The 42,774-nt window shown below is 63.2% G+C and carries 49 protein-coding genes and 1 pseudogene; 28 read left to right on the forward strand and 22 right to left on the reverse strand.

Features of this window, described 5'->3' with window-relative positions; translation table 11 throughout:
• Positions 1-179: 179 nt before the first annotated feature.
• The 7 genes from CV103_RS19880 (at position 180) to CV103_RS22235 (ending at position 3,834) form a co-directional block, all read left to right on the forward strand.
• Positions 180-563: a tyrosine-type recombinase/integrase gene (locus CV103_RS19880; protein ID WP_342749180.1), complete on the forward strand. Its 384-nt coding sequence runs from the start codon at positions 180-182 to the stop codon at positions 561-563.
• Between the two features lie 55 nt (positions 564-618).
• Positions 619-957 carry a type II toxin-antitoxin system RelE/ParE family toxin gene (locus tag CV103_RS19885; RefSeq protein WP_107395936.1) on the forward strand — a complete coding sequence of 113 codons (339 nt, stop codon included), beginning with the start codon at positions 619-621 and terminating at the stop codon, positions 955-957.
• A gap of 4 nt (positions 958-961) precedes the next feature.
• Positions 962-1,090: a hypothetical protein gene (locus CV103_RS23120; protein WP_281258515.1), complete on the forward strand. Its 129-nt coding sequence runs from the start codon at positions 962-964 to the stop codon at positions 1,088-1,090.
• Positions 1,078-1,284 (forward strand): helix-turn-helix domain-containing transcriptional regulator, encoded by a 207-nt coding sequence (locus CV103_RS22985; RefSeq protein ID WP_245896971.1) that lies wholly within the window; start codon positions 1,078-1,080, stop codon positions 1,282-1,284. The genes CV103_RS23120 and CV103_RS22985 overlap by 13 nt, the downstream gene beginning before the upstream one ends.
• Before the next feature lie 443 nt (positions 1,285-1,727).
• Positions 1,728-2,183, forward strand: a complete 456-nt coding sequence (locus CV103_RS19895) for a hypothetical protein (protein ID WP_146163458.1) — start codon at positions 1,728-1,730, stop codon at positions 2,181-2,183.
• 44 nt (positions 2,184-2,227) lie between these two features.
• A protein-coding gene (locus CV103_RS19900; RefSeq protein WP_107395938.1) for an IS5 family transposase occupies positions 2,228-2,988 on the forward strand; the annotation gives its coding sequence in 2 pieces (ribosomal slippage) (positions 2,228-2,564 and positions 2,564-2,988; 762 coding nt in all).
• Positions 2,989-3,132: 144 nt separating this feature from the next.
• A complete protein-coding gene (locus CV103_RS22235) occupies positions 3,133-3,834 on the forward strand; it encodes a hypothetical protein (protein WP_146163459.1) in 702 nt (233 codons plus the stop codon).
• Between the two features lie 515 nt (positions 3,835-4,349).
• On the opposite strand, the gene CV103_RS22240 is transcribed toward CV103_RS22235, so the two are convergent.
• A complete protein-coding gene (locus CV103_RS22240; protein WP_146163460.1) occupies positions 4,350-4,955 on the reverse strand; it encodes a hypothetical protein in 606 nt (201 codons plus the stop codon).
• A gap of 77 nt (positions 4,956-5,032) precedes the next feature.
• On the opposite strand from CV103_RS22240, the gene CV103_RS19910 reads away from it, so the two are divergent.
• The 6 genes from CV103_RS19910 to CV103_RS19935 all read left to right on the forward strand — a co-directional run bounded on the left by CV103_RS19910 (position 5,033) and on the right by CV103_RS19935 (position 10,213).
• Complete coding sequence (locus CV103_RS19910) at positions 5,033-5,659, forward strand: YceI family protein (protein ID WP_107395940.1); 627 nt, start codon at positions 5,033-5,035, stop codon at positions 5,657-5,659.
• 4 nt (positions 5,660-5,663) lie between these two features.
• Positions 5,664-6,272 carry a cytochrome b gene (locus CV103_RS19915; RefSeq protein ID WP_107395941.1) on the forward strand — a complete coding sequence of 203 codons (609 nt, stop codon included), beginning with the start codon at positions 5,664-5,666 and terminating at the stop codon, positions 6,270-6,272.
• A 234-nt stretch (positions 6,273-6,506) separates the two neighbouring features.
• Positions 6,507-7,577, forward strand: a complete 1,071-nt coding sequence (gene ribA, locus CV103_RS19920) for a GTP cyclohydrolase II (RefSeq protein WP_107395942.1) — start codon at positions 6,507-6,509, stop codon at positions 7,575-7,577.
• A 30-nt stretch (positions 7,578-7,607) separates the two neighbouring features.
• Positions 7,608-8,582, forward strand: coding sequence for a glutathione S-transferase family protein (locus tag CV103_RS19925; RefSeq protein WP_107395943.1), 975 nt, complete (start codon positions 7,608-7,610; stop codon positions 8,580-8,582).
• A 29-nt stretch (positions 8,583-8,611) separates the two neighbouring features.
• Positions 8,612-8,917 (forward strand): DUF2218 domain-containing protein, encoded by a 306-nt coding sequence (locus CV103_RS19930; RefSeq protein WP_107395944.1) that lies wholly within the window; start codon positions 8,612-8,614, stop codon positions 8,915-8,917.
• Between the two features lie 18 nt (positions 8,918-8,935).
• Complete coding sequence (locus CV103_RS19935; protein WP_107395945.1) at positions 8,936-10,213, forward strand: glycosyltransferase family 2 protein; 1,278 nt, start codon at positions 8,936-8,938, stop codon at positions 10,211-10,213.
• A 69-nt stretch (positions 10,214-10,282) separates the two neighbouring features.
• Here CV103_RS19935 and wrbA read toward each other — a convergent pair whose 3' ends face one another.
• A complete protein-coding gene (gene wrbA, locus CV103_RS19940) occupies positions 10,283-10,885 on the reverse strand; it encodes an NAD(P)H:quinone oxidoreductase (protein ID WP_107395946.1) in 603 nt (200 codons plus the stop codon).
• Positions 10,886-11,137: 252 nt separating this feature from the next.
• On the opposite strand from wrbA, the gene CV103_RS19945 reads away from it, so the two are divergent.
• Both CV103_RS19945 and CV103_RS19950 read left to right on the forward strand, forming a co-directional pair.
• Positions 11,138-12,076, forward strand: coding sequence for a LysR family transcriptional regulator (locus CV103_RS19945; RefSeq protein ID WP_107395947.1), 939 nt, complete (start codon positions 11,138-11,140; stop codon positions 12,074-12,076).
• A gap of 114 nt (positions 12,077-12,190) precedes the next feature.
• The gene (locus tag CV103_RS19950) at positions 12,191-13,000 is read left to right on the forward strand and encodes a DODA-type extradiol aromatic ring-opening family dioxygenase (protein ID WP_107395948.1); all 810 of its coding nucleotides are present in this window, start codon (positions 12,191-12,193) and stop codon (positions 12,998-13,000) included.
• Between the two features lie 10 nt (positions 13,001-13,010).
• Here the strand turns inward: CV103_RS19950 and CV103_RS19955 are convergent, their stop codons facing one another.
• The 3 genes from CV103_RS19955 to CV103_RS19965 form a co-directional block, all read right to left on the reverse strand.
• On the reverse strand, positions 13,011-13,595 hold the full coding sequence (locus CV103_RS19955) for a YceI family protein (RefSeq protein ID WP_211314431.1): 585 nt from the start codon (positions 13,593-13,595) through the stop codon (positions 13,011-13,013).
• Positions 13,596-13,800: 205 nt separating this feature from the next.
• Complete coding sequence (locus tag CV103_RS19960) at positions 13,801-14,463, reverse strand: peroxiredoxin-like family protein (RefSeq protein ID WP_107395950.1); 663 nt, start codon at positions 14,461-14,463, stop codon at positions 13,801-13,803.
• Positions 14,460-15,590: an alkene reductase gene (locus tag CV103_RS19965; protein WP_107395951.1), complete on the reverse strand. Its 1,131-nt coding sequence runs from the start codon at positions 15,588-15,590 to the stop codon at positions 14,460-14,462. The genes CV103_RS19960 and CV103_RS19965 overlap by 4 nt, the downstream gene beginning before the upstream one ends.
• 130 nt (positions 15,591-15,720) lie before the next feature.
• Between CV103_RS19965 and CV103_RS19970 the strand changes: the two genes are divergently transcribed.
• A complete protein-coding gene (locus CV103_RS19970; protein WP_107395952.1) occupies positions 15,721-16,611 on the forward strand; it encodes a LysR family transcriptional regulator in 891 nt (296 codons plus the stop codon).
• 201 nt (positions 16,612-16,812) lie between these two features.
• Here CV103_RS19970 and pcaF read toward each other — a convergent pair whose 3' ends face one another.
• From pcaF to CV103_RS20015, 10 genes and pseudogenes are all read right to left on the reverse strand, one after another.
• A complete protein-coding gene (gene pcaF / locus CV103_RS19975; protein WP_107395974.1) occupies positions 16,813-18,015 on the reverse strand; it encodes a 3-oxoadipyl-CoA thiolase in 1,203 nt (400 codons plus the stop codon).
• Positions 18,015-18,665 (reverse strand): 3-oxoacid CoA-transferase subunit B, encoded by a 651-nt coding sequence (locus CV103_RS19980; protein WP_107395953.1) that lies wholly within the window; start codon positions 18,663-18,665, stop codon positions 18,015-18,017. Before CV103_RS19980 ends, pcaF begins: the two co-directional genes overlap by 1 nt.
• The gene (locus CV103_RS19985; RefSeq protein ID WP_107395954.1) at positions 18,662-19,375 is read right to left on the reverse strand and encodes a CoA transferase subunit A; all 714 of its coding nucleotides are present in this window, start codon (positions 19,373-19,375) and stop codon (positions 18,662-18,664) included. The genes CV103_RS19980 and CV103_RS19985 overlap by 4 nt, the downstream gene beginning before the upstream one ends.
• 15 nt (positions 19,376-19,390) lie before the next feature.
• On the reverse strand, positions 19,391-20,311 hold the full coding sequence (gene catA, locus CV103_RS19990; RefSeq protein WP_245896975.1) for a catechol 1,2-dioxygenase: 921 nt from the start codon (positions 20,309-20,311) through the stop codon (positions 19,391-19,393).
• A gap of 31 nt (positions 20,312-20,342) precedes the next feature.
• Positions 20,343-20,633 carry a muconolactone Delta-isomerase gene (locus tag CV103_RS19995; protein WP_107395955.1) on the reverse strand — a complete coding sequence of 97 codons (291 nt, stop codon included), beginning with the start codon at positions 20,631-20,633 and terminating at the stop codon, positions 20,343-20,345.
• A 2-nt stretch (positions 20,634-20,635) separates the two neighbouring features.
• Positions 20,636-20,893, reverse strand: coding sequence for an enolase C-terminal domain-like protein (locus CV103_RS23175; protein ID WP_342749181.1), 258 nt, complete (start codon positions 20,891-20,893; stop codon positions 20,636-20,638).
• A 62-nt stretch (positions 20,894-20,955) separates the two neighbouring features.
• Positions 20,956-21,789: pseudogene (locus CV103_RS20000) on the reverse strand (muconate/chloromuconate family cycloisomerase); the annotation flags it as partial.
• On the reverse strand, positions 21,786-22,859 hold the full coding sequence (locus tag CV103_RS20005) for a maleylacetate reductase (RefSeq protein WP_107395956.1): 1,074 nt from the start codon (positions 22,857-22,859) through the stop codon (positions 21,786-21,788). The gene CV103_RS20005 and the pseudogene CV103_RS20000, both read right to left, overlap by 4 nt.
• A gap of 157 nt (positions 22,860-23,016) precedes the next feature.
• Positions 23,017-23,796, reverse strand: a complete 780-nt coding sequence (locus tag CV103_RS20010; protein WP_107395957.1) for a dioxygenase family protein — start codon at positions 23,794-23,796, stop codon at positions 23,017-23,019.
• Positions 23,797-24,203: 407 nt separating this feature from the next.
• Positions 24,204-24,824: a TetR/AcrR family transcriptional regulator gene (locus CV103_RS20015; RefSeq protein ID WP_107395958.1), complete on the reverse strand. Its 621-nt coding sequence runs from the start codon at positions 24,822-24,824 to the stop codon at positions 24,204-24,206.
• Between the two features lie 219 nt (positions 24,825-25,043).
• On the opposite strand from CV103_RS20015, the gene CV103_RS20020 reads away from it, so the two are divergent.
• Genes CV103_RS20020 through CV103_RS20030 form a run of 3 tightly spaced genes read left to right on the forward strand, consistent with a single transcriptional unit; the run spans position 25,044 to position 29,167 of the window.
• Entirely contained in the window at positions 25,044-26,429 is a 1,386-nt protein-coding gene (locus tag CV103_RS20020; protein WP_170112680.1) for an efflux transporter outer membrane subunit, read from the forward strand.
• Positions 26,426-27,631 (forward strand): HlyD family secretion protein, encoded by a 1,206-nt coding sequence (locus CV103_RS20025; RefSeq protein WP_245896977.1) that lies wholly within the window; start codon positions 26,426-26,428, stop codon positions 27,629-27,631. Before CV103_RS20020 ends, CV103_RS20025 begins: the two co-directional genes overlap by 4 nt.
• A 3-nt stretch (positions 27,632-27,634) precedes the next feature.
• Positions 27,635-29,167, forward strand: coding sequence for a DHA2 family efflux MFS transporter permease subunit (locus CV103_RS20030; RefSeq protein WP_107395961.1), 1,533 nt, complete (start codon positions 27,635-27,637; stop codon positions 29,165-29,167).
• 237 nt (positions 29,168-29,404) lie between these two features.
• Here CV103_RS20030 and CV103_RS22245 read toward each other — a convergent pair whose 3' ends face one another.
• Genes CV103_RS22245 through CV103_RS20050 form a run of 5 tightly spaced genes read right to left on the reverse strand, consistent with a single transcriptional unit; the run spans position 29,405 to position 32,877 of the window.
• Positions 29,405-29,773: a hypothetical protein gene (locus CV103_RS22245; protein WP_146163461.1), complete on the reverse strand. Its 369-nt coding sequence runs from the start codon at positions 29,771-29,773 to the stop codon at positions 29,405-29,407.
• Between the two features lie 23 nt (positions 29,774-29,796).
• On the reverse strand, positions 29,797-30,450 hold the full coding sequence (locus CV103_RS20035) for a glutathione S-transferase N-terminal domain-containing protein (protein ID WP_107395976.1): 654 nt from the start codon (positions 30,448-30,450) through the stop codon (positions 29,797-29,799).
• A gap of 42 nt (positions 30,451-30,492) precedes the next feature.
• A complete protein-coding gene (locus CV103_RS20040) occupies positions 30,493-31,377 on the reverse strand; it encodes an MBL fold metallo-hydrolase (RefSeq protein WP_107395962.1) in 885 nt (294 codons plus the stop codon).
• Positions 31,378-31,399: 22 nt separating this feature from the next.
• Positions 31,400-32,566 carry a muconate/chloromuconate family cycloisomerase gene (locus tag CV103_RS20045; protein ID WP_107395963.1) on the reverse strand — a complete coding sequence of 389 codons (1,167 nt, stop codon included), beginning with the start codon at positions 32,564-32,566 and terminating at the stop codon, positions 31,400-31,402.
• A complete protein-coding gene (locus CV103_RS20050; RefSeq protein WP_107395964.1) occupies positions 32,563-32,877 on the reverse strand; it encodes a muconolactone Delta-isomerase in 315 nt (104 codons plus the stop codon). Before CV103_RS20050 ends, CV103_RS20045 begins: the two co-directional genes overlap by 4 nt.
• Before the next feature lie 171 nt (positions 32,878-33,048).
• Between CV103_RS20050 and CV103_RS20055 the strand changes: the two genes are divergently transcribed.
• The 9 genes from CV103_RS20055 to CV103_RS20090 all read left to right on the forward strand — a co-directional run bounded on the left by CV103_RS20055 (position 33,049) and on the right by CV103_RS20090 (position 41,754).
• Positions 33,049-33,918, forward strand: coding sequence for a LysR family transcriptional regulator (locus CV103_RS20055; protein ID WP_170112681.1), 870 nt, complete (start codon positions 33,049-33,051; stop codon positions 33,916-33,918).
• Positions 33,919-34,237: 319 nt separating this feature from the next.
• A complete protein-coding gene (locus CV103_RS20060) occupies positions 34,238-35,176 on the forward strand; it encodes a SphA family protein (protein ID WP_107395966.1) in 939 nt (312 codons plus the stop codon).
• A 208-nt stretch (positions 35,177-35,384) separates the two neighbouring features.
• The gene (locus CV103_RS23265) at positions 35,385-35,600 is read left to right on the forward strand and encodes a transcriptional regulator domain-containing protein (RefSeq protein ID WP_425443919.1); all 216 of its coding nucleotides are present in this window, start codon (positions 35,385-35,387) and stop codon (positions 35,598-35,600) included.
• A gap of 29 nt (positions 35,601-35,629) precedes the next feature.
• A protein-coding gene (locus tag CV103_RS20065) for an IS3 family transposase (RefSeq protein ID WP_425443920.1) occupies positions 35,630-36,780 on the forward strand; the annotation gives its coding sequence in 2 pieces (ribosomal slippage) (positions 35,630-35,882 and positions 35,882-36,780; 1,152 coding nt in all).
• Between the two features lie 158 nt (positions 36,781-36,938).
• A complete protein-coding gene (locus CV103_RS20070) occupies positions 36,939-37,352 on the forward strand; it encodes a DNA -binding domain-containing protein (RefSeq protein ID WP_170112682.1) in 414 nt (137 codons plus the stop codon).
• A 573-nt stretch (positions 37,353-37,925) separates the two neighbouring features.
• A complete protein-coding gene (locus tag CV103_RS20075; RefSeq protein ID WP_107395968.1) occupies positions 37,926-38,894 on the forward strand; it encodes an ArdC family protein in 969 nt (322 codons plus the stop codon).
• Positions 38,891-39,313: a DUF2958 domain-containing protein gene (locus CV103_RS20080; RefSeq protein ID WP_107395969.1), complete on the forward strand. Its 423-nt coding sequence runs from the start codon at positions 38,891-38,893 to the stop codon at positions 39,311-39,313. Before CV103_RS20075 ends, CV103_RS20080 begins: the two co-directional genes overlap by 4 nt.
• A gap of 85 nt (positions 39,314-39,398) precedes the next feature.
• Positions 39,399-41,207: a ParB/RepB/Spo0J family partition protein gene (locus CV103_RS20085; RefSeq protein WP_107395970.1), complete on the forward strand. Its 1,809-nt coding sequence runs from the start codon at positions 39,399-39,401 to the stop codon at positions 41,205-41,207.
• Positions 41,208-41,313: 106 nt separating this feature from the next.
• Positions 41,314-41,754 (forward strand): hypothetical protein, encoded by a 441-nt coding sequence (locus CV103_RS20090; RefSeq protein ID WP_107395971.1) that lies wholly within the window; start codon positions 41,314-41,316, stop codon positions 41,752-41,754.
• Positions 41,755-41,812: 58 nt separating this feature from the next.
• Here the strand turns inward: CV103_RS20090 and CV103_RS20095 are convergent, their stop codons facing one another.
• Entirely contained in the window at positions 41,813-42,025 is a 213-nt protein-coding gene (locus CV103_RS20095; protein WP_107395972.1) for a hypothetical protein, read from the reverse strand.
• A gap of 77 nt (positions 42,026-42,102) precedes the next feature.
• Positions 42,103-42,510 (reverse strand): thermonuclease family protein, encoded by a 408-nt coding sequence (locus CV103_RS20100; RefSeq protein ID WP_170112683.1) that lies wholly within the window; start codon positions 42,508-42,510, stop codon positions 42,103-42,105.
• Positions 42,511-42,774: the final 264 nt, after the last annotated feature.

Below are 42,774 nucleotides of genomic sequence, written 5' to 3' on the forward strand. Positions count from 1 at the left end.
CCCGGCACCATGAACCCGCCGCGACAATCTGTTCTCATCCTGATAGTCGCTGACCTCTCACCCAGATCGTCGCGCTATAGCCTCTGACGCCGCAGGCGATTGCGGTGCTCAAGGCCCTATGGCCACTGACCGGGGAAGGTCCGCTGCTGTTTCCGAGTAACCGGCACACGCACCGGCCGATGAGCGAGAACGCCATCGGCTACCTACTGAACCGCGCCGGCTATCATGGCCATCATGTGCCGCACGGGTTCCGCGCGGCATTCTCGACCATCATGAACGAATGGGCTGAGCGTGAGGGCAAGGATCATGACCGAAAAGTGATCGACCTGATGCTCGCCCACGTTCCCAAGGAGAAGGTAGAAGGCGCCTACAACCGCGCGGCCTATATGCCGCGCCGCCGTGAGCTGGCACAGGTCTGGGCGGACAAGCTGAGCGAAGGCCTCCCCGATCCTGGCTCGCTGATCGAGCTGCCGGTCAAGGCGATCGGCGGGCGCTCGCGCCGGAGTTTCGCGCCGCCGGTAGGCGAGGACTTCCGGTTCCCGGTTCGGCGTCGTGCGGCCTGATCGATAGGCCTCTCTGGACAATTGGTAACGTATATGTTACCAAAATGGGCGTGAGTTGATTGTTCAGGAGTACATCCGCGAGGACGGCTCAAGCCCGTTCCGATCATGGTTCGACGATCTTGATTCCCAGGCTTCGGCCAAGGTGGCGACAGCCATTGTCCGGCTGGAGCTGGGCAATTTGTCGAACGTCAAATGGATCGGCGGCGGGCCCGGGGAATACCGGATCGATTGGGGACCGGGCTACCGGCTCTATCTCGCCCGGGATGGGGATGAACTCATCATCCTGTTCGTGGGCGGGACGAAGAAGCGGCAGCAGTCCGACATCGAACGGGCGGGTGTGCTGCTGAGCGAATACAAGGCCCGCAAGGCAGCGATCAGGAAAGACAGGAAGTGACAAGATGGTTCTGACCCGCGATTTCAAGGAATCGGTGAAGGAGCGCGCCGCGCGCGATCCCGCCTTCGCCAAGGCCATGCTAGATGAAGCGGCGCTGCGTTCCTCAATGGGGAACCGCATGTGGCGCGGCTGATCCTGCGCAATCTCGTCAATGCCTCGGTCGGTTTCGAGGAGTTGGCAACCGAGTCCAATCGTCCCAGCAAGAGCCTGCACCGGATGTTGTCGGCGAAAGGCAACCCGAGCATGGACAATCTTGCCGCAATCTTCGGGGCGATACGCAAACGATTAGGCGTTTCCTTCGAGGCCCATGCAGTTGAGGCGGCATAGCCTTTGGCGACAACGCCTTAGGGTGGTCAAGGGACACCCATCGGGCACCCAAGAGGCTGACTTTTCCTGTAAATCAGCAAAAGAAAATCAGCAGTACTATCAATATTACCAACATATCTTTCAAAATTAGGGTGGATCACCTCGGACGGTAGAAAATTTTGTCGTTCGACGAGCACTGTCTCAAAAAATAGCTTACGCTGCAAGTATAACCTGCGCTGCGGGGAATAGTGCCGATCTGTCGGGTACTGCCTGCGGTCAGCGCCAACCCCCAAGTTCCGACCACCTATTCCTTGTTGTGATAAGCTATATTCCTCGCAGCCTACTGCTGATACGCGCAAGTCTGGCTATCTATGCTCTTGCCCTGCTGGGTTTGCAGCAGCCCGTGCCAGGTCGGTCCCGTGGCCCGTAAGTCGTATCACTGCCAACAAAACGAAAGATCAGACATGATCAAGTCATCTCTCCTTGCAGCGGCAAGTGCTCTGCTAGTCGTGGTGCCGAATTTTGCTCCCGTGGCGGCCCGAGCCACCCCTGTGCCGGGCATGTCATCACCAACCGTAAAAACGCTACAGTACGCTGGGACCCTCGCGTTTAGTCCCGATGGAGTGCTGTTCGTCGGCGATAACATCAACGGCGCAGTGTTCGCTTTCCCGATGGACGAAGGGGCCGCACCTGCAACGGCGGCGCCGTTGGATATCGACGGTATCGACAGTCGAATCGCCGTGCTGCTCAAGACGCCCAAGTCTGGCCTCCGTATCAACGGCATGGCGGTCCACCCCATTACCCACGAGGTCTATTTATCAGCTTCTTTCGGCGCTGGAAGACCAGCTTTGGTAAAGGTGTCGCCAACCGGAGTTCTGTCCCGGGTAGACATGGCGCACGCTAGGGTCAGGACCCATTGATCTGCGGGCTCCGATCTGATTCAGTCTCTGTGAGGAGACTGGATTTGAGCGACCTATATTGGCTGACGGATGAGCAGATGGCGCGGCTTGAGCCTTATTTTCCCAAGAGCCACGGCAAGCCTCGGGTTGATGATCGCCGGGTGTTGAGCGGTATTATCTTTGTGAACCGCAATGGGCTGCGCTGGCGCGATGCACCGAAAGACTATGGGCCGCACAAGACGTTGTACAATCGTTGGAAGCGGTGGGGCGACAAGGGCGTATTCCTGCGGATAATGGAAGGCCTGGCTGCGCCCCAGGCATCCGAACGCAAGACGGTGATGATCGACGCGACCTATCTCAAGGCGCACCGCACGGCATCGAGCCTTGCGGTAAAAAAGGGGATGGGGGCCGCCTGATTGGCCGCACGAAAGGCGGCATGAACACCAAGCTTCATGCTGTGACGGATACCAATGGTCGGCCGATCAGCTTCTTCATGACCGCAGGTCAGGTCAGCGATTATATCGGCGCGGCGGCCTTGCTGGACGAACTTCCCAAAGCCCAATGGCTGCTGGCGGATCGTGGTTACGACGCCGACTGGTTCCGCGATGCCTTGCAGGAAAAAGGCATCACCCCCTGCATCCCGGGTCGGAAATCCCGGAACAAGGCCGTAAAATACGACAAACGTCGCTACAAGCGCCGCAACCGGATCGAGATCATGTTCGGTCGCCTGAAAGACTGGCGGCGTGTCGCCACACGCTACGACAGGTGTCCAACCGCCTTCCTCTCGGCCATCGTCCTCGCAGCAACCGTCATCTTCTGGCTCTGATCAACGAGTCCTGACCCTAAACATACCACATGGTTCGTCCCCGACACACCAACGTTGGACCAACACTTCCGTGACCGAACTGGCGATCTGCCCTTGCCGACGGCCACCCGAGATCGCCTCAAAGCGACGACGCCTATGCGGTCTATGACCATCGTCGACATGAAATTCCACAATGGAGAGCTGTTCGTCGCAGGCATCTCTAATGAGGAATTTGCGTCGACGCTGCGACGGGTGCCCTATCCATTTGAAGGCCGATCTTCATCGACCGCCGTTAGAATCTACCACGTCGCCCACGAGCGCTATGAGACCCGAGCTCCCGTCCGAGCCATGGCGTTCGCCACTATCGATGGTCAGGACACGCTCATCGCCGCCTACACCTGCAGCCCAATCGTCCTAATACCTACCGCGGACTTGAAGGATGGTGCCAAAGTGACAGGTCGGACGGTTGGCGACATGGGCAATGGCCAACCGCTCAGCCTGGTTTCGATATCGTTCCACGGCGAACCCAGCCTGTTTGTGACGAATGCCGGGCACGACCCGCGCATAATCCCGATTGCCGGTTTGCAGAAAGCGGTCGCCTATTCGCCCGATAATTCGCCCCATGGCGGCGTTGGCGACTGGCGACCAGAATACCCGCTGGGCCCAGTGGGCAAGTCGCTGATGTTTATTGGGTCATCCCTGTTTGCTGACAAGCTGGACGACAACTATCTGATATCCGTGACCCGTGATGCGCCTTCCGGCTCGCTCAATCTTCAAGCGACACTGACATTTCCTTTGCCGATCAACAATCTCAGCGAAATCTGGTCCGAATATGACTTTAAGGGTGGCGGGCCCGGCGACAAATGATTGCCGACCTCCTAGCCTTGATGGTACTGGCGTCGAGCAGTGCCGCGCCTCAGGTAGTATCGATTTCGCCAGCGGCGAAGTCGATACCTGCAAATACGCTCCGCCTCTATGTCACCTTCGACCGTCCGGCCCGTGGGACAGTGACCACACGGGACATTCGGCTGCTCGACGCTGACGGTCGGCAGATCGACAATGCGTTCATGGACTTCGGTCAGGATATCTGGAGTCCCGACGGACGGCGCCTTACAGTCTTGTTTGACCCAGGTCGTGTCAAACGGGATGTCGAAGGCGCCGACGCCAGCGCTGCCCCTCTTCAACCGGGCCTCAGCTATACAGTTGAGATCAAAACTAAGCGATTTAGATTCCAGGTCACGCGGGCGCTCCGCGAGCCTATTGACCTGCATGCCTGGGGTCTCGCTTCGCCCCGTGCCGGGTCCAGGGGAACTCTTCGGGTCACATTCGACCGAGTGATGGACGTAGCGCTGCTTCAAGATCAGTTGGATGTCGTGGATGGCCTAGGACGATCCCAATTGGGGCAAATGAAAGTCTCCGCTAGTGGAAGCTCCTGGTGCTGGCGTCCCAACCGGAACTGGCGCCCAGGGGTCTACAGACTCGTCATCGGGAGTAGTCTCGAAGACGTCAGCGGCAATCGGGTCGGCGAGGCGCTTGACCACGATGTCGGCGCGCCGGATGCGCCACGCGACCGCAGTGACTTGATCTTCAAAGTTGGGCCGCGAGGCCACCATCGTAAACCCGGTCCTTGTTAGCTCGATCAGCAAACCTTGCGGTGCATAGTCTGAACCCGAGGTTTTTGGCAGATCCTCGGTCCATTCTGGTGCTCGCTTCTGGGTGTGACAGGTACAATCATAGTCATTGGCATTCCCACAATACTGACTCCTTTCGTGGCAAAGCTTGACGACGGTTTTGGCCAGCGGCCGGCCAGCTTTCCAGCCGTGGGTGATCTTGTTCGCTGGCGCACTGCTAGTGGCCGTAATTATGACCGCCGCTATTGACGATCTGCCGTCACCAGCATGATCGAACACCCCCTCTGCAGGAAGGTCGTATGCGGGTTTTCCATCCCCGAAGCTCCACTCCTTCCACACCGCGAGTGCGAGCTGCATTTTGCGACGGCGGTATTCCCGTTTTTCGGCTGCGAGCTAATTTTGGTCGCAGCGAAAACCTTGCACAGGGGAAAATCATGATCACGCTTCGTCGACACATATTCATCGCCGCATCGGTCCTCGCTCTGGGGGCCGCCTCCGCTGTAGTCCTGGCGCAAGGCGTGTCCTCGCCCAATCCTCATGCGATCAAGGCCGGAACCTACGCAATCGATCCCAACCATTCGCAGGTGATCTTCTCGGTCTCGCATTTCGGATTTACCGATTTCTCGGGCTTCGTGTCGGGGGCGTCGGGCACGCTCAGCATCGATCCGGCCAAACCCGCTGCCGCCAAGCTCGATGTCGCGATTCCGATTGCCTCGCTCACCACCACCGTTTCCCAGTTATCCGAGGAGCTGAAGGGCGACAAGTGGCTCGACGCGGCCAAATTCGACACCGCATCCTTTGCCTCGAGCAGCGTCAGGGTCACTGGCCCCGGTCAGGCCGATGTCGCCGGCAGCCTGACGCTCCATGGCGTGACGCGGCCGCTGACCCTCAAGGCGCGGTTCATCGGCACCGGCACAAATCCGATTAACAAGGCTACTACCGTCGGCTTTTCGGCGACGGGCCATTTCAAGCGCACGGATTTCGGTGTGAGCACATTTGCGCCCGTGATCGGCGATGACGTGAAGCTTACGATCGCCGGTGCTTTCGAGCTCAAGTCGTAACGTCGTGAACGAGGGAAACCCGCCGTCGCGCTACACGCTGGTCGCCATTGTCCTTCATTGGGCATTGGCGGCAGGAATCGTGGCCCTCATCGTTATGGGAATGGCGATGACGAAGCTGGACTTGCCCATATTGTTCAAGTTCAAAGTCTACCAGCTCCACAAGTCGATCGGCATCACCGTGTTGTTGCTGGCTGTATTGCGCCTGGGATGGCGGATCTGGCATCCTGCACCCGCTCTACCTGCGACTATGTCGCGCAATGAGCGGCTGCTGGCGCACGCGGGGCATTGGGTGCTCTATCTATTGCAGTTCGCAGTGCCGCTGCTGGGCTGGGCGGTCGTGTCGGCGGCAGTGCTCAATATCCCGACCTTGCTTTATGGCGTCGTGCCCTGGCCGCACCTGCCGCTGCTTTCGACGATCGCGAACCGAGCACAAGTCGAGCCGGCACTCGCGACCACGCATGCCCTCATGGCCTATGGGCTCGTACTGATCGTCGTCGGGCATGTGGCAGCGGCGCTGCGCCATCACCTTGTACTGAAGGACGATGTTCTTGCGCGCATGATCCCCGGTTTGCGCCAACGACCTGGCAAAGATGAGCCGGCCGCAAGTGGCTGATGGGCGATCGTCTCGTATCATGAGTACGAAATGATCGCCCAATGATCTGTATTAAAGCCGCTTAAGCGTTGAATTATAACAACAACCGACAAGCGCCATTACGCCTGCAGTTTGTACTGCATCGGACGATGTTTCTCTGCGAAGCGAAAGAGTGAATCCCAAATGTACGCTCTTGCCCATCTGCACCTTGCCCATTTTCAGCCGATGCCGGCATCACCGCCGTCAGCCAATGAAATGCGTGAGACTTCAGCCGCTCGGCGCGCAGCGCGTGCCTTGGACGCGCTGCGGCGCGGTTGGCCAGTCGCCGTCTTCAACGAAGAGGGCGGTTTGGCGCTGTTGCCGATCGAGACCGCCGATCCGGTTCGGTTCGCGGAATTTACCCCCGATAACAATGCCGCGTTGCTTGTCTCGGCAGGGCGCGTGGTCACGCTCGACTTAGGGCAAAGTGTGGGCTTGCGCGAGCCAGACGAACCGATCCTGTTGAGGCGCAACGGCGGGTTCGACTTTCAGATGGCAACGGCCATTGCCGATCCGACATTCGGCACTGCAACGGGTTTTACGGACGGTTTCGCCGCTGCCGAGCTTTCCAGCGCCCCGCTAGCGGCTGCGGCACTTCGATTGGCAATGCGCGCCGGGATCCTTCCGGCGTTTGTCGCGACGACTTCGGGACAAGTCGCAGTCGAGGTAACGGCCGAAGATATTGCCGCCTATGATGACGCTGACCGTTTGACAATCGCGGCGCGCGCGCGGTTGCCGGTGGCGGCGATCGACGATGCCGAAATCGTCGCTTTCCGCACGCCTGAAATGCCTGGCGAACATATCGCGCTGGTGATCGGCAGGCCCAATGGCCAGCCACCGCTGGTGCGGCTTCACAGCGAATGCCTGACCGGCGATATGCTGGGCAGCCTCAAATGCGATTGCGGCCCGCAGCTTCACGCCGCGATCGAGGCGATTGCCGCCAACGGCTGGGGCATCCTGCTTTACCTCCGGCAGGAGGGGCGCGGCATCGGCCTCGTCAACAAGCTGCGCGCCTATGCCTTGCAGGACCGGGGATTCGATACGGTCGATGCCAACACACGGCTGGGCTTCGCGGTCGACGCGCGCGACTTCCGCATCGCGGCGCGGATGCTGCGCTTGCTGGGCGAGGCGCGCATTCGCCTGCTCACCAACAATCCGGCGAAGGTGCGCGTGCTTGAAGCGGCGGGCATCACCATCGCCGAACGCGTGCCACACCGCCTGCCCGCCAATCCGCACAATGCCCGGTATCTGGAAACCAAGCGCGAGCGGACCGGCCACGCGCTTTGACGCTTGTGTCATGCAACGAAGGAATGATCGATGCTCATCGACGGTAAATGGTCGGCGGAGTGGCAACCCTTTCAGGGCGCCGACGCCAAGGGGCGCTTTGTGCGCAAGGATTCGAGCTTCCGCAATTGGGTGACGCGCGACGGCGCGCCCGGACCCACGGGCGAAGGCGGGTTCAAGGCCGAGCCAGGCCGATATCATCTCACGGTGGCACTCATCTGCCCCTGGGCATCGCGCACTTTGATGGCGCGCGCGCTGAAAGGGCTCGAGGATGTGATCGGCGTGTCGGTGGCCAATCCGCATCTCGGCGCGTTCGGCTGGTCGTTCGATCCGTTCCCTGGCGCTGATGCCGACCCGCTGCTCGGCGCGGCTCATGTCCACGAACTCTACACCGCCGCCGACCCGCGCTACACCGGCCGCGCGACGGTGCCGATCCTGTGGGACAAGCAGCGTGCGACGATCGTCAACAACGAATCGGCCGATATCTTGCGGATGATGACCACCGGCTTTGGCCATCTGGCAACGCGCGATGCCGATCTTTACCCCGCCGACCTCGCAAGCGACATCGACGCGCTGTCGGAGGCGATCTATGCGCCGCTCAACAACGGTGTTTACCGCGCGGGCTTCGCCCAGTCGCAGGAGGCCTATGACGAGGCGGTCGCAGGCGTCTTTGCGATGCTCGACACGCTCGAGGCGCGGCTTGCAACGGGCGGCCCCTATCTTCTCGGCGAGCGGCTGACCGAGAGCGATATTCGCCTGTTCGTGACTCTGATCCGTTTCGACGTTGCCTATCACGGGCTCTTCAAGTGCAACATCCGCCGCATCGCCGACTATCCGGCGCTGTCGCGCTATATGGCGCGGGTGCGCGATCTTCCCGGGATCGAAGGCACGGTGAATATCGATCACATCAAGCACGGCTATTATTCGATCAAGGCGATCAACCCGTCGCAGATCGTCCCCGCCGGCCCGCTCGTTCCCGCCTCGCGCGCGCTGCGCACCGCTGCCTGAGCACGCCTTTACCCGCAAAGGTCCCGCCCATGTTCGTCACCACAGGCTCAGTCGCCACACCCAATGCCGAGCGCTATGTACGCCAGCTCGTCAAACATTGGGGCCACAGGCTTGCGATCATCGAGGCCGAGGGCGTCACCACCATCGCCTTCGGCCCCGAAATCATTCTAACGCTCGAGCCCGACAGGACGCGCATCGTAATGCGGCTGACCACGCCGGCGGAGGGCGAGGCGGTGCGCTTCCGGCGTGTGTTCGAGGAGCATCTGGATCGCTTCGCCTTTCGCGAGGCGCCGCTCGCCTATCAATGGGTGAGCGCGGCGAACTGGGCCGGTTAAATCGCGCGGTTGGTAACAATGCCAGGTTCTTTCGCTCCGGCGCAGGCGGCGTTCGCAGGGACGCTCGCGCTGTTCGCCTACGACGCGGCTGTTGCAGGCCATGTCGTCCGCCAGCTTCGCCGCGCAAGGGGCGAGCGGGCGCGCGCACGTGCGAAGCCGCCGTCGATCACGGTCATCCTTGCCGCCTATAATGAGGCGGCGAACCTGCCCGCCGCGATCGCGCGGCTGCTCAATCAGTCCGATCCTCCGGACGCGATCCTGATCGCCGACGATGGTTCGATAGATGCGACCGCCGACATTCTGGCCACGCAGTTCGGGTTGAATCCCGCCACGGCCGATCCGTACCCTGCCAATGCGCCGATGACGGGCCTTTGCTGGCTGCGGTTGCAGCATGGCGGCAAGGCACGCGCGATGAACCTCGCGGTGGCGCGCGCGCGGAGCGAGGTGGTGATGCTGCTCGACGCGGATACGCTGATTGGCCGTGGCGCAGTGGGCGCGATGCGCGACGCCTTCGCCCATGATGCCGATCTGGCGGTCGCGACCGGGATCCTTGAGCCGATGACCCAGAATGCCGTCGGTGCACGTGTCATGCGCGCGTTTCAGGCGCATGAATATCGCATGACCGCGCTGCAGAGCCGGGCGTGGGAGAAGGACAATGCGCTCCAGCTCGTCGCGGGCGCGTGTATGGCGATCAGCCGCGAATGCTTCGACGCTGTGGGCGGGTTTGATCCGGATTGCCTTGCTGAGGACTATGATCTGGCCCACCGCGCCCATTTGCATGCGAACAGGCACGGGTTGAGCTGGAAGATCGGCGTTGTCGCGGGCGCTGTCGTCCACACTGAAGCTCCGGCGACGCCATTGGCGCTCATCCGTCAGCGCCGCCGCTGGTTCGGGGGATTTCTCCAGACGCATTGGCGATACCGCGGGATGATCGGCAATCCACGCTTCGCGCGGCTCGGCACCCGCCTGATGGTCGCGAAGACCTTCGACGCCGCGCAGCCACTGCTGGGGCTCGCAACCGCAGCCAGTCTTGGCGCGGCGCTCTTCGCGCCGGCGACTCCGGCGCTTGGCCTGGTGCTGACGGCGATCGTCGCGCGCGCGGTGATGAATGGTGGCACGGCGCTTTGGGCGGAGCGGACCTATCGCGCATGGACCGGCGGCGAGCGCGAGGCGCGCGCGCCCATCATCGTGCTTGTCGGCGCGGCAGAGGCGCTAAGCTATCGCCTGCTCCGGCATATTGGCGAGCTATTGGGCTGGATGACCTTTTGGCGCGGGAAGGTCGGCTGGCGATCATAGACGAAACATTGCGAGCCGGATTGGGAGGGGCGTCGGGGGAAACGCCCCTCCCGGTGCCGCGTCTTGAAGTCAGGCGGCGGCGAGCTTGCGCGCGAGTTCGGCGACGAATTTGCCTTGATGCGCCGCGAGCTCCAGCTCGTTCGCCGACGGCTGACGTGAGCGGTCAGTCGAGACGATGGTCGAGGCACCATAAGGCGAGCCGCCGGTCACCTCGTCGAGCCGCAACTGGCCCTGTGCGGTGTAGGGAAGCCCAGCGACCACCATGCCGTGATGAAGGAGGAAGGGAATGCTCCCGAGGATCGTGGCTTCCTGCCCGCCGTGCTGCGTACCTGACGAGGTGAAGAACGCGCCCACCTTGCCGAGGAGCTTGCGCTCATACCAGAGTCCGCCGGTCTGATCGAGAAACGCCTTCATCTGCGCGGGCATCGTGCCGAAACGCGTGGGGAAACCGAAGATGATGCCATCATATTCGGGAAGTTCCTCGACCGTTGCGACTGGCGCCGGCTGATCGAGCTTGAATCCGTGTTGCTGTGCGATCTCGTCCGGCGTTGTTTCGGCGACGCGCTTCACTGCCGCCTCTGCCCCAGCCGAGCGGACGCCCTCGGCCACGGCGTTTGCCATGGTTTCTATGTGGCCATGCGATGAATAGTAAAGGACGAGCAGCTTGGTCATAAAGGGTTCCTTATGCTGGGCCAGTCGACGAAATTCCGTGATTGGCAGGTCGCTCCCGCCTACCTTGCGCGTAGGCGCGGGTTAATCCAGCTAAGGAGGAGCATTCTTCGCGCTCCAGGTGTGAGCGGCAGCGATCAACTCACCCCGTAGCGAAAGCCAGTTCACACCAATTCCGCACGTCACTCCTACATTTTTATACATAATTCCCCAAAATCAGGCTATATCTGGCACCCATAGTGGGAGATTGACCGCATGCTCGACAGGTTCCAGGGAATCGAGGTGCTGCTCAAGGTCGCCGAACTCGGCAGCCTGTCGGGCGCGGCACGCGCACTCCATATGTCCCCAACCATGGCGACCAAACACGTCGCCGCGATCGAGGAACGGCTCGGCGTCCGGCTGTTCCATCGTACGACTCGCAAGGTGACGCCCACGGAAATCGGTCGCAGCTATATCGAAGCCACCCAGCGCGTCCTTGCCGATCTTCACGAGGCCGAAGCGGTCGCCGCGGCCGACAAGCTGGAGGTGCGCGGGTTGCTGAGGGTCAATGTGCCGGTCTCTTTCGGGACGACCGAAATCGCTCCAGTTTTGGATGAACTTCTTGAAGCCCACCCCGGTCTCACCATTGACCTTGGCCTAAACGACCGGCTCGTCGATCTGGTTGAGGAAGGGTGGGATCTTGCGATCCGCATCGGGCGGCTGCGCGACTCCCCGATGATCGCGCGTCGTCTCGCGCCGTGTACACTGGCTGTCTGTGCATCACCTTCCTACCTGGCAAACCATGGGCGCCCGAAGACCGTAGCCGATCTCGCACATCACCGATGCCTTGGTTACACACTATCCTCGTCGGTCGGAGCGAACTCGTGGAGTTTCGGCAAGGGCGGCGAAGTCGTCGTCCCTGTCACCGGGCCGCTGCGCGCCGGCAATGGCGATGCGCTGATGGCGGCGGCGATGAGAGGTTTGGGTGTCATCTATCAGCCGACCTTCATCGTCGCCGAGGCGGTTGCCGCCGGTCGACTCGAAATACTCGAACTCGATCATCCCCCGTTCGACATTGGCAATGTCTATGCTGTCTACCCACCCAATCAGCATCTGCCTGCGAAAGTTCGGGTCTTCATCGATTTCCTCGTCGCGCGCTTTGCCAGCGCGCCGCCATGGCAACGCCGGATCGATGAAGCGTTACAAGCAGCCTGAGTTGAGCGATTTCACACCCATGGTGGGCCATGTACCTCGCAGATCACTGAATATCGGCGGAATTGGAAATCACCTAAATATTCGGTTCCAGTTCTCGATGGAGCCGTCCGAAATATGGGATTGTCAGTGCCTCCCAGCCTGTTTGTGAGCCATGGTGCTCCAAGCATGATGCTCGAGCCCAGCCCGACGCGGGCGTTCCTCCAGACGCTGCCCGCGCTTCTGCCAACGCGACCAAAGGCAATTCTCATCGTTTCGGCGCATTGGCAGGCGCCGGTCTCAATGCTGAACGGGCTCGGCGCGCACCGCACCATCCATGACTTCGGCGGCTTTCCCGAAGCGCTTTATGCGATGCACTATCCGGCGCCGGGTGCGCCCGGTCTCGTGGAGCGCGCGCGGGTGCTGCTTGGCGAACAGGGCGTACAGGTGGTGGTCGACGCGCAGCGCGGGCTCGACCACGGCGCATGGGTGCCGCTGTTGCTCGGCTGGCCCGCCGCTGACATTCCCGTCGCGCAACTTGCGCTCGTCGCTGGCGCGGGCGCGGGCGTGCACATGGCGTTGGGTCGGGCGCTCGCCCCGCTGCGGCGCGAGGGGGTGCTCGTCATCGGCTCGGGCTCGTTCACGCACAACCTGCGCGAATGGATGGTCGGCGCGGGGCGGGGGGCGGGCGTGTCGTCACCCTCGCCCGGCTGGGTCGCCGAATTCGCCGACTGGATGCACGAACATCTCGACAGGGCTGATCTCGCCGCGCTCGGCGATTATCGCGAACGGGCGCCTTTCGCCCGGCGCAACCATCCGACCGACGAGCATCTGATGCCGCTGTTCGTCGCGCTTGGTGCGGCGGGCGAACGCCCCACCGCGATCCGGCTGCACCAGTCCGCCGAACACGGCGTGATGCGAATGGACGCCTACCGGTTCGACGGTTGACCAGCCGGCATCAGGGAAGGCGCGTCGCCCACAGGTCGATCCGAACCTGAACATTGCCGCCGACCAAATCGGTGGAGGCATATTGGCCCTGTCCCACACCGAACGCACGCCGGTCGATCGCGATGGTGGCCCGCATATGCGCCCGAGTGCCCGCCACATCGAGTTGAAATGGGAACGACAGGGGCCGCTGAACATTGCGAATGGTCAGTGTTCCGCTCGTCTGAAAGCGATTGCCGCCTAACGCCTTGAAACCATGCGCCTCGAAGGTTGCACGAGGGAAGCTCTGGACAGCGAACCAGTCGCCGCCGGGCAGCGCGCTGTCGCGACTCGGGTCTCCGGTCGTCGCCGAACCCATTGAGATTGTGGCCAGTACGCTTGACTGCGCGAGTGCCCGTGGATCGAACCGGATGCTCGCGTCCCACCGCCGGAAGGCCCCGGTGAAGGCCGCGCCGCTGACCGTGCCTTGAAAACCTAGCGAGGAATGGGCTTTTTCCACGCTCCAGCTCGCGGGAGCAAGCGCCGGTGCCGGGGCGGCGGGCGCGACGGACGCTGCCATGGCCAGGCCCATAATTGATGCTGAAGCAAGTAAACGCATGGCTCGAACTCCGTATCGACCGTTGTCCCGTCTACAGGGCCTTCGGCACGAACCATCTGGCGGCTTAGTTGAGGCGCGCCAAGCCCTGCGCGGTCCGAACAGCTCGCACTCGCAGGCGGGCAAGAGGCGCGGGATGGGTAAGCGTTGTCGCCTCGCTGCGTTGGCCTTTTGGCGCCGATCCTCATTTATGATGGCAGCAAATGCCTCAGGCGGCCGCGCCCGCCGCGTGCCGCAAAGCCGGCAGAATGTCTTCGGGTTCCGGGCGATGGGTGTAGTCCGGATTGACCTCGGCATAGAGGATTGTCCCGTCTTGCCCGATGACGAAGCGCCCGGGCATCGGCAGGGTCCAGCTATCGTCGCCATTGATCGAGGCCAGGTCGTTGCCGAAGCCCCGGTAAACCTCCGCCAAATAGCCGGGCAAGGTGAAGCGCAGGCCGAACATGGCGGCGACCTCGTTGCGAGGATCGGACAGGATCGGGAAAGTCAGCGCGTTCTGGCGGACGGATTTTCGGCTGTTTGCCGCAGTCTGCGGCGATATCGCGACGAGGCTGGCGCCCAGTTCGGTGATCGCCGGCAAAGCCGCCTGCAAGGCTTGCAATTCCATATTGCAGAACGGGCACCAGACGCCGCGATAAAAGCTGATGACGAGCGGCCCCTTCGCCAGCAGTTCGCTGGTGGGAATCGGGTTGCCCTCGGCGTCGTCAAGCGTGAAAGCCGGCGCCGCTTCGCCCGCCTTCAATGCGCGCGCGGCAAGGCCGCTGGCGATGAGGTCCTGGGTGGACTGGTTCAATTTGGCGAGGATCTCTGGCGGCACTTTGCCTGCGGCGAGGCCGGCCTTGAATTCGTCGAGCTTGGCTTGCAGGGTCATGCTGGATTGTCCTGATATTGGCGGCGACCATCCGCTTGGTTGAAAGCCGGATAGTCGGTGTAGCCCCGTGCGCCACCGCCGTAGAATGTCGAACGGTCATAGGCATTGAGCGGCCGCCCCAGTCGCAGCCGCTCGGGCAGGTCGGGATTGGCGATGAATGCCCGGCCGAAGGCCACCGCGTCCGCCTCGCCCGCGGCGAGGGCTGCTTGCGCGCTCTGCTTGTCGAACCCGCCCGAGACGAACACCACACCGCTGAACAAGGCGCGCAGGTGACGGATCGATTCGGGGATAGGCTTTTTATCCGCCGCTGGTGCCGCGCCTGGCTCGGCTTCCTTGTCGAAAGGGACGATGAGGTGGATATAGGCGATCCCCATCGCATCGAGCGCGCTCGCCACATAGCCATAGGTCGCGCGCGGATCGCTGTCGCTCGCGCCTTCGGGGCTCAACCGGACGCCCACGCGGTCCGCGCCGAAGACATCCGCGGCCGCCCGGGTGATTTCGAGCAGGAAGCGCGCGCGGTTGGCGATCGTGCCGCCGTAATCGTCGTTTCGCTGGTTGGTGCCGTCGAGCAGGAATTGTTCGGGAAGATAGCCATTCGCGCCGTGGATCTCGACACCGTCGAAACCGGCGGCCTTGGCGCGCGCCGCGCCGGCGCCATATTGGGCGACGATGCCGGGAATTTCATGCTGCTCGAGCGCGCGCGGCAGAGAAAACGCAATCGGCCCGTCGCGCGTAATCGCCGAACCCTCAGCCTGGATGGCCGATGGCCCCACGGGTTGCTCGCCATTGGGCTGCAAGGCGGGGTGAGACTTCCTGCCGACATGCCACAGTTGCAACAACATGCTGCCGCCGCGTTCGTGCACGGCATCGGTAATCGCTTTCCAGCCGTCGATCTGACGGTCGTCATAGATGCCGGGGGCGCCGGCAAAGCCGTAACCATTGCGCGAGACCGGCGTCGCCTCGGAGATAATGAGTCCGCCCGCAGAGGCGCGCTGTTGATAATATTCGCGCATCAGCGGGCTGGGGCTGTCGTCGGAATTGGCGCGCATCCGGGTGAGCGGCGCCATCACGACGCGATGTTCCAGCGCGAGCGCTCCGACAGAGAGGGGTGTAAACAGCTTCGGCATAGAACCTTCTGAATATTTTCGTGCCCGCCGAACAGCAGCTTCATGCGGAGCGACCTGGCGATCAGTACCATTCTGCTATCGACGTGGCAGCGCCGAGAAAGTAATATTGGTCATTCCAAGGAGGAATGGTGTGGATCGGTATCGCGAGATGCTCACCTATACGCGGGTGATCGAGGCGGGCTCGTTTTCCGCCGCGGCGCGCCAGCTCAACCTCGGCCAGCCGGCCGTCTCGAAGATTGTCGCGCAGCTGGAACACCGCCTTCAGGTCAGCCTGCTCATCCGGTCGACTCACGGCCTCTCGCCGACCGAGGCCGGGCGCCATTTCTACGAACGCGCCAAATCAGCGATTGCCGAAGCCGACGAGGCCGAACGCGCGGCGCGCGGAGCCGGCGCGGCGCTTTCCGGGCGTCTGCGCGTCTCGGCGGCAACGACCTTCGCCAGATTGCATATCATCCCGCGCCTCCCGGGCTTCCTGGCCAGGCACCCTCAACTCGAAGTCGAAATCATTCTCGACGACCGGATTATCGATCTTGTCGCCGAAGGGATCGATTTGTCGATAAGGATGGGACGTCTGACAGATTCCTCCGCCATTGCGCGCAAGCTGGCGACGGGAGCACGGTCGGTGCTGGCCACTCCCGGCTATTTCGCCCGCGCCGGGGCACCGCGCAGCCCTGCGGAACTCGTGGAACATGAAGCGGTGACCAACAGCCACCTGGCCGACACATGGGCGTTTGAGCGCGGCGGCAAGCAGGTCTCGGTCGCGGTGCGTGGGCGCTTGCGCGTCAGTGCGGCGGAAGGCCAACGCGCCGCCGTGCTCGCCGATATGGGCCTGACGATCGCATCCGACTGGATGTTCGCTCCGGAACTCGACCAGGGCCTGGTGACGCGCGCCTTGGCGGACTGGTCGCTTCCCCCGGTCGACCTGTGGGCGATCTTTCCCGGCGGACGGATGACCAGCGCCAAAGCGCGGGCTTTCGCCGGCTTTGTCGAACAGACGCTCGCCGTGCCATCTGCCGGTTGAGGCTTACCCTTGCCTAAAACCGACCTGCGGGTGGGTCTGACTCAGCGCAGGTCGGTATCAGCCCGCGCGGCGCCTGAGCGTCACCAAGCTGCGATCGGTCACGATCAACGCAAACGTGGTATAACTTGTCAGCGGCGGCCAGCCCGGCTCACCCGAAACGCAAACTTGCCTGGCCCGTATTCGGGCCCATGTCGCTGCCCTTCACACCCGCTCGAGCGCGAGGGCGAGGCCCTGCCCCACGCCGATGCACATCGTGACGAGCGCGCGCCGCCCGCCGCTTGCCTCGAGCCCGCGCAGCGCGGTGAGCACGAGCCGCGCCCCCGATGCTCCCAGCGGATGGCCGAGCGCGATCGCGCCGCCGTGCGGATTGACATGATCGGCGAACGGGTCGGCGCCGAGGAGGCGCATGCTCGCGATGACCTGCGCGGCAAAGGCCTCGTTGATCTCGATGAGGTCGAAATCGCCGAGCGTGAGCCCCAGCCGTGCCATCAGCCGCTGCGACGCGGGCGCGGGGCCGATGCCCATGACGCGCGGCGCCACCCCGGCGCTCGCCATGCCGAGGATGCGCGCGCGCGGGACGAGGCCGTGGCGCGCCGCGGCGTCGGCCGAGGCGAGCAGCACCACGCCCGCGCCGTCATTGACCCCCGAGGCATTGCCCGCCGTCACTGAGCCATCGGCGTGGACGACGGGCCTGAGCTTCGCGAGCGTATCGAGCGTGGTGTCGGGGCGCGGATGCTCGTCGCTGGCGACAAGCATGCCCGCCTTGCCGGCGCGGGCGGGCGTCGCGACGATCTCCTCGGTGAAATAGCCGGCGGTTGCAGCGGCGGCGGTGCGCCTCTGGCTCGACAGCGCGAAGCGGTCCTGCTCCTCGCGCGAGATCCCGAAATCGGCCGCGACATTCTCCGCTGTCGCGGGCATCGAATGCGTGCCATGCGCCGCGTCCATCGCCGGATTGACGAACCGCCAGCCGATCGTCGTATCCTCGATCGTCGCGGCGCGCGACCAGGGCTTGTCGGCCTTGCCGACGACAAAGGGCGCGCGGCTCATGCTTTCGACCCCGCCGGCGACGGCGATGTCGATCGCGCCGACCGCGATCGCGCGCGCCGCCGTGCCAATCGCGTCCGCCCCGCTCGCGCACAGGCGGTTGACGGTGACCCCGGGAACGCTTTCGGGAAGCCCCGCGAGCAGCGCCGCCATGCGCGCGACATTGCGGTTATCCTCGCCCGCCTGATTGGCGCAGCCGAGCACGACTTCATCGATCGCCTCGGGCGCGAGGGCGGGATTGCGCGCGATCAGCGCCTTGATGACATGCGCGGCGAGATCGTCGGGCCGCACCGTCGCGAGCGCGCCGCCATAGCGGCCAAAGGGCGTGCGCACTCCGTCGCACAACAGCGCGTCGCGGATCACGAGACCGCCTCCAGAAACGGCGCGGCAGTCGTCTCGCGCAGCTCGGCGATCGAGACCCCCGGCGCGCATTCGACGAGGCGCATGCCCTCGCCGCGCTTGCCGCACGCGAACACGCCGAGATTGGTGATGACGATATCGACGACATTCCGGCCAGTGAGCGGCAGCGAGCAGCGCGCGACCAGCTTGGGCTGGCCCGACTTGCCGACATGATCCATTACCGCCACGACCCGGCGCACGCCCGAGACGAGGTCCATCGCGCCGCCGATCCCCTTCATCATCTTGCCCGGCACGCTCCAGTTGGCGATGTCGCCATCGGCGGAAACTTCCATCGCGCCCAGGATCGCAAGATCGATATGGCCGCCACGGATCATCGCGAAGCTCGCCGAGGACGAGAAGAAACTCGAACTCGGCAGCGCGGTGATCGTCTGCTTGCCGGCATTGACGAGATCGGGGTCGACCTCGTCGTCATAGGGAAAGGGGCCCATGCCGAGCATGCCGTTCTCGCTCTGCAGCGTAACGCGCATCCCTGCCGGAATATGGTTGGCGACGAGCGTCGGAATGCCGATGCCGAGATTGACATAATCGCCGTCGCGAAGCTCGCGCGCCGCGCGCGCGGCCATCGCGTCACGGTCCCATCCCCGGCTCATGCCACCGCCTCCCGCGCGCGCGTCGTCCGGTTCTCGACCCGGCGCTCGTTGATCGTCGCCTTGACGATGCGGTCGACGAAGATGCCGGGCGTGTGGATATGGTCGGGGTCGAGCGCGCCGGCGGGTACCAGCTCCTCCGCCTCGACGACCGTGATCCGCGCGGCGGTCGCCATGTCGGGGTTGAAGTTGCGCGCGGTCTTGCGGAACACGAGATTGCCCTCCGGATCGGCGCGACACGCCTTGATGATCGCAAGGTCGGCGCGCAGCCAGCGCTCGCGGACATAGGTCACGCCGTCAATTTCCTCATGCGGCTTGCCCTCGGCAACCACGGTCCCGACGCCGGTGCGCGTGTAGAAGGCGGGAATGCCAGCGCCGCCGGCGCGAATCCGCTCGGCGAGCGTGCCTTGCGGATTAAGCTCGAGTGCGAGCGCGCCGTCGAGCACGCGTTGTTCGAACAGCGCGTTGTCGCCGATATAGGAGCTGATCATCCGCTCAATCTGACTGTTGGCGAGCAGCCGCCACAGGCCAAAGCCGGTCGCGCCGCAATTGTTCGAGATGATGGTGAGCCGCGACACACCATCGCGCGCGATCGCGTCGATCAGCGTCTCGGGATTGCCGACGAGGCCAAAGCCCCCCGACATGATCGTCATCCCAGGAACGAGCAGCCCGTCGAGCGCCTCTTCTGGAGTTTCGCAAAACTTCCCTTTCACAATCAGCCTCCTACTTCAGGCCGCAGCGCGCGGCCGGTCCGAGGCCATTTCGCCTTCGCCTGCGGTCGCGGCGATTTGAAAGTCAAAATTAATTGCTTTGAAGGGAGTATCGAGACCGGCCGCGCTGATCGCTGCTGGATTCTCGATCCAGGTAACCGCGGGGATCAGTTCTTCGCGCGTTGCATAGGCGAAGTCATCGTGCAGATAGGGGTCGCCATCGATGTTGATCTGCGTGGTCAGGTGCCGAAAACCAGGCGCGGTGACGAAGAAGTGGACATGCGCAGGCCGCCGGCCATGCCGTCCGAGCTGGTCGAGCAGTCGCTCGGTCGATCCACCCGGCGGACAGGCATAGCCCGACGGCACGATTGACCGGAAGCGATAGCGCCCCTCGCCATCGGTCTCGATCCGGCCACGATTGTTGAAAGTCGATTGCGAAGGGTCGAAGTGGGAATAATTGCCAAGCGTGTTGGCGTGCCACACATCGACGATCGCGCCTGGCACAGGCCTGCCCTCGGTGTCGCGGACCTGACCGGTCATCACCAATATGTCGCCCGACTCGGTGCCGTCATCGAGCCGCGCCTCGCGCTTCGACAGCGGCGCGCCCTTGACGTGGAGCGGCCCTTCGATCGTGCGGGGAGTTACGCCAGAGATACCATCGGCGACATCGATCGCGTCCATCCGCACGTCGAGAAAATGCTCAAGCCCAAGCCCGGCCGCCCAGAGACCGAGTTCGCCCGCCCCCCCTTGCAGGAAATTGAGCGCCAGCCAGAATTCGCTTTCGTTCACGTCGAAATCATCGATGGCTTGACAGATATTCTCCACCAGCCGGCGCACGATTGCCTTGATGCGCGGGTTGCCCGCCGTCTGATCGAGCCCCGCCACCTTGTCGAGCAGTGCCTGGATTTCTGCGGTATTGGTAATGGTTACGGCGCTCACTGGCGTTCCTCTCGGTTTGGGTGACATGTCGTTATCGATCATCATCGCGGATGGAGGAGGGGTGGTGGCAGAGTGCTGCGACCCGGATCTCCATCAACGCAAACAGCGGTAGCGTGCTCAAAAGCTCATGAAGCTCGGCGGGACTTTCGACATCGAAGATCGAAAGATTGGCGTAGCGGCCCGCGACGCGCCAAATGTGCCGCCATTTACCCGAAGTCATCAGGGCGTGGCAGCGAGCCTTTTCCTCGACCTTCAGCCGCTCAAGCTTTTCTGGAGCGAAGTCCGGCGGAACACGAACATCCATTTCGACCTGAAAAAGCATGGCTAGCCTCTCGACGCGCTGGCCGACGCGCGCCGTTGCGGGCCATCAAGGCGGTGGAACGCCACGGCTTCCTCGTCCAGCATGACACCCAACCCCGGCCCCGCCGGCACGACCATGCCGAAATCGCGATAGGCGATGGGTTCCGCGAGAATGTCGGCGGTAAGTAGCAGCGGGCCGAACAGCTCGGTTCCCCAGGTGAGCGCGGGCAAGGTCGCACAAAGCTGCGCCGAAGCCGCCGTGCCGACGCCCGCCTCGAGCATCGTACCCCGTAAAGGCCAATGCCCGCGGCGTGGCCGATGGCGGCGACATTGCGTGCGCCGAACAACCCTCCTGATTGAGCGATCTTGACTGCGAAGGCGTCCGCAGCGGCGGCCTGCGCCAGGTCAAAAGCGTCCACGGGGCCTTGCAATGTCTCATCGGCCATGATCGGCACGCGCGTCCGTGCCGACAGTCGGGCGAGCGCAAGGCGGTTGTCCGCCGCGACTGGCTGTTCGACCAGATCGATACCTGCATCGGCGAGCATGTCGAGCCCCCGCCGCGCGGTGATTTCGTCCCACGCCTGATTGACATCGACGCGCACGCTCGCGCGCTCGCCAAGCGCCGCCTTCACGGCTTGCGCGTGGGCGACGTCCTCAACCAGCGATCTTTTGCCGATCTTGATCTTGAATGCGCGGTGGCGGCGACGCTCAAGCATCTGCTCAGCCTCGTCGATGTCACGCCCCGCATCGCCCGTCGCAAGCGTCCACAGGACCGGCAGATGATCGCGCACGCGGCCACCCAAAAACTCGCTGACCGGCAGGCTGAGCCGTTTGCCGTGCGCATCGAGCAGCGCGGTCTCGACGGCGCAGCGCGCGAAGTGATTGCCAATAACCGCCTTTCTCACCGCATGCATCAAGGCCGCCGGTGCGGTCGCATCCTTGCCGACGACGATTGGTGCAATGTGCTGCTCGACCGTGAGTTTGATATGCGCGGGACTCTCCGCGCCGTAGGCAAGGCCGCCGATGGTCGTGCCCTCACCAACGCCCTCAACCCCATCGGAGCAACGAATACGCACAAGGGTGACGGTCTGCGTTCGCATGGTCGCCATTGCGAGCACGTGCGCGCGTACCGTCGGTATCTCGAGAATTTGCGCTTCGACCTTCTCGATCCGAATCATAGCTGTGGCTCCCCGCCGTCGTAGGCCGCAGCGATCAGCTGCTCGATCTCGTCGGCAGAGGCGGCGCGCGGATTGGGGTAGCTGCTCGCTGCCGCCGCCTCGGCAGCCGGGCGAATGTCGGCGCGCGCCATGCCGAGCGCGGCGAGCGACTGCATCGGGCAGGTCTCGCGCCGCAGCGCATGGAGCAGCCGCGCGGCGTCGCCCGCCTCCGATCCGCCGAGCGCGGTCGCCACGCGAGCAAGGGCGTGCGGTGCCGCGCCCGCGTTGAACGCCGCGACATAAGGCAGCATGATCGCGTGCATCTCGGCATGGGGCAGGTCGCACATGCCGCCGAGCGTGTGGCAGATCTTGTGGTGCAACCCCATGCCGACGGCGCCGAGCACCGCGCCGCCGAGCCAGGCGCCGTAAAGTGTCGCCGCCCGCGCCGCGATATCCTCAGGCGCCACGACCGCGCGCGGCAGGCCCTGTGCCATCGCGCGGATCGCTTCCTCGGCCATCAGCGCGGTGATCGGATTGATGTCGGGCGCGTAAAGCGCCTCGACCGCGTGGGCGATCGCGTTGAGCCCGGACGGCCCCGTGATCGCCGGCGGCAGCGAGAGCAGCAGTTCGGGATCATAGATGACGCATCTGGGCAGCACCGCGCGGTGGCGCCCGGTGACCTTGCGCCGGTCCTTGGTAATGCCCCAAATCGGCGTCATTTCCGAGCCGGCATAGGTCGTGGGAATGGCGATAATCGGCAAGCCGGTCTCGAGCGTGAGCGCCTTGGCGAGGCCGGTCGTCGATCCGCCGCCAATCGCCACGGCGCAATCAGCGGCAGCCGCATCCGCCTGTTCACGGCACGCCGCGATCGTCTCGACCGGCACATGCATCACCGCGCCGTCGAAAATGCCGGCGCCAAGATCGCCGAGCAGCAGCGCGACCCGCTCGGCAAGATCGCGCTGATTGGGGGTGCACAGGATCAGCGCGCGCCCGGCGCCCAGCCGAACGATCTCGTCACGCACGCTCTCGACGCTTCCCGGAGCGAAGACGATCCGTCCGGGATTGGCCTCGTAGGTGAATTGCAATGGCATGAAGATGCTACTTTCGCGAGTTCGGGAGCAAGCGGCCTTTTTCGCGCGCGGATCAGCCCTGCCCCCTTGAGAGGAAGGAGGGCAGGGCTGAACCATTGGCACGCATCGGGAGCCTCGCGCCGTCTGCCCGCGCCCGGCCCCCCGTCGTTTCGGTCGGTCAGGCAGCGAGCGCTTGCGTCACGGCTTCGGGAATGACGAAATCGACCTCCACGATGCGCACGCCGTCGTCGGTCTTTTCGGCGACGACATGCTCGGCGCAGACATCCTCGCAGCAATCGTCATCGACATAGTCGCCGCCCTCGAAATAGGCTTGGCTGATGTGCGTGTGCATGCCGAGCGCGGTGATCTTGTAGTGGAAATGCGCCGGCCGCCAGGTGTGGCGCCCCATCGCCGTCAGCAACGCGCCGGTCGGCCCATCGCTTGGGATCTGATACGGCGTGGGCATGATCGTCCGGACGCTGTAACGGCCATCGGCATCGGTGATGATCCGGCCGCGATGATAGTGCGGCGCAATGCCGTCGTGGAAACCGCTATACCGGCCGTCAGGCGTCGAGTGCCAGATATTGATCGTCGCGCCGGCAAGCGGTTTGCCATCCAAGTCGGTCACTCGCCCGCGCAAAAGCGCCTTCATACGGCCCTGATCCTGTTCACGTGCGGCGAGTTCGCCATCTTGAGGGATGAGCGGGGAGTCCTCGATGAAGTAAGGGCCCTCAAGCGACGGTTTGGAGCCGCCCATCATCTTGCCCTCGATCTTGACGATCGTGGTGTTGAAGAATGTCGTCAGCAGCAGAGGAATGTCCTTCTTCGCGAAAGCATCCAGAAGGAATGACTGCGCTATTTGATATTCATCGTAAGTGACATTGTGTTTGAACATCGCCGCGCGGATGCCTTCGACAATATCCGACACGACAGCATTGATGCGTGCTGTATCCGCCATGATCGACTCTCCCAAAAGCTGGTCTAATATGCCGAGGAGCAATATTTACGACACGACACATTCGTTCAAATTCCTTTTTGGGCCCTGCTCCATACCTTTAGCGTATCGGTGGGCTTCCCGGCCGAGGTTCAAACTCAGTCCGATCGCATTCGGCTTTTACGCTGGTGGCGCGACTGAAATGGCGCGGGTGTTGGCTGGAGCCGAGAGTGAACCGCCCCATCGCGGGGCGACCTTCGTCCATCAATCTGGTCGGTAGCCGGCTGCGAGGATGGCGACGGCAAAATATATCGGCAACGACGAAATCGCGTCCGCTTCGAGTGCGGGGCAGGAACTGCTCCGCTTTCAATTAGGCTGGCCTGCGAATGTCGGCGTGGGCCACGAGTATGTCTTGAGCGGCGTCGATGCGCTCAATCGCACTGATCAGTGGCGTAGGCTGCAAGGAATGTGAAGACTGCGGCGTTCACCGCTTTGTCGATCTCATCTTCGGTCGGCGCTCCACGAATGCAGAACCAGAAATCTTGCACGATGCGCGCTTGGCACAGCATCAAAAATTGTTCGACGGCCATAGGCACGTCGCCGATCTCAAGCTTTCCCTGTTCGATGCCCTGCGCGAAATAGTTCGCAAGATGCCGCTTCGCGGGTTTGGGCCCCGCATCGTTGAACATGTCGCCGATCTCGGGGAAGTGTGGCGCCTCGTGAATTACTACTCGGTAAATCGCAGAAACGACCGGGTCGGTTATGAGGCGCAGGTAGCGACGGCCCAGTTCGTTCAGGGCGGTCCTTATTCCGCCAGCTTCGGAAAGGACCTCAAAGGCGCCGCTAACGCGCGCTTGGATCGCCTCAAACATGAAGGCTTTGAACAGTTCTTCCTTGCTCCGAAAATAGCTGTAGATCGTACCCTTTGAGCCGGCCCCAGCGGCGGCAACCTCTCCCATAGACGTGCGGCCAAAACCTCTTTCTAGGAATAGCATCCCAGCAGTCTTCAGGATGTGGGAGCGCTTATCGCCCTCTACGCCGCTGCCTAACATTACATCACCTCGATCCTTGGAACGCCACCTTATGCATCCTGAGGCGGCGAGGCAATGTTGACCGAACCGTTCGGTTAAGATATTTGACCGAACGGTTCGGTCGATTCATTCTTGAAAGTCCTACCACTAATTGCACTTGCTAGAGAGGGGACAGCTGTCGCCATGAATTGCTGCTACCGCAAACCAAGTGTCATATCGGTTGCGGTCCTGTGCAGCGCGGTGGCGCTGGCGTCCTGCGCGCCACGCCTCGGGCCGTCGCCCACCATCGCTTCGGTCACGCAATTCGAAACTTCGGCAAGCCTGCCCGGTGGCGATCAGCAGTGGCCTAAGACAGACTGGTGGCGTGATTTCGGCGATCCGCAGCTTGACCAGCTCATCGCCGAGGGCATCGCCAATTCGCCATTGATGGCCGAGGCCGAGGCGCGCGTCGCTCTGGCCAGAGCTCAGGCGATCAGTGCGCGGGCGGCGCTGCTGCCGCGTGTAGACACGTTGGGAGCGGTTCAGGACACCCGCATCTCGCAGAATATCGAGCTGCCCACGTCGGGAGGGTGGAGCTGGCTGGGCTCGGCGCTGCTCAGCGGCAGCTTCGAGATCGACTTCTGGGGCAAGAACCGCGCGGCCCTGCGGGTGGCGACCTCGCAGACGCGGGCGGCGCAGGCCGACATCGCCGCGGCGCGGCTCATGCTCACGGTGCAGATCGCTTCGGCCTATGCCGATTTTGCGAGGCTCGAGGCGAACAGGAGCCTCGCGGCTGCCGCGTTGCGAACCCGCACCGAGGCGCGCGACCTCGTGGCGGTGCGCATCCGCGCGGGCACGGCGCCGGCACAAGCCATGGATCAGGCCGAATCGGGCGTTCAGTCCGCCACCGCGCAGCTTCGCTCGGTCGATGAAGCGATCATGCTGGTCCGTCACATGATTGCTGCGCTGGCGGGCTCGGGGCCGGACCGTGGCGACCGGATCGCGTCACCGGCACTGATCCACCGCCGCAGCCCGGACTTGCCGAACGATCTGCCGCTGGAACTCGTGGGGCGCAAGCCCGAACTGGTAGCGGCGCGTTGGCGTGCCGAGGCCGCCGCGCAGCAAATCCACGAGGCGCGGACCGCCTATTACCCCAACGTCAATCTGTTGGGCGTGTTCGGGGTCGTCTCGCTGGGACTCGACAGGCTGTTCACTGACGGTTCTCAACTGGGAACGGTCGGCCCCGCGGTCAGCGTGCCGGTATTCGAAGGCGGACGGCTGGCGGCGGGCTATCGCGGCGCCCGCGCCGAATATGATCTTGCCGTTGCCAGCTACCGCGAGGTGTTGCTGCAATCGCTGAAGGATGCGGCCGACGCGGTGACCTCGCTCAAGGCGCTGCCCAACGAGGCCCAGGCGGCCGACGCCGCCGAAGCAAAAGCGCAGAATGCCTACGCACTCACCAAGCTCCGCTACGAGGGCGGCCTTGCCGACTTCGACGCCGTGCTGATCAGCGAGAACGCGCTCATCGCCGCGCGCGATGAGGCCACCATGCTTCGGTTGCGGGGCTTTCAGCTCGATATCACGCTCGCCAGGGCTCTCGGCGGCGGGTTCAGCGGCAGAGCACCTACCCGGAGGACCACGTCGTGACAAACGAGACACGCCCTGCCGCGCGCCGGCCGGCCGACCACCACGCTCAATCGGGCGGTCAGGATTCGCCGCCCGGCGAAACCGCCGAAGAACTTGCGCGCGATCCGCGGAAGACAGCGAGTCGCAAACGGTTGATCACGGGTTTCACCGCCGCCGTGGCGGCAATCGGTGTGTTCTGGTGGATCTGGACAGCGTTTCTCGCACCCAGAACCGAAGAAACTGACAATGCCTACACCGGTGTCGAACTCTCGCAGGTGACGCCGCTGACGGGCGGAGCGGTGAAAGCGGTGCTGGTGATCGACACCCAGCCCGTGCAGGCGGGGCAGGTGCTGGTCGTGCTCGACGATACCGATCAGCGGCTCGCCGTCGATCAGGCGGCGGCGGTGCTGGAGGGCGCGCGGCGCCGGGTGCGCCAACTGATCGCCAATGACACCAGCCTCGCCGGCCAGGCCGCGATGCAGCAGGCGGGAATCGAGGCGGCCCGCACCAACCTTGTCCAGGCGCGGTCCAACCTCGACAAGGCCGATCTCGACGTCAAACGGCGCAAAATCCTGGCCGGCCCGGGGGCTATTTCCGCGCAGGAATTGAGCGACGCGCTGACCCTGCAACACAATGCCCAGGCGACCGTGGCCGAGGCCGGTTTCAGGGTCAAGCAGGCCGAGGCCGCCGCCTTCGCAGCGACCGGCGCGCGCGGCGCGAACCGTGCGCTGTTCGCCGACGCGACCATCGCAACCAACCCGGAGGTCCTCGCCGCGAAAGCCCGGCTGGACGCCGCCCGGGTCGACCTCGCGCGCACGGTGATCCGCGCGCCGGTCGCTGGTGTCGTCGATCAGCGGCGGGTGGATGTCGGCCAAAGGGTGCAGCCCGGCGTTCCGGTGATGGTGGTGGTGCCGATCACCGCGATGCATGTCGACGCCAATTTCAAGGAAGGGCAGCTCCGTGACGTTAAGCCCGGCCAGCCGGCGACGCTCACCTCGGACCTCTACGGCTCGGGTGTCGTCTATCATGGCCGCGTGCAAGGTTTCGGGGGTGGTTCGGGCAGCGCCTTTGCCGCGATCCCCGCGCAGAACGCGACCGGCAACTGGATCAAGGTGGTCCAGCGCCTGCCCACCCGGATCGCCCTTGATCCAAAGGAATTACTCGAACATCCGCTCAGGGTCGGCCTCTCGATGACCGTCACCGTCAACACGTCGAGGCCGTGACCGATGGCCGGCGCGGCGGAACATGGCCCCGGATATCCGCCGCTGAAGGGAGCCGCGCTGGTCCTCGGCTGCCTCGGTCTCTCGCTGGCCAACTTCATGGTCGTGCTCGACACCACCATCTCCAATGTCGCGATGCCGACCATCGCCGGCAATCTGGGGGTATCCACGAACGAAGGCACGTGGATCATCACCGCCTATGCCGTGGCCGAGGCGATCACCATTCCGTTGACCGGCTGGCTGATCGAGCGGTTCGGCCAGGTGAAGCTGTTTCTCACCAGCGTGGTTGCATTCGTTATCTGCTCGGTGCTGTGCGGTCTTTCGACGTCGCTGGAAACACTCGTCCTCTTCCGCGTGTTGCAAGGCATCGCCGGCGGGCCGCTGATCCCGCTTTCATCGACGCTGACGATTTCGATCTTCCCGAGAGAGCGGACGAATATCGCGATTGCGCTGTGGGGAATGACGACGGTGGTGGCGCCGATCTTCGGCCCAATTCTCGGCGGCTATATATCAGACAATTACTATTGGGGTTGGATTTTTTACATCAACATCTTTTTCGGCTTCGTTGTCGCGGGGTTGACGTGGTGGCTGATGCGCTCGCGTGAGACGCCGACGAAGCGGTCGAGGATCGATGTCGTCGGCCTGGTCCTGTTGGTCTCGTTCGTCACCGCCTTTCAGGTGATGCTCGACAAGGGGCGCGATCTCGACTGGTTCGAAAGCCCGCTCATCATCGCCCTGTCGGCGGTTTCCTTCATCGCGGCCGTTCTGCTGGTCATCTGGGAACTGACCGACGACGAGCCGATCATCGATCTTTCGGTGTTCACTTCACGCAACTGGCTGATCTCGACCGTGACGCTCAGCCTGATGTTTGGCGTGTTTTTCGGAAACATCGTGTTGACGCCGCTCTGGCTCCAGCAGCAGTTGGGCTATACCGCGAGCTGGGCGGGTTTCGCCACCGCGCCAATGGGCATTCTGGCGGTGACCACGGCGCCGATCGTCGGCCGACTGCTTTCGAAGGTCGATCCGCGGCTGATCGTCACCTATGGCATGGGGGTCCTGGCGGTCTCCTTCGCCATGCGCCTGCAACTGACAACCCAGGCCAGCTTCGGGTCTGTCGCCTGGGCGATGTTCGTGCTGGGCGCGGGTGTACCGGCGTGCCTCATCACCTTGACCGCGCTTGGCGTTTCGGACCTTCCGCCGGAAAAGGGTGCCGGCGGTTCGGGATTGCAAAATTTCTTGCGCGTGCTTTCCATGGCAATCGGCACGTCGCTCACCCAGACCTATTGGGATAATGCGACAAAGGCCCGCCGCGCGGACCTCGTCGCCATCATCGACCCTACCACGCGCCCACAGCCGCCGGCCAATCTACCGGGGTCGGCGGCACTTCCGCTGTTCTCGCGGGTGGTGGATGGCCAGGCCTCGATGCTCGCCACCAACAGCTTCTACGAATGGGCAGCCATCCTGATCCTCGCCTTCGCGGGCCTCATCTGGCTGGCGAAGAAGCCGGAGGCTCCGTTGGAGCAAGCTGCGCACGGATGAGCAGCAGCAACTGCAGAAGATCATTGTCAGGAGTTGCGTCGATCCCGCAAAACCAGTATTTTTTTGTTGTCTGAACCTGCAGGAGCGTTTGACGTATTTCCTACAGTGGCGCGCTAGCGTATAATGTATGAGTGTTATTAATAATGTTATCAAAATTTCAGTGATGACTATATCAATTATTTGCATTTTACGCGCTGGTGATTTTGACGAGACCTAGCTGATTTGAAGCTACCATTGTCATTGATATTTTGAGTTATTGCCCATCCCGAAAGTGCTGGCCGCCAGGACTATCCACCCCGTCAAAACCACAAATATGGCAATCAGTTGACCTGCCCTATAGATTGGATCTGTGCATTCCGGGCAGATATACATCACCGTGCTAAGCGGCACTCCGCCTCCAAGAAAAAAGGCAGGCGCGCGCCGAGCGGCGACCGCCTCGATGTTCATGAATGTTGCACAGCTGACCGTTGCCATCCCATGTGCGAGTTGCAGTTGCGCCGCGAAACGCAAAGTATTTGCCGCGGCTAATCCGGGATCAATCACTGTGACAAAAATCAAAACCGCAACGGCTACAAGATTATTGAACGCCGCCAGGCCCATCCACACGCGGCGCGTCCACCACTTTTGTCTCATGCCGCAGTTAGGCTCGCGTCGATGAAGATCAGTTTTTCCGTGCGCATGGCGGCCTGAACAGCTGGCCGCTTTATCACTCTCGCCGCCAAGGCATGGAGGTTGGGCGTTGGGGTCACGAGCAACCGGGCGCTTGGCTTTTGCGTCCACAACGCAAACACCAAGGTATAGGCATCGCATAACGAATATCCGCTTTCGAGCACGAATTCGGTAGCCGAAAGCTCCGCCTCAAGCTTCTTCAAGACATCATTCAGCGCTTCAACTCCGGTTGCGATGACGTCCGCTTGGCCGAGTTCCGTCGTGGCAAGCCGGTTGGGGCGAAATAGGGGGCGGAAGGCGATGTGCACAGTGCTCGACAGGAGCGATAGGAACCTGTTTGCCCGGGCGCGCTCCAGCGTTGCTGACGGGGGAAGCAGGCCGCGATCAGGCACAAGGTCCGCAATATATTGGAGGATTGCGACATTTTCTGTCAGCACGGCGCCAGCTGTTTCAAGCGCAGGAACTCTGCCCCAGGGGTTTTTAGCCAGATAGTCCGCTTGCTGAATCTGCCCTGCAGCCAGAGTTACGCACACTGTTTCGAACGGGAGGCCGCTTTCCTCAAGCGCGATATGGGACGCGAGCGAGCATGAACCATTGTTGAAATAGAATTTCATGACCACCTCCTTGCCGTGCCAGCTCGCGAGTATCGCACCTCATCAGATGCTATCGAAAGAGATCGAAAATTCGCCGCCGCGCTCGGTGACTCGCCCGGCGTGGGGTTTACCGAAGTGGGCGGGGAGGATGAGTCCGTTCGCGCTCGCGCAGCGTTCAAGCAGTGCACGGCGGGTTTGCCGGGCAAGTTCGGGCTCGGCGCAGAAACAGCTGTTGAGGTGCGGTTCATGGACTTGCACCGGCTGGTGCATAGTGTCGCCCGAAAATATCGCCGTCTCGCCCTTGCTGCGCAGGACCATGATGCAATGGCCGGGCGAGTGGCCGGGTGCGGCCTCGATCGTCAATTCGTCGGTGAGCGCGTGCGGCGGATCAATCAAATCGGCGAGTCCGGCTTCGATGATCGGGCGGACACTGTCCTCGAACACGCCATCGTTGATCGGCAGCCGTCCGCCTTCGCCGCTCCGGGTGTCCCAAAATTCGCTCTCGCGCCGCGAGAACAGGTAGCGGGCGTTGGGAAAGGTCGGCACCCAGCGGCCGTCGAGCAGTCGCGTATTCCAGCCGACATGATCGACATGGAGGTGAGTGCACAGCACATGGGTGACGTCCTCGGGCGCGACGCCCGCCGCGCGCAACCGCTCGAGATAGGGCGTGCGCTGCATATCGAACCGCGCGAAGGCGGGGCGCGGCTTGTCATTGCCGGCGCAACTGTCGACGAGGATGACATGGCCGCGCGTGCGGATGAGCCAGCTGTGAATCGAGGAAATCAACTTGCCCGACTCCAAATCGTAGAAATTTGGCGCGAGCCAATCGCGATGGCGGTCGAGATAGTCAGGATGCCATTCGGGAAACAGAAATTCCGGCGGATAAGCGGGAGTAAGGCTTTCCTCGATGCGCGTGATCTCCACATCGCCGACAATGAAGCTGTTCATGAGCCATGCACTCGCCCGCCGCTCATTTGCGGCGATAATGGTTGAACTTGTCACGATCGAGCGTCATGCCGATCCCCGGTCGCGTCGGCACGAACACGTGGAAATCCTGGTAGACCAGCGGCTCGGTCACAATTTCGTCAGCCAGCCAGATGCCGCCGATGAATTCCGAACCGAAGGTGACGCTGCGCTCCGCCGCCGCGACCTGAAGACCGGCGGAGGTGCCGATCGAGCTTTCGAGGAAGGTGCCGCCGTAGCTCGCAATCCCCGCCGCCTCGGCGATGCCAGCGATCTGCCGGCAGGCGTGCAGGCCGCCCGCCTTCATCACCTTGAACGCAAAGACATCGACCGCCGCGCTGCTCGCCAGACGCATCGCGTCCTGGAGCGTGAACACGCTCTCGTCGGCCATCACCTTGATCCCGAAACGCTCGCGAATGCGGCGCAGCGCGTCGAAATTCCAGCCCTGAACCGGCTGTTCGACCACGGTGACGCCGCCCTCGATCATCACCGGGATCCACTGATTGGCGGTGGTCTCGTCCCACACCTGATTGAGGTCGATGCGGATCTCCGCGCGACCCGCCAGCGCCTGCGCCACCGCGACCGCGCGCTCGGCGTCCTCGCGCGGCGGCTTGGCGCCGCCCTTGAGCTTGAAGACGCGCGCCGCGCCGCGCTCGACCATGTCCTCGGCCTCGGCGATGTCGCTTGCCGCAACCCCTGTCGCCAGCGCCCAGCTGATTTCGGTGCTGTCGCGGACCATGCCGCCGAACAGCGCGTAAACGGGCGCGTCGAGCGCCTTGCCGACGATGTCCCACAAGGCGGTGTCGATCGCGGCCTTGGCGAACTGATTGGCGAACACGGCCTTGTTCATGAGGTTGTGGAGCGCGGTGATGTCGCCCGCGCTCTGCCCGATGATCGCCGGCGCCAGATAGGTGTCGACCATCACCTTCATCGTCTCGATGCTGTCGCCGCTCCACCATGGGCCGCCAGGAGTCGCGCCCTCGCCAAGGCCAGTGATCCCGCCCTCGGTCTCGATCTCGACGATCAAAAACGCCTGCGTGCTAATCTTTGCCTTGGCGAACTGATGCGCGCGGCGGATCGGCAGGTCGACGATGGCGGTGTTGACCGCGCGGATCCGCAGCGCCTCGGCGCCGAGGTCCGATACGGCGACGATCGGGGAAGCCAGTTGGTTCACGCCATTTCCTCCTTGAGCGCGGGATTGTCCGCGGGGTTGATCGACGACGGGTGCGCGACGAGCGGCGTCGCCTCGACGCTGAGAAACGGAAAGAAGGGCAGGCTGCCGATCGCGGCGTGCAACTGCTCGGGGCTGTCGACCTCGAAGATCGAGACATTGGCATAGGCGCCCGCCACGCGCCAAAGATGCTTCCACACACCTTCGCGTTGCAGACGGATCCCGACTTCTTTCTCCTGGTTTTTGAGCCGTTCAAACTCCTCGGGCGGCATTCCATAAGGCGGTGAGACCGTCATTCGAACCAAATATAACATATATCGTGCTGCCTTTTTTATTTTGCATCTCTGCCGATCATTGCAGGATTCGCTTGTCTTGATCTTCGTTGCGGAGCAGTATCGCGGGATGTTCGTCGCTGTAAAATACCGATCCAGTCGCTCCGCGATACCTTTTGGGAATGAGGCAGACGCTCTGTGGAGCTGAGGCAGTTGCGCTATTTCATCGCTGTCGCCGAGGAAGGCAGCTTCGGCGGCGCGGCGCTGCGCGTCCATGTCACCCAGCCGCCCGTGACACGGCAGATCCATGCGCTTGAACAGGAGTTGGGCGTCACCTTGTTCGTGCGTACGCCACGCGGCGCTGTCCTGACCGAGGCAGGGCGCGTGTTTCTCGAGGAGGCACGCGAGATTGTCGACCGGGCGCACCGCGCCGGTGAACGCAGCCGCGCAGCAGACAGAGGCGAGATCGGCAGATTGACAGTCGCTTTCTTCGGATCGTCCATCTATCAAGCTGTGCCGATGATTCTACGCCGGTTTCGCGCTTTGGTCCCGCAAGCGCAGGTCACACTTGTGCGCATGGGCAAGGACCGCCAGCATGAGGCGCTGCGCTCCGGCGAAATTGATGTCGGGTTCAGCCGCTATTTCAATCCGGCGCCCGACATCGAGGTCGTCGCGGTGGCCGAGGAGCCGCTGTTCGTCGCGCTTCCGGTCGAAGATAGCCTGGCAAGCGCGACATCTCTGCGGCTCGGCGATCTCACCGGGCGCGCGCTAATCCTGTTTCCGTCGGGCAATCGCCCGAGCTTCGCGGACGCAGTGTTGAACGCCCTCGCTGCGGCTGAGGTCAAACTCGCGGTAGCAGCCGAAGCCGAGGATCAGACGTCCGCGCTCGCGCTTGTTTCGATCGGTGCGGGCATTTGCATCACGCCGCAGTCGGTGACCACCATTCAGATGCCCGGCGTCGCCTTTATTCGTCTGTCCGACCCTGGAAACACCGCCCCGACCCACTGCGCCTATCTCAAGAACAACAAGGCCCCGATTTTCACGGCGTTCATGCGAAGTCTGGGCGAGAGGACACGAATTTAAAGCGATCGATTTCGTCCCATCCGATCGAAACCCCGGCAGCGAAGGCTACGGTCCGATTTTACGGAGCGGAGATCGCAGGCTGCAGACCTTCCGGCTTCCTCGCAAGAACAGGCGTTTCCTGTCGGGCAAGCGCATCCGTAGCCGCAGTGGGCATGATACGATCATACCAGATTCGCAGATTAGTTTTCGATCTCCTATACCAAAGCGGTATGTGTATCGGCATAAAAACGAATTGGATGGAGAAAATCTCCCCTGCTGACCCATCTAGCCGGACGCAACAATCTGGCGTCTGTAAAAATAGAATGGACAGGGGAAGAAAATGTCTGAAATAAGCAATGATCGTCGGAGAATCTTTAATAATTTTTGGCTGATCGCATCAAGCAGCATTTTTTCTTTTGTATTTGCAAACCCTGCCTACGCCAGCGAAGGCGGGAAAAGCGAATATTCCGCCGGGGTGGATTCGATTGCCACCGCGGTTACCCCTCCGCCCAAGAGCACGATCTTGCTGAACTACAACACCTTGTTTGAGGGCGACATCTTCGTAGGTGACAAACGCCTGGACGGCTCTCACGTTGAAGCATACGTTTCGGCATTTCGCCTCGTTCACAGCTGGCCGGTGTCGTTGGACGGCGGCAAAGTGACATTTACTTCCCAGATCGTTGCCGGCGTTGGGACGGTCAACGTAAAAGTTCCCACGCCGGGCGGCTCGGCCTCACGCAGTTCGACCGGTTTTACCGATCCAATTTTGTTCCCGATTGCGGTGAACTACAATGACGGTCGCCTTTCGGCATCGCTTTCGACTGCTGTCTGGGTGCCTCTTGGGACATATAATCGTGGAGACCCGATCAACACTGGGCTTGGTACAAATCATTTTACCATCGCGCCAGCCGTTTACGTTACCTATCGGCCCACGAAGCATGTGAACTTGGACATCACGTCCGTAACCGAATTTAACACGATCAATCGGACGACGCGATACGAGTCGGGTAGCATCCAGACGTTTACGTTTGGTGCCTCATACGTGAAACGCAGACTTCAAATTGGTCCGGCCGCCTATTATTCTACTCAATTCACCGACGATCGATCGTCAGGCGTCGTGGTACCCGGTGGAAATCGGAGCAGGGTTCTCGGCGTCGGCGCGCAAGGTTTTCTCGCCATCGGTCATGGCGGTATTTCATTCGCCTACTTTCGCGATACGCTCGTCCGCAATCGCGCAGGTGGTAACAATTTCTGGTTGAAATTTGGCGTTCCGCTCTGAATCGCTCTGCGGTTTGCTGAGTTCTGACAAGGGCTGCCAAGGCTAGTCGCCCCGCCACCGATCCTAGCAGCAGCGCGGCGGGCAGCGACACAATATATCCGGTCCAAATGGACTTAATACCAGGGTAAGGAGGCCTTTATGTTCGATCAGATCCAGTCGATCGAGACCCGTTTAGGTATCATCGGTGAGACCCGTTGATCTCGACGCGATGGACACTGTAGTTCGGCGGGGGCGACAGGCCTTGGCCTGGGAAGTCCTGCGCCGAAATCCCGGCTATCGAGCAGCATTTCGCCAATTGACGTCGGAAAAGTCTGATAGTGCCACCGCTGACCCTGCTTTTGCGGCGGACTGGGGGTTGCACTTTCCCCGAAAACCCCGAATTCGACTTGGTCTGAGCCCCGCAAACTCTTCCAGATTTGAGTAGAGTCCGGCCCATGGAAGGAGTCGGACGGAATGAAGCGGAGCAGGTTCAGCGAGGAGCAGATCATTGCGATCTTGAAGGAGCAGGAGGCTGGTGTGCCGACGGCAGATGTCTGCCGTCGGCACGGGGTCAGCAGTGCGACCTTCTACAAGTGGAAGGCCAAGTTCGGCGGTCTTGAGGTGTCCGAGGCCAAGCGCCTGCGGCAGCTCGAGGATGAGAACAGCAAGCTGAAGAAGCTGCTGGCCGAAGCCATGCTGGACAATGCGATGCTCAAGGAGATCACATCAAAAAAATGGTAGCGCCCGCCGCCAGACGGGAAGCGGTGGCTCACCTTGAGCGGGTGTTCGAGGTGAGCCAGCGGCGGGCGTGTGATGTGCTGGGTGTAGACCGGACGATGGTGCGGTATCGCAGTCGGCGCGGCGATGACGGTGCGATCCGGGAGCGGATGCGGGGCCTCGCGGCTGAGCGCCGCCGGTTCGGCTACCGCCGTCTGCACTGGCTGCTGGGACGTGAGGGCGTTCGTATCAATCATAAGAAGTTCCGACGGCTGTACCGCGAGGAGCGTCTGCAGGTGCGGCGCCGCGGCGGCCGCAAACGGGCGCTGGGCACACGGGCGCCCATGGCCATCCCGCAGGGCTGCAACCAGCGCTGGTCGCTGGACTTCGTGTCCGATGCATTCGCCTGTGGGCGTCGGTTCCGGATCTTCGCCGTGGTTGACGACTTCACTCGCGAGTGTGTCCGGCTCATCGCAGACACCTCGATTTCAGGCCTGCGGGTCGCCCGGGAGCTGGACTGGGCGATTGCCGAACGGTCCCGCCCAGCGCTGATCGTCAGCGATAACGGCACTGAACTGACCAGCATGGCGATCCTGCGCTGGTCCAAGGAGCGCGAGGTCGAATGGCACTACATCGCACCGGGCAAGCCACAGCAGAACGGGTTCATCGAGAGCTTCAATGCTCGCCTGCGGGACGAGTGCCTGAACGAGACGATCTTCACCAGCCTGGCCCAGGCCCGTTCGGTGCTGGCCGCCTGGCGGCACGACTACAATCACTATCGGCCCCACTCGAGCCTGGGAAACCTGACCCCGGCCGAGATGGCCACCAAATCAGTCGGCAAACCGGGTTGGGGGTTAACCCCCAACCCGGTTGTCATCACGCCCAAGCATGGGCATCAATCGGGCTAGCGGCTCTACTCATAGGTGGAGGATAATCGGGGCTCAGACCAGACTGCTCGGTTGTACTACCGATTTGGTCGGCGGCGTTCGATCCGCAAGTCATCACCGTGCGAGCGTTCCCGCCCTCGCGAGATGGGGGGTATATCCGTGATCTAGCTAACGAAGCTGTGCGGATTGTTGATGATGAGGCGGGAGAACACCTCTGGATCAATCGCGGCGGCAATCTGATCCGGCTCGATCTGATCGAGGGAAGGGTTTCAGCGGGCCCGGCAAGCCTGCACTTCGATTTGCCCGACGATTGTCATCTGGAGTTGAGATTGACGGTGATCCGTTCGCTCGTGACGGCGCGCCCAGCCCCAGGTCGTAATACACGGCTGGCCGGCAGACTCCGAGCGCTTCAAGCCGCTGATGCACGCGCGGCAGGCGCCAGCCTCAGGGACATCGCGGACGCGTTGTTTGGGCCTGGACATTGGCCGGGCGACGGCGAGCATCGAAAATCACTCGTGCGGCGCCTCGTAGCGACCGGCAAGCAAATGGTTCGCTCTGGACCTCGCGCTGTCTTGATCGAGAAATCCGGCTGAGATCGGAAGAATCTTGATTGAGATAAACCCTTGATTCTCACTTAGAGGGCGGGGCTGACGAGCAGCCATCGATCAATAATCTAAGAAACTTGAACCTATCTGTAGACACCCGGGCGTCTGGCCGCAGTGAAACGGAAATTGCGCGTCCGGGAACTGCGATCGGACATTCTGCCTTGCCAGTCACGGACACGCGCCGATCATTTGGCCGATTGGCTCGCCTCGCACCGCAGTGCGACCGCGCTCTGCTTCGACCGCCTGAGGGCGGTCTCCGCCGAGCCCCGTTGCCGGGTCTCGGCCTCCCGGTGACGATCGCTGGCGTGGCTGTGGACGCCGCGCCGGCGGGCGCGGCGGCTTTGCTTGTGGCCTCTCCCGGTCAGGCGGGTGCGGGCGGCGCTCCCGGCTAGGCCCGTCGCGGCCAGCGGCAACCCCTCCGCTGCGCTTTGGGGTGCTTCACTTCGTTCCGCCCTGCGGTGCCGCCGGCCACTGGAGCCGGGCCTCTTGGTCGCGTCTCGCCGCCCACCCCCGCCTTCCGGGGAGGCCATGCGCTTTTTGGGGTGGCGTGGAGGACCGATCATGTCGAGACAATCGAGCCGCAGCGCCCGCCGCGAGGGTGCCGAACCGAACCGCAACGAAGGTCGCGCGAACCTCTATGATGAGGTTACCGCCCGGATCGTCGGCGAGCTAGAGGCCGGGCGCTTCCCTTGGGTGCAGCCTTGGGGGCGGACGGGCGGGACCGGCCCCGGATTGCCGCGCAATGCGCTGACCGCGCGCAATTATTCGGGCGTGAATGTCCTGATCCTGTGGGGCGCGGTTATCGAGCATGGCTGGTCCTCGCAAAGCTGGCTGACCTTCCGGCAGGCACAGGAGGCGGGCGGCTGCGTCCGCAAGGGCGAGCATGGCGTGACCGTAGTCTATGCCGACCGCTTCACCCCCGAGGCCGAGAAGGAGCGCGCCGCGCGCGAGGGCGGCGATCCCAAGGCGGTGCCGTTCCTGAAACGCTTCATCGTGTTCAACGTCGCGCAGTGCGAAGGCTTGCGGGTCGGGTTGGCGTCCGATCCCGCGCTGCTTCCCGAGCGCGAGATCGTGCCGGTTGCCGAGGAGATGATTGCCGCATCGGGCGTGGATTTCCGCATCGGCGGCGACCGCGCCTTCTATGTCCCGAGCGAGGATTTCGTGCAGGTGCCGCCGCAGCCCGCCTTCTACGAGCAGATCAACTATTACCGGACCTGCCTTCACGAACTGACCCACGCCACCGGACACCCTACACGGCTGGCGCGCGACCTCCGCAACGCCTTCGGCAGCAAGGACTACGCCCGCGAAGAACTGGTCGCCGAGATGGGATCGGCGTTCCTCTGCGCCGCGCTCGGCATCGTCCCGACCGTCCGCCACGCTGACTATCTGGCATCGTGGCTGGAGGTGATGCGCGAGGACAATCGCGCGATCTTCCGCGCGGCGAGCGCCGCCAGTAAGGCCGCCGAGTGGCTGCTTGCGCGCCACCGCGCGGTGCAGGACGCCAGCGCCGAGGGGAGGCTGGCGGCATGATCCTCCTGACCCCTGAGCTTCGCTTCGCGCTACGCGCGAACGAAATCAACCGCCACGCTGCCGCGATGGGCGGACGGGCCGAACCCGACCCGGTGCCGGTTGCCAAATTCTTCAACCCGCTTGGCGCGGCGACTTGGCTGGCGACCGAGCTTTACGACGATGGCGACACGCTGTTCGGCCTCGCTGACCTCGGCTTCGGCTGTCCCGAGCTTGGCGTGTTCAGCCTGTCCGAAATGGCCGGCGTTCACCTGCCGTTCGGCATGGGGATCGAACGCGACCTGTCGTTCGAGAGCATCCACCCGATTTCGACATGGACCGAATGGGCGCGCCGCGCCGGATCGATCTTGTGGGCCGAAACCCTTTTGCGCCGTGCCGCCCGAGGCGGTGACGGTCCTGAGCTTCCGCCCTCTGGCGGATGACGCGCGGCGCGTTTTCGCCGCTTTCGTAAGCCGGTCCGCCGTCCGGGAAAGAAAGACGGACCGGCACTCACATGGAGTGCGTAAGATGAAACTCGACTTTATCGACCTTGGCAAGCTGTCCGTCAGCAAGGCCAACATGCGCTATGCCAAGAAGGCCCCGGACGTGTCCGACATCCTTCCCACCGTGCGCAAGCGGGGGGTTCTCGTGCCCCTGATCGTCCGGCCCAGTTGCAGTCCCGACGCCTTCGAGATCGTCGCGGGCGCGCGGCGCTACACCGCCGCCAAGCTCATCGCCGACGAAAAGGGCGAGGCCGAGCCGCTGCCCTGCGCCATCCTTGAGGATGGCGACGACGCCGACGCCATCGAGGCGTCGATGATCGAGAACATGGCACGGCTCGACGCCGACGAGGTGACCCAATGGGAAAATTTCGTCCGGCTGGCGAAGGAAGGCCGCAGCATCGAGGACATTTCGGCGACCTTCGGGCTTCCCGATTTGATGGTCCGGCGCGTGTTGGCGCTCGGCAATCTCTTGCCGCGCATCCGCGACCTCTATCGCAAGGAGAAGATCGATGCTGCGACCGTCCGGCATCTGACCCTCGCAAGCAAGAGCCAGCAACGCGCATGGCTGGCGCTGTTCGACGACCCCGGCGCCTATGTTCCCACCGGGCGACAATTGAAAGCGTGGCTGTTCGGTGGGCAGGAGATCAGCACCGACAAGGCGTTGTTCGCACTGGACGCCTACAAAGGCCAGATCATCGGCGACCTGTTCGGCAAGGAACAGTTCTTTGCCGACAGCGACGCCTTCTGGACCGCGCAGAACGTCGTGATCGCGGCGCGCAGCGAGGACTATCTGGAGGCCGGATGGTCCGACGTGGTGGTCGTTCCGCCCGACACCTATTTCCACGTCTACGAGTTGACCAAGGCCCCGAAGCGCAAGGGCGGGCGCGTCTATATCGACGTGCGCGCCAGCGGCGAGGTGACCTTCCACGAGGGTTATCTGACCGCCAAGGAGGCGAAGCGGCTCGAACGGGGCGCAACGCCGGACACCGGCATCAAGACCGCCCGGCCCGAGGTGACGAGCACAATGCAGACCTATATCGACCTGCACCGCCATGCCGCCGTGCGCGCCGCGTTGACCGGCCATCCCAAGGTCGCGCTCCGCTTGATGGTGGCGCACGCCATCGTCGGATCGCATCTGTGGAGCGTGAAGCCCGAACCGCAGACCGCGCGCGGCGACGAGGTGCGCGAGAGCGTCGAGACCTGCCGTGGCGAGGCCGATTTCGACGAGAAGCGTCGGGCGGTGCTGGCGCTGCTCGGCTTCTCTGCCGACGAGCCGACCGTGACCGGCGGCAATGGTGACGATTATGGTCTGGCGGGCGTGTTCCTTCGTCTGCTCGACCTGCCCGACCGCGCGGTGATGGACGTTATCGTGATCGTCATCGGCGAGACGATGGCCGCAGGCAGCGCCGCCGTCGAGGCGGTCGGCATGACGATTGGCATCGATATGGCCCGCTACTGGCAAGCGGACGATGCGTTCTTCGAGCTTCTCCGCGACAAGGAGGTGCTGACCCGGATCGTCGCGGAGGTCGCGGGCGAAACCGTCGCCGCCGCCAATACCAAGGAGAAGGGCAAGACCTTGAAGCGGATCGTCGCCGACCATCTGGCGGGCGGGAACGGGCGCGCCAAGGTCGAGAACTGGGTGCCGCGTTGGATGGCTTTCCCGCCGTCCGCCTACACCACGCGCGGCGGCGTGGGAACGATCAAGGCCCATGCCAAGGTCGAGGCCGCGCGCCGAACCGACGACGAGCCGGACCCCGCAGCGCCGGGCGCAGTGCTGGCGCTCCCCGCGCCGGACCACGCGCCCAAGCGTGAGCCGGTGCCGCTCGCGGCGTGACCACCGACGGGCGGCGGCACGTCCGCCGCCCGTTTCTTCCCCCAATTTCGGCCGCGCCGCTCGGCCAATGGCCTCGCGGCGCGGCATCTTTTCAAGGAGATTTGTCATGGCCGACCGCGTTTCGGCATCCATCACCATCGGCGGCAATCTGCCCGCCAATCTGCTGCTCGACCTGGCCCGCGTCATCAACGCCGAAGGACTGTCGACCGATTGGGATGGATCGGACTTCACGATAACCGAGCTTCCCGACCGGCAACCCCTTACCCTGATGGCGCATGAAGTCGCGTGGGGCCGGTTCGAGGGACTGGAGGCATTCTGCATCGAGAACGGCTTGCCGTTCACGCGGTGGTCCGGGGCCTATCCCGGCCAATGGGGCGCAGAGCGCACCGTGTTCACCGGCAGCGGCGAGCCGCAATGCTACGCCGCCGACGAGGACGATTATGTCCTCATGGGTCGCTGCACCGCCGAGCGGCTCGGCAGCTTCGCGGCGATCGTCGCGCACTTCGATGCCGCCGATTTCGCGGTGCCGCCCTTCGTTATCGGCTGAAAATTCGCGCCGCGTGGCCTCCGCCTTTGGGCGTCGGCCACGCGGCGAGCGATCCCGCTCAGAGGTCGTCGGCCTCGCCGAGGGCGGCCTCGATCATCGCGCGCCACGCCGCAATATCGGCCCCTGCCGGCGCTGAAGGGCGAATAGCGTCGAACATCGCGCGTGCCTGTGGGACGTAGCTCCGCCACATCGGCGCGCCCTCGAACTTGATGTTCTCGGCATGGCCGTCGAATTTGCAGAGCGCGCGGGCAGCCCGTTCGATCGTCTTCATCGATTGGAACCTGTCGGCGCAGGAGGCGGCCTCAACATACCCTTCGGCGATGACCGATCAACCCGGCTTCAGGGCATCTATCCGCACCAGCTCGGCTTCGGCCGACCGCGCGGCCACCAGGCTGCGACCCCGATCCGCACGAGCTCGGTGCCGAGGTCATGGCCGTCGAGAAAAACCTCAGCGACGGTCCGGCTGTAGCTGCGACCGACGCGGCGGAAGGTCACGTCGCGCCCCGCGAGCAGCGTCGTGGCGCGGTCCTTCGCGCGCAATCCCAGCGTTACCTCGCCTGCGCATCTGGCCTGGTCGCGGTGCGTCTCCGGCGCGTCGATCCCCGCGATCCTGATCCGCTCCCCGCTTTCCAGCCGGAACGTGTCGCCGTCCGTCACCCAAGCCACGCGGCCCGAGCCGTCATCGCCGGCCGCGCCGGCGATCGGCGTTGCCGATGTCGCGGCGGCGAGGGCGAGGATCGAAAGAACGCGAAGCATGGAGGGGATTATCGCCGTGCAGCAAGCCAATTGTCGAGGCTGGACCGCATCTGCTGTGAACCTCCCGCATATCGACTGCCGCCCTGAACGGACCTCTCTCGCGGCGGGTCTGGCGGGGTCCGCCGGTCCCGCAACGGCGTCGCCGACCTTCTTCCCCGGCGCATGCGCGCCTTCCTCGCGAGGCATGTGTGGACACCCCTTCGGTCAAGGCCTGATTTGATTCTGATGAACTCCGGCAGAGTGCTCACATGTGTCCGGCCTTGA

It is taken from the genome of Edaphosphingomonas fennica (genome assembly GCF_003034225.1).
GTDB classification, from domain to species: Bacteria; Pseudomonadota; Alphaproteobacteria; order Sphingomonadales; family Sphingomonadaceae; genus Sphingomonas_E; species Sphingomonas_E fennica.

Coding starts and splice junctions, on each gene's coding strand:
- CV103_RS19880 (WP_342749180.1), top strand. CDS start 180: ATGAGCGAGAACGCCATCGGCTACCTACTGAACCGCGCCGGCTATCAT.
- CV103_RS23120 (WP_281258515.1), top strand. CDS start 962: ATGGTTCTGACCCGCGATTTCAAGGAATCGGTGAAGGAGCGCGCCGCG.
- CV103_RS19895 (WP_146163458.1), top strand. CDS start 1,728: ATGATCAAGTCATCTCTCCTTGCAGCGGCAAGTGCTCTGCTAGTCGTG.
- CV103_RS22235 (WP_146163459.1), top strand. CDS start 3,133: ATGACCATCGTCGACATGAAATTCCACAATGGAGAGCTGTTCGTCGCA.
- CV103_RS22240 (WP_146163460.1), bottom strand. CDS start 4,955: ATGCAGCTCGCACTCGCGGTGTGGAAGGAGTGGAGCTTCGGGGATGGA.
- CV103_RS19910 (WP_107395940.1), top strand. CDS start 5,033: ATGATCACGCTTCGTCGACACATATTCATCGCCGCATCGGTCCTCGCT.
- ribA (WP_107395942.1), top strand. CDS start 6,507: ATGCGTGAGACTTCAGCCGCTCGGCGCGCAGCGCGTGCCTTGGACGCG.
- CV103_RS19925 (WP_107395943.1), top strand. CDS start 7,608: ATGCTCATCGACGGTAAATGGTCGGCGGAGTGGCAACCCTTTCAGGGC.
- CV103_RS19930 (WP_107395944.1), top strand. CDS start 8,612: ATGTTCGTCACCACAGGCTCAGTCGCCACACCCAATGCCGAGCGCTAT.
- CV103_RS19935 (WP_107395945.1), top strand. CDS start 8,936: ATGCCAGGTTCTTTCGCTCCGGCGCAGGCGGCGTTCGCAGGGACGCTC.
- wrbA (WP_107395946.1), bottom strand. CDS start 10,885: ATGACCAAGCTGCTCGTCCTTTACTATTCATCGCATGGCCACATAGAA.
- CV103_RS19945 (WP_107395947.1), top strand. CDS start 11,138: ATGCTCGACAGGTTCCAGGGAATCGAGGTGCTGCTCAAGGTCGCCGAA.
- CV103_RS19950 (WP_107395948.1), top strand. CDS start 12,191: ATGGGATTGTCAGTGCCTCCCAGCCTGTTTGTGAGCCATGGTGCTCCA.
- CV103_RS19955 (WP_211314431.1), bottom strand. CDS start 13,595: ATGCGTTTACTTGCTTCAGCATCAATTATGGGCCTGGCCATGGCAGCG.
- CV103_RS19960 (WP_107395950.1), bottom strand. CDS start 14,463: ATGACCCTGCAAGCCAAGCTCGACGAATTCAAGGCCGGCCTCGCCGCA.
- CV103_RS19965 (WP_107395951.1), bottom strand. CDS start 15,590: ATGCCGAAGCTGTTTACACCCCTCTCTGTCGGAGCGCTCGCGCTGGAA.
- CV103_RS19980 (WP_107395953.1), bottom strand. CDS start 18,665: ATGAGCCGGGGATGGGACCGTGACGCGATGGCCGCGCGCGCGGCGCGC.
- CV103_RS19995 (WP_107395955.1), bottom strand. CDS start 20,633: ATGCTTTTTCAGGTCGAAATGGATGTTCGTGTTCCGCCGGACTTCGCT.
- CV103_RS23175 (WP_342749181.1), bottom strand. CDS start 20,893: ATGCTCGAGGCGGGCGTCGGCACGGCGGCTTCGGCGCAGCTTTGTGCG.
- CV103_RS20005 (WP_107395956.1), bottom strand. CDS start 22,859: ATGCCATTGCAATTCACCTACGAGGCCAATCCCGGACGGATCGTCTTC.
- CV103_RS20010 (WP_107395957.1), bottom strand. CDS start 23,796: ATGGCGGATACAGCACGCATCAATGCTGTCGTGTCGGATATTGTCGAA.
- CV103_RS20015 (WP_107395958.1), bottom strand. CDS start 24,824: ATGTTAGGCAGCGGCGTAGAGGGCGATAAGCGCTCCCACATCCTGAAG.
- CV103_RS20030 (WP_107395961.1), top strand. CDS start 27,635: ATGGCCGGCGCGGCGGAACATGGCCCCGGATATCCGCCGCTGAAGGGA.
- CV103_RS20035 (WP_107395976.1), bottom strand. CDS start 30,450: ATGAAATTCTATTTCAACAATGGTTCATGCTCGCTCGCGTCCCATATC.
- CV103_RS20040 (WP_107395962.1), bottom strand. CDS start 31,377: ATGAACAGCTTCATTGTCGGCGATGTGGAGATCACGCGCATCGAGGAA.
- CV103_RS20050 (WP_107395964.1), bottom strand. CDS start 32,877: ATGTTATATTTGGTTCGAATGACGGTCTCACCGCCTTATGGAATGCCG.
- CV103_RS20060 (WP_107395966.1), top strand. CDS start 34,238: ATGTCTGAAATAAGCAATGATCGTCGGAGAATCTTTAATAATTTTTGG.
- CV103_RS23265 (WP_425443919.1), top strand. CDS start 35,385: ATGGACACTGTAGTTCGGCGGGGGCGACAGGCCTTGGCCTGGGAAGTC.
- CV103_RS20075 (WP_107395968.1), top strand. CDS start 37,926: ATGTCGAGACAATCGAGCCGCAGCGCCCGCCGCGAGGGTGCCGAACCG.
- CV103_RS20080 (WP_107395969.1), top strand. CDS start 38,891: ATGATCCTCCTGACCCCTGAGCTTCGCTTCGCGCTACGCGCGAACGAA.
- CV103_RS20085 (WP_107395970.1), top strand. CDS start 39,399: ATGAAACTCGACTTTATCGACCTTGGCAAGCTGTCCGTCAGCAAGGCC.
- CV103_RS20090 (WP_107395971.1), top strand. CDS start 41,314: ATGGCCGACCGCGTTTCGGCATCCATCACCATCGGCGGCAATCTGCCC.
- CV103_RS20095 (WP_107395972.1), bottom strand. CDS start 42,025: ATGAAGACGATCGAACGGGCTGCCCGCGCGCTCTGCAAATTCGACGGC.
- CV103_RS20100 (WP_170112683.1), bottom strand. CDS start 42,510: ATGCTTCGCGTTCTTTCGATCCTCGCCCTCGCCGCCGCGACATCGGCA.